The 55,517-nt window shown below is 70.0% G+C and carries 52 protein-coding genes and 1 pseudogene; 31 read left to right on the plus strand and 22 right to left on the minus strand.

The features are described 5' to 3' along the window. Positions 1-43 precede the first annotated feature (43 nt). Positions 44-916, minus strand: coding sequence for a VOC family protein (locus tag ACFWXC_RS44845; protein WP_384488600.1), 873 nt, complete (start codon positions 914-916; stop codon positions 44-46). Between the two features lie 258 nt (positions 917-1,174). On the opposite strand from ACFWXC_RS44845, the gene ACFWXC_RS44850 reads away from it, so the two are divergent. Together ACFWXC_RS44850 and ACFWXC_RS44855 are read left to right on the plus strand one after the other, a co-directional pair. Beyond that, positions 1,175-1,567 carry a carboxymuconolactone decarboxylase family protein gene (locus ACFWXC_RS44850; protein ID WP_384488602.1) on the plus strand — a complete coding sequence of 131 codons (393 nt, stop codon included), beginning with the start codon at positions 1,175-1,177 and terminating at the stop codon, positions 1,565-1,567. Positions 1,568-1,723: 156 nt separating this feature from the next. Then, positions 1,724-2,962: a cytochrome P450 gene (locus ACFWXC_RS44855; RefSeq protein WP_384488604.1), complete on the plus strand. Its 1,239-nt coding sequence runs from the start codon at positions 1,724-1,726 to the stop codon at positions 2,960-2,962. A 100-nt stretch (positions 2,963-3,062) separates the two neighbouring features. Here ACFWXC_RS44855 and ACFWXC_RS44860 read toward each other — a convergent pair whose 3' ends face one another. The 5 genes from ACFWXC_RS44860 to ACFWXC_RS44880 all read right to left on the minus strand — a co-directional run bounded on the left by ACFWXC_RS44860 (position 3,063) and on the right by ACFWXC_RS44880 (position 9,174). Continuing rightward, positions 3,063-3,821, minus strand: a complete 759-nt coding sequence (locus tag ACFWXC_RS44860; protein WP_384488606.1) for an enoyl-CoA hydratase/isomerase family protein — start codon at positions 3,819-3,821, stop codon at positions 3,063-3,065. A 58-nt stretch (positions 3,822-3,879) separates the two neighbouring features. Further along, a complete protein-coding gene (locus tag ACFWXC_RS44865) occupies positions 3,880-4,713 on the minus strand; it encodes a mycofactocin-coupled SDR family oxidoreductase (protein ID WP_384488607.1) in 834 nt (277 codons plus the stop codon). Positions 4,714-5,076: 363 nt separating this feature from the next. Then, positions 5,077-6,534, minus strand: coding sequence for an MFS transporter (locus tag ACFWXC_RS44870; protein ID WP_384488609.1), 1,458 nt, complete (start codon positions 6,532-6,534; stop codon positions 5,077-5,079). Positions 6,535-6,868: 334 nt separating this feature from the next. Beyond that, on the minus strand, positions 6,869-7,639 hold the full coding sequence (locus ACFWXC_RS44875) for an SDR family NAD(P)-dependent oxidoreductase (RefSeq protein ID WP_384488611.1): 771 nt from the start codon (positions 7,637-7,639) through the stop codon (positions 6,869-6,871). Continuing rightward, on the minus strand, positions 7,636-9,174 hold the full coding sequence (locus ACFWXC_RS44880; protein WP_384488613.1) for a long-chain fatty acid--CoA ligase: 1,539 nt from the start codon (positions 9,172-9,174) through the stop codon (positions 7,636-7,638). Before ACFWXC_RS44880 ends, ACFWXC_RS44875 begins: the two co-directional genes overlap by 4 nt. A gap of 165 nt (positions 9,175-9,339) precedes the next feature. Here ACFWXC_RS44880 and ACFWXC_RS44885 point away from each other — a divergent pair, with 165 nt between their 5' ends. From ACFWXC_RS44885 to ACFWXC_RS44910, 6 genes are all read left to right on the plus strand, one after another. Further along, complete coding sequence (locus ACFWXC_RS44885) at positions 9,340-10,152, plus strand: enoyl-CoA hydratase/isomerase family protein (RefSeq protein ID WP_384488615.1); 813 nt, start codon at positions 9,340-9,342, stop codon at positions 10,150-10,152. Further along, positions 10,149-11,207, plus strand: coding sequence for an alcohol dehydrogenase catalytic domain-containing protein (locus ACFWXC_RS44890; protein WP_384488617.1), 1,059 nt, complete (start codon positions 10,149-10,151; stop codon positions 11,205-11,207). Before ACFWXC_RS44885 ends, ACFWXC_RS44890 begins: the two co-directional genes overlap by 4 nt. A 1-nt stretch (position 11,208) precedes the next feature. Next, positions 11,209-12,363, plus strand: a complete 1,155-nt coding sequence (locus tag ACFWXC_RS44895) for an acyl-CoA dehydrogenase family protein (RefSeq protein WP_384488619.1) — start codon at positions 11,209-11,211, stop codon at positions 12,361-12,363. A 78-nt stretch (positions 12,364-12,441) separates the two neighbouring features. Further along, a complete protein-coding gene (locus tag ACFWXC_RS44900) occupies positions 12,442-14,439 on the plus strand; it encodes a pyruvate dehydrogenase complex E1 component subunit beta (protein ID WP_384488621.1) in 1,998 nt (665 codons plus the stop codon). A gap of 85 nt (positions 14,440-14,524) precedes the next feature. Next, a complete protein-coding gene (locus ACFWXC_RS44905) occupies positions 14,525-15,223 on the plus strand; it encodes a TetR/AcrR family transcriptional regulator (RefSeq protein WP_384488623.1) in 699 nt (232 codons plus the stop codon). A gap of 146 nt (positions 15,224-15,369) precedes the next feature. Continuing rightward, positions 15,370-16,398 (plus strand): hypothetical protein, encoded by a 1,029-nt coding sequence (locus ACFWXC_RS44910; RefSeq protein WP_384488625.1) that lies wholly within the window; start codon positions 15,370-15,372, stop codon positions 16,396-16,398. A gap of 144 nt (positions 16,399-16,542) precedes the next feature. Here the strand turns inward: ACFWXC_RS44910 and ACFWXC_RS44915 are convergent, their stop codons facing one another. Further along, positions 16,543-18,204 carry a flavin-containing monooxygenase gene (locus ACFWXC_RS44915; RefSeq protein WP_384488626.1) on the minus strand — a complete coding sequence of 554 codons (1,662 nt, stop codon included), beginning with the start codon at positions 18,202-18,204 and terminating at the stop codon, positions 16,543-16,545. Between the two features lie 289 nt (positions 18,205-18,493). Between ACFWXC_RS44915 and ACFWXC_RS44920 the strand changes: the two genes are divergently transcribed. The 5 genes from ACFWXC_RS44920 to ACFWXC_RS44940 all read left to right on the plus strand — a co-directional run bounded on the left by ACFWXC_RS44920 (position 18,494) and on the right by ACFWXC_RS44940 (position 22,272). After that, positions 18,494-18,886, plus strand: coding sequence for a carboxymuconolactone decarboxylase family protein (locus tag ACFWXC_RS44920; protein ID WP_384488628.1), 393 nt, complete (start codon positions 18,494-18,496; stop codon positions 18,884-18,886). A 114-nt stretch (positions 18,887-19,000) separates the two neighbouring features. Next, a complete protein-coding gene (locus ACFWXC_RS44925; RefSeq protein ID WP_384488630.1) occupies positions 19,001-19,741 on the plus strand; it encodes an SDR family NAD(P)-dependent oxidoreductase in 741 nt (246 codons plus the stop codon). Positions 19,742-19,858: 117 nt separating this feature from the next. Continuing rightward, positions 19,859-21,046: an NAD(P)/FAD-dependent oxidoreductase gene (locus ACFWXC_RS44930; protein WP_384488632.1), complete on the plus strand. Its 1,188-nt coding sequence runs from the start codon at positions 19,859-19,861 to the stop codon at positions 21,044-21,046. Between the two features lie 19 nt (positions 21,047-21,065). Further along, positions 21,066-21,260, plus strand: coding sequence for a ferredoxin (locus ACFWXC_RS44935; RefSeq protein WP_384488634.1), 195 nt, complete (start codon positions 21,066-21,068; stop codon positions 21,258-21,260). Positions 21,261-21,330: 70 nt separating this feature from the next. Beyond that, on the plus strand, positions 21,331-22,272 hold the full coding sequence (locus ACFWXC_RS44940; protein WP_384488636.1) for an SDR family NAD(P)-dependent oxidoreductase: 942 nt from the start codon (positions 21,331-21,333) through the stop codon (positions 22,270-22,272). 42 nt (positions 22,273-22,314) lie between these two features. Here the strand turns inward: ACFWXC_RS44940 and ACFWXC_RS44945 are convergent, their stop codons facing one another. Further along, a complete protein-coding gene (locus tag ACFWXC_RS44945) occupies positions 22,315-23,484 on the minus strand; it encodes an acyl-CoA dehydrogenase family protein (RefSeq protein WP_384488711.1) in 1,170 nt (389 codons plus the stop codon). 76 nt (positions 23,485-23,560) lie between these two features. Between ACFWXC_RS44945 and ACFWXC_RS44950 the strand changes: the two genes are divergently transcribed. From ACFWXC_RS44950 to ACFWXC_RS44965, 4 genes are all read left to right on the plus strand, one after another. Then, positions 23,561-24,715, plus strand: a complete 1,155-nt coding sequence (locus tag ACFWXC_RS44950) for a CaiB/BaiF CoA transferase family protein (protein WP_384488638.1) — start codon at positions 23,561-23,563, stop codon at positions 24,713-24,715. Beyond that, positions 24,712-25,860: a thiolase family protein gene (locus ACFWXC_RS44955; protein ID WP_384488640.1), complete on the plus strand. Its 1,149-nt coding sequence runs from the start codon at positions 24,712-24,714 to the stop codon at positions 25,858-25,860. The genes ACFWXC_RS44950 and ACFWXC_RS44955 overlap by 4 nt, the downstream gene beginning before the upstream one ends. Positions 25,861-25,894: 34 nt before the next feature. Further along, positions 25,895-27,547, plus strand: coding sequence for an AMP-binding protein (locus tag ACFWXC_RS44960; protein WP_384488642.1), 1,653 nt, complete (start codon positions 25,895-25,897; stop codon positions 27,545-27,547). 96 nt (positions 27,548-27,643) lie between these two features. Further along, positions 27,644-28,699, plus strand: coding sequence for an LLM class F420-dependent oxidoreductase (locus ACFWXC_RS44965; RefSeq protein WP_384488644.1), 1,056 nt, complete (start codon positions 27,644-27,646; stop codon positions 28,697-28,699). On the opposite strand, the gene ACFWXC_RS44970 is transcribed toward ACFWXC_RS44965, so the two are convergent. Then, entirely contained in the window at positions 28,680-29,780 is a 1,101-nt protein-coding gene (locus ACFWXC_RS44970) for an acyl-CoA dehydrogenase family protein (RefSeq protein ID WP_384488646.1), read from the minus strand. The two genes, ACFWXC_RS44965 and ACFWXC_RS44970, sit on opposite strands and share 20 nt — an antisense overlap. Positions 29,781-29,908: 128 nt before the next feature. Here ACFWXC_RS44970 and ACFWXC_RS44975 point away from each other — a divergent pair, with 128 nt between their 5' ends. Beyond that, on the plus strand, positions 29,909-30,715 hold the full coding sequence (locus ACFWXC_RS44975; RefSeq protein ID WP_384488648.1) for an enoyl-CoA hydratase/isomerase family protein: 807 nt from the start codon (positions 29,909-29,911) through the stop codon (positions 30,713-30,715). Between the two features lie 16 nt (positions 30,716-30,731). Here ACFWXC_RS44975 and ACFWXC_RS44980 read toward each other — a convergent pair whose 3' ends face one another. Together ACFWXC_RS44980 and ACFWXC_RS44985 are read right to left on the minus strand one after the other, a co-directional pair. Beyond that, on the minus strand, positions 30,732-31,976 hold the full coding sequence (locus ACFWXC_RS44980; protein ID WP_384488650.1) for a MaoC family dehydratase N-terminal domain-containing protein: 1,245 nt from the start codon (positions 31,974-31,976) through the stop codon (positions 30,732-30,734). Positions 31,977-32,027: 51 nt separating this feature from the next. Continuing rightward, positions 32,028-33,566 carry a class I adenylate-forming enzyme family protein gene (locus ACFWXC_RS44985; protein WP_384488652.1) on the minus strand — a complete coding sequence of 513 codons (1,539 nt, stop codon included), beginning with the start codon at positions 33,564-33,566 and terminating at the stop codon, positions 32,028-32,030. Positions 33,567-33,728: 162 nt separating this feature from the next. Here ACFWXC_RS44985 and ACFWXC_RS44990 point away from each other — a divergent pair, with 162 nt between their 5' ends. Together ACFWXC_RS44990 and ACFWXC_RS44995 are read left to right on the plus strand one after the other, a co-directional pair. Beyond that, positions 33,729-34,496 (plus strand): SDR family NAD(P)-dependent oxidoreductase, encoded by a 768-nt coding sequence (locus ACFWXC_RS44990; protein WP_384488654.1) that lies wholly within the window; start codon positions 33,729-33,731, stop codon positions 34,494-34,496. Further along, positions 34,493-35,263 carry a crotonase/enoyl-CoA hydratase family protein gene (locus ACFWXC_RS44995; protein WP_384488656.1) on the plus strand — a complete coding sequence of 257 codons (771 nt, stop codon included), beginning with the start codon at positions 34,493-34,495 and terminating at the stop codon, positions 35,261-35,263. The genes ACFWXC_RS44990 and ACFWXC_RS44995 overlap by 4 nt, the downstream gene beginning before the upstream one ends. Positions 35,264-35,498: 235 nt before the next feature. Here ACFWXC_RS44995 and ACFWXC_RS45000 read toward each other — a convergent pair. Together ACFWXC_RS45000 and ACFWXC_RS45005 are read right to left on the minus strand one after the other, a co-directional pair. Beyond that, positions 35,499-35,861 (minus strand): annotated as a pseudogene (locus tag ACFWXC_RS45000) (transposase); the annotation flags it as partial. Between the two features lie 180 nt (positions 35,862-36,041). Continuing rightward, entirely contained in the window at positions 36,042-36,902 is an 861-nt protein-coding gene (locus ACFWXC_RS45005) for an alpha/beta fold hydrolase (protein WP_384488713.1), read from the minus strand. Between the two features lie 813 nt (positions 36,903-37,715). Here ACFWXC_RS45005 and ACFWXC_RS45010 point away from each other — a divergent pair. From ACFWXC_RS45010 to ACFWXC_RS45035, 6 genes are all read left to right on the plus strand, one after another. Further along, positions 37,716-38,276 (plus strand): TetR/AcrR family transcriptional regulator, encoded by a 561-nt coding sequence (locus ACFWXC_RS45010; protein WP_384488658.1) that lies wholly within the window; start codon positions 37,716-37,718, stop codon positions 38,274-38,276. 51 nt (positions 38,277-38,327) lie between these two features. Beyond that, a complete protein-coding gene (locus ACFWXC_RS45015) occupies positions 38,328-39,230 on the plus strand; it encodes an NADP-dependent oxidoreductase (protein ID WP_384488660.1) in 903 nt (300 codons plus the stop codon). 211 nt (positions 39,231-39,441) lie between these two features. After that, on the plus strand, positions 39,442-39,573 hold the full coding sequence (locus ACFWXC_RS45020; protein ID WP_384488662.1) for a hypothetical protein: 132 nt from the start codon (positions 39,442-39,444) through the stop codon (positions 39,571-39,573). Between the two features lie 60 nt (positions 39,574-39,633). Then, complete coding sequence (locus tag ACFWXC_RS45025; RefSeq protein ID WP_384488664.1) at positions 39,634-40,617, plus strand: IS5 family transposase; 984 nt, start codon at positions 39,634-39,636, stop codon at positions 40,615-40,617. A 231-nt stretch (positions 40,618-40,848) separates the two neighbouring features. After that, positions 40,849-41,349: a hypothetical protein gene (locus tag ACFWXC_RS45030; RefSeq protein ID WP_384488666.1), complete on the plus strand. Its 501-nt coding sequence runs from the start codon at positions 40,849-40,851 to the stop codon at positions 41,347-41,349. A gap of 131 nt (positions 41,350-41,480) precedes the next feature. Beyond that, positions 41,481-42,935 (plus strand): NF041680 family putative transposase, encoded by a 1,455-nt coding sequence (locus tag ACFWXC_RS45035; RefSeq protein ID WP_384488715.1) that lies wholly within the window; start codon positions 41,481-41,483, stop codon positions 42,933-42,935. 135 nt (positions 42,936-43,070) lie between these two features. On the opposite strand, the gene ACFWXC_RS45040 is transcribed toward ACFWXC_RS45035, so the two are convergent. The 5 genes from ACFWXC_RS45040 to ACFWXC_RS45060 all read right to left on the minus strand — a co-directional run bounded on the left by ACFWXC_RS45040 (position 43,071) and on the right by ACFWXC_RS45060 (position 46,621). After that, positions 43,071-43,505: an SRPBCC family protein gene (locus tag ACFWXC_RS45040; RefSeq protein WP_384488668.1), complete on the minus strand. Its 435-nt coding sequence runs from the start codon at positions 43,503-43,505 to the stop codon at positions 43,071-43,073. A 61-nt stretch (positions 43,506-43,566) separates the two neighbouring features. Further along, complete coding sequence (locus ACFWXC_RS45045) at positions 43,567-44,196, minus strand: TetR/AcrR family transcriptional regulator (RefSeq protein ID WP_384488670.1); 630 nt, start codon at positions 44,194-44,196, stop codon at positions 43,567-43,569. Further along, complete coding sequence (locus tag ACFWXC_RS45050) at positions 44,189-45,022, minus strand: alpha/beta fold hydrolase (RefSeq protein ID WP_384488672.1); 834 nt, start codon at positions 45,020-45,022, stop codon at positions 44,189-44,191. Before ACFWXC_RS45050 ends, ACFWXC_RS45045 begins: the two co-directional genes overlap by 8 nt. Positions 45,023-45,252: 230 nt before the next feature. After that, a complete protein-coding gene (locus ACFWXC_RS45055) occupies positions 45,253-45,792 on the minus strand; it encodes a hypothetical protein (RefSeq protein ID WP_384488674.1) in 540 nt (179 codons plus the stop codon). 196 nt (positions 45,793-45,988) lie between these two features. Further along, positions 45,989-46,621, minus strand: a complete 633-nt coding sequence (locus tag ACFWXC_RS45060) for a hypothetical protein (protein WP_384488676.1) — start codon at positions 46,619-46,621, stop codon at positions 45,989-45,991. A 240-nt stretch (positions 46,622-46,861) separates the two neighbouring features. Here ACFWXC_RS45060 and ACFWXC_RS45065 point away from each other — a divergent pair, with 240 nt between their 5' ends. The 5 genes from ACFWXC_RS45065 to ACFWXC_RS45085 all read left to right on the plus strand — a co-directional run bounded on the left by ACFWXC_RS45065 (position 46,862) and on the right by ACFWXC_RS45085 (position 50,687). Beyond that, entirely contained in the window at positions 46,862-47,146 is a 285-nt protein-coding gene (locus tag ACFWXC_RS45065) for a hypothetical protein (RefSeq protein WP_384488678.1), read from the plus strand. A 117-nt stretch (positions 47,147-47,263) separates the two neighbouring features. Further along, entirely contained in the window at positions 47,264-47,803 is a 540-nt protein-coding gene (locus ACFWXC_RS45070) for a GNAT family N-acetyltransferase (RefSeq protein WP_384488680.1), read from the plus strand. 132 nt (positions 47,804-47,935) lie between these two features. Beyond that, positions 47,936-48,847: a phosphotransferase family protein gene (locus ACFWXC_RS45075; protein ID WP_384488682.1), complete on the plus strand. Its 912-nt coding sequence runs from the start codon at positions 47,936-47,938 to the stop codon at positions 48,845-48,847. Positions 48,848-49,155: 308 nt separating this feature from the next. Further along, complete coding sequence (locus ACFWXC_RS45080; RefSeq protein ID WP_384488684.1) at positions 49,156-49,947, plus strand: inositol monophosphatase family protein; 792 nt, start codon at positions 49,156-49,158, stop codon at positions 49,945-49,947. A gap of 140 nt (positions 49,948-50,087) precedes the next feature. Then, positions 50,088-50,687 (plus strand): O-methyltransferase, encoded by a 600-nt coding sequence (locus ACFWXC_RS45085; protein WP_384488686.1) that lies wholly within the window; start codon positions 50,088-50,090, stop codon positions 50,685-50,687. 228 nt (positions 50,688-50,915) lie between these two features. Here the strand turns inward: ACFWXC_RS45085 and ACFWXC_RS45090 are convergent, their stop codons facing one another. The 4 genes from ACFWXC_RS45090 to ACFWXC_RS45105 all read right to left on the minus strand — a co-directional run bounded on the left by ACFWXC_RS45090 (position 50,916) and on the right by ACFWXC_RS45105 (position 55,439). After that, entirely contained in the window at positions 50,916-51,845 is a 930-nt protein-coding gene (locus tag ACFWXC_RS45090; RefSeq protein WP_384488688.1) for a cyclase family protein, read from the minus strand. 63 nt (positions 51,846-51,908) lie between these two features. After that, positions 51,909-53,099: an acyl-CoA dehydrogenase family protein gene (locus ACFWXC_RS45095; protein WP_384488690.1), complete on the minus strand. Its 1,191-nt coding sequence runs from the start codon at positions 53,097-53,099 to the stop codon at positions 51,909-51,911. A 28-nt stretch (positions 53,100-53,127) separates the two neighbouring features. Beyond that, complete coding sequence (locus ACFWXC_RS45100; protein ID WP_384488692.1) at positions 53,128-54,315, minus strand: acyl-CoA dehydrogenase family protein; 1,188 nt, start codon at positions 54,313-54,315, stop codon at positions 53,128-53,130. Then, entirely contained in the window at positions 54,312-55,439 is a 1,128-nt protein-coding gene (locus ACFWXC_RS45105; protein WP_384488694.1) for an acyl-CoA dehydrogenase family protein, read from the minus strand. Before ACFWXC_RS45105 ends, ACFWXC_RS45100 begins: the two co-directional genes overlap by 4 nt. Positions 55,440-55,517: the final 78 nt, after the last annotated feature.

Below are 55,517 nucleotides of genomic sequence, written 5' to 3' on the forward strand. Positions count from 1 at the left end.
CCCCACGGCCCGAGGCCGTGGGGCTCGCGCGTTTCACGGTCGCTCAGCCGGCCGGCTGCGGCGGCGGCGTGAAGTGGTGCCCCCAGAAGGCACCGTCGGTGATCTCGTACACGGGGACCGGCTCCGGCACCTTCAGACCGTTCCAGCCGAACTCGACGGCGTAGTTCTCCGGTGACCACACGTAGAACGACACCATGTGGTCGTTGGTGTGCTTGCCGAGGCTGTGCATCATCGGCACCTCGTACTTGCCGGCCCGGTCCAGGGCGCGTCCGACGTCGTCCAGCGTCGCCGCCTCGACCATGAAGTGCAGCAGCCGCCCAGGACCCGGCATCGGAGTGACGCCGAGGGTGTGGTGCCGGGGATTGCAGCCCATGAACCAGGTCGTGCCGCCCGGCGAGCGCATCGTGTTCCGCTCGATGAAACCGAGCACGTTCACATAGAACTCGAAGGTGGTCCGCGCGTCCTCGGCAGAGACGATCGCGTGCCCGAACCCCATGTCCCCGGTGACGAACTTCGACATCAGGGGGGTGTGCACGGGCACATGGTCGAGAACGGTGCCGTAGAAGAGCTCGACCGGGTTGCCGCCCGGGTCGTTGAACTTGACGAAGCCGGTGACCTTCCGGTCCGCCGCCTCGGCCTCGGTGCCGGGCGTCACCTTGATCCCGGCCTTCTCGACGTCCGCGACCAGGCGTTCGAGCTCCCGCTCGTCCAGGACCTCGAAGCCGATCGCCGTCATGCCGGGCTGGGCGCCCGGGGAGACCACGATCCGAGCCGGGTAGTCGTCCATCCGGAAGGACAGCGACTCGGCATCGCCGCCCTCGACCGGCATGAGCCCGAGGAAATCGGCTCCGAAAGCCTTCCACTTCCCGATGTCGTTGGACTCGAGCCTCAGGTACCCGAGCGAGTGAACTCCCATCTGACCCTCCCCTTCGCACTGGTCAGTCCAGGGCGGCCAGGGCCCCGGTTTCTCCACATGCGCGACGGTAGGCGCTCCGGTGTGCCCGCCGCCGGTGCCGTCCCACTGACCGGGAGAGACGGGACCGATCGACACCGGCCGGGCGGGACCGCGCTGGGCTGGGCGGATCCGTTGTGTCATCCACGCGACGTTTATTGTATCGACCGGCTATTCTAATTTTCGCTCGGAGGATGCGAAGCAGCGCAACGGGAGCGAGTCATGACCGACAAGGGCGTCGAGGGAACCGCCGATCTCAGGGCCGCGGGCTGGAAGGCCATGCGAGCGGCCCTGCCCGGTGTCTTCCCCGAAGGGGATATCGACCTGCGCGACGGGCGCATCGGCGAAGACCTCGTCGACATCGGCCTCACGAGTGTCTGGGCGGCACTGTGGGCTCGCGAGGGACTGACCCCGCGTGATCGGAGCCTGGTCACCCTGGGCATCCTCATCGCCCTCGGCGCGGAGAGCGAGCTGAAGACCCACGTCCGCGTCGCGCTGACCAACGGACTGACCCGGGACGAGATCGCGGAGGTCGTCTACCACTCCAGCGGTTACACCGGTTTCCCGCGCGCGGTGGCCGCCCGTACCGCCGCTCGCGAGGCGTTGCAGGGCTGACTGCCCGGCCGTCGCGCCGTTGCCGCGCCTCCGGTCCCCTCGGTTCGACGCCGAGTCCGAGGTGTGTGCCCACGTGCCGGCCGTCCGACTGGCGGAGCAGTCGCCGTCCCGCCCTGATTTTCCCCCGTCCCCCCACTCCCACCTGGAGGAAAGACCATGGCCGAGGCCGACATCGAACCCGCCCTCGACGAACAGATCTACGACTACCAGGACGACCGGGACGGCAAGTGCCCGTTCGCCCCGCCGCCCGGACTGCGCGCCCTGAACGAGAAGGCTCCCGTGACCCGCGGACGGATCTGGGACGGCAGCACGCCCTGGCTCGTCACGGGCCATGCCGCCCAGCGCGCGATACTCTCCGACCCGCGGGTGAGCTCGGACGACAAACAGCCCGGATTCCCGCTCCCCAACCGGGCGATGGCGGAGAACGTCCAGCACTATCCGCTGACCATCTTCAACGCGGACGGCGAGGACCACAGCCGCATCCGCCGCATGATGACCCGGCCGTTCACCCGCCCGCGGATGGAGGCGCTCCGGTGGGACATCCAGCGGTTCACCGACGAGCTGATCGACAAGATGCTGGCCGGGCCCAAGCCGGTGGACCTGGTGACCGCGCTGTCCCTGCCGCTGCCGTCGCTGATGATCTGCGCGCTGCTCGGAGTGCCGTACGAGGACCATGACTTCTTCCAGGAGCATGCCTCCTTCGCCACCCGCAGCGACAAGACCGCGGAGGACGACCGGCGGGCGAACGAGGCGCTCGGCGGATACCTGGCGGCGTTGCTGCAGACGAAGATGGAGACGCCCGGCGAGGACGTGCTCTCGGACTTCGCCGCGCGGATCAACGGGGGCGAACTCACCCTTCCCGAGGCGACCCTGCTCTCGATGATCCTGCTGATCGCCGGGCACGAGACCAGCGCCAACATGATCACGCTGGGCACCGCCCTGCTGCTCGAAAACCCCGAGCAGCTGGCCCGGTTGCGCGCGATCGACGACACGAAGGCCGTCGCGGGCGCGGTCGAGGAGATCCTGCGCTATCTGACCGTCGCCCAGTTCGGGCAGCGGCGGATCGCCAAGGAGGACTTCGACTTCGAGGGCGTGCGGATCGAGGCGGGCGACGGCATCGTCGTGCCGCTGCCCGCCGGGAACTGGGATCCGACGGCGTTCCCCGAGCCGGAGAAGCTCGACCTGGACCGGAAGGCGAGCCATCACCATGCCTTCGGCTGGGGCGTCCACCAGTGCCTCGGCCAGCAGCTCGCCCGGATCGAGCTCCAGGTCGTCTACGGCACCCTCTACCGCCGCGTCCCGACCCTGCGCCTCGCGGTCGATCCCGACGAACTCGCCTTCCGGCCGGCCGACGCGCTCGCCTTCGGCATCAAGGAGCTGCCGGTCACCTGGTAGTCGGGGCTCTGGTCCCGCCTGGCGGTAGCGCTGCGGGCACTCGCACCGGGTTGCTGGTCCGGCCCCTACGGGCGGGACCAGCAACCTCGTCCGCTCCGTCTCAGTGCTGGTACGGCTTGTCGGCCAGCGTCAGGCCCTCCAGCGCCAGCCCCAGAGTCGTGCCCTCGTCCAGACGGCGGGCGAGTCGCTGGCGCAGGGCGAGGGGTGTGAGCCTCAGCAGCAACGGCGGCCTGGCGGCCAGTCCTTCGGCCAGCTCCAGCGCCCGGGGGAGGACTTCGGCGGGCGGGAGGACCTCATTGACCATGCCCAGCCGGAGTGCTTCTTCGGCCTGGATGACCTGCTGGGTCAGTGCCGCGTAACGTGCGCGGTTGATGCCGAGGATCTCCTCCCAGACGACGTGGACTCCGTCACCGGGCACCACCTCGCCCGCGAGGTGCGGGAAGTCCTGGAAATACGCGGTGTCCGAAGCGATCGTGAGGTCGCCCAGCAGGACCCATTCCGAATGGATGGTCGCGGGCCCGTTGATCGCCGAGACGATCGGCATCGGGAGGTCGACCAGTACCCGCAGTACCTGGCGGCCCTCCCAGTAGATGTCGTCCCAGTGCAGCGGTTTGAAGGCCTGGCGGTCGTCGTTCGGGTCCATGTCGGTCATGAAGCGGTCCCCGGTGCCCGTGAGCACCAGGACCCGGTTCTCCCGGTCGTCGGCGATCTCCCTGAGGACACGGGGGAAGTCACGGTGCAGCCGGGCGCTCAGCGGGGCGGGCCCGCCGTCGCCGTGCAACCGCAGGGTCAGCACGCCGCTCTTCGAACGCTCGACGGCGAAGTCGGGAAAGGCCTGGAAATACGGTGGAGTCTCCATGCGGGAATCCTTGGGTGCGGGGAACCGACGTGGATGAGGACGAGTGCCGACGCCGGTGTCAGCGGATGCTGAACCCGGCGTCCAGCGGCCATTGGATGCCGGTGATGAACCGTGCCTGTTCCGAGACGAGGTAGGCCACGGCGCCGGCCACGTCCTCGGGCTGGAGAATCTCGATCGGCAGGGCGTTCTGCATACCCGAGATGAGGTTGTCGTCGCCGTCGGAGGCCTGCGCCATCAGCCTTTCCATGGCCTCGTTCTGGGTCATGCCACTGAGCACCCCGGTGGGATGGATGGTGTTGACCCGGATCCACTCCGGGGCGAGCGCACCGGCGAGGTTCTGCATCAGACCGACGAGACCCCGTTTCGCGGCGGTGTAGGCGATGCCGCTGGTGTTGAGGGAGGGCGTGCCCTTGAGCCCGGCCGACGAACTGGTGATGACGATCGAGCCCCCGCGACCGCCGGCGCGCAGTGCCGGAAGGGCGACCCGCACGGTGTGGAACACGCCGGTGAGGTTGACGTCGATCACGTCGTTCCAGTCCGCGAGGACGTCCTTGGACTCGTCCCCGAGCCGGATGATGCCGGCATTGGCGATGACGATGTCCAGCCGGCCGAACTTCGTGTACCCCTCGTCGAAAGCGGCTTGCAGGGCCGTGAAATCCCGTACGTCGCACTTGCGGGCGACGATGCGGCGCTTCTCCTCCTCGACCAGCCGAACCGTTTCGGCGAGATCGTCCTCCGTCGCGTTCGGATACGTCATCGTCGGGATGTCCGCGCAGATGTCGACTCCGATGATGTCGCATCCCTCGCGGGCGAGCCGTACCGCGTGGGCGCGCCCCTGCCCCCGGGCGACTCCCGTGATGAAGGCGACCTTTCCCGCAAGGTCCTCGGACATCGTCTCTCCTTCGGAACGATCGGCCGGCGGACGCGGAGCCCCGGTCCCGGGGAAACCGGACGCCGAAGTGCCGTGCCCCACAGGAAGCCGGTCCTGGAACGGGTGCTCAAGGCAGTGTCATCGCCGGTACGGCGGCCCCGGCGGCGGATGTCCGCTGAGCGGAACGGAACCTCCCGGGCAGGACGGCTCCGCATCGGACGCCGGTGGCCGGCATGGCGTACCCGGCCGGCACGGGTACGGGCCCCCGCGCCGCGAGGGGCGGTGCGGGGGCCCGTTCGGGCCACGGTACGGTCGAGGTCCTCCGCTCGTGCCGGCCTCATGGTCCTGGGACGAGCGCTCCGACGGTCACGCCGGGGGACGTGATCAAGCGGCCTGGCCGACCTCCGCGTCCTGGAGACGCTCGGCCTTCGGGATCAGGGCGACACACAGTCCGCCGAGGGCGCAGCAGCCGACGACCAGCCACATCCCGTTGGTGAACCCCTTGTCGAGGTAGAACTGAGTGCCCTTCAGGACCATTCCGTGCTGTGTCATCACCACATAGGCCAGCTGGGAGACGATGATCTGCGCCACGCCCTGAGCGAGGTTCTGCGCGCCGTTGGCCAGAGCCTGCTCCTCGGGGCTGACCACTTCGATGATCATGATGGGGACGACGGCTACGACGATGCCGGTACCGAGTCCCGCGATCACACCCCAGGAGATGATCTCGGCGGCGGTGTGGTGGTACTGCGTGCCGATGCCGTAGCCGAGGACGGCCAGCGCGGCACCGACGGCCAGCAGGATCCGGCTGTCCGTGCGACGGGCGAGCGTGCCCGTCCCCACGGCACCCACGATGATCATGACGCTGATCGGGCTGGTGACGATGGCGTTGTGCGTTCCCGACCAGCCGAGGCCGTCGGAGACATGGGGGATGTTCGGCATCAGCACCAGCAGCTGGATCACCACACCGACGGCGCTGAGCGAACCGGCCGCCACGGAGGTGGCGAGCAGTGCCGTCCACACGGTGCGGCGCCGGGTCATGGCCAGCGGGAACAGCGGCTCGGTGACCCGGCGTTCGACCAGCAGGAAGGCGATCAGCACGACCGCCGCACCCACGACGAACCCGATGAACCTGCCGCTGCCCCAGCCCCAGTCCGAGCCCTCGCCGACGGCGTAGACGAGGAGGGTGACGCCGCCGCCGAGGAGGATTCCGCCGGCCCAGTCCATCCGGCCGCCGCGCTCGCGGACGGGGCTCTCCGGGACGAGGAACGTCACCAGGAGCAGGCTCACGGCCGTGCTGATCGCCATGAACCACAGAACGCCGCGGAAACCGTGGTTGTCGAGCAGCCAGCCGGACAGGAAGGGTCCGCCGAAGGCGACGAGACCCACACCGCCGGCCATGATCCCGTTGGCCAGCCCGACCCAACGGCGGGGGAAGACGTCACGGGTGATGGCGTAGCAGATCGGGGTGGCCGCCACGTAGATGCCCGCGATGCCGCGCCCGATCAGGAGCGTGCGGTAGTCGGTGGCGACGGCTGCGACGAGGTCTCCGACGAGGCCCAGCGCGGTGGCGACGACCAGGGCACGCTTCTTGCCGAACAGGGCCGCTCCCTTGACCACGAAGGGGAGGAAGAAGGTCCCGCTCAGCAGGGTCAGCAGGGTGAACCAGGCGATCTGGGTGGTCTGGAAGTGGATCGCGACCGCGGCCTGGGTGACGCCCGACAGCGCGGCCACGAGGGACACCAGCTGCACGGCCCACATCAGGGCGACGACGATGACCACGTTGCGCGGGGTCGAGCGGGATCTCTCCGACGTCTCGGGTGGTGTGATCTGTGTCTGGGACATGGAAGGGCCTTCCGTGGGTGAGCGGAGGTCCAGGGAGCGGCTCAGTTCCGGGCGGCGTGGGGGACGCTGGGAGCGGGATCGGTCCCTGTGGATGGTGTCGTTCCGAGTGACCGCCGCCCGTAAGAGGGGAGCGGCTCGGCTCTTGTCGCCGCCCTGACCGACCGTGTCGGTCGATGCGGTGGGCCCGGAAGAGCGGCGGCGCAGGGTGATGGTGCGGCATCTGCGGCGCGGGGTGCCGAGCCGTGCCCGTAAAATAGACCCAACGGTCGGTACAATCAATGGTTTGGTCAGGAAATGCGGTCGGTCGGCCGTGCGCGGCGCTGTGCTGCGGCCGTCACCAGGCCGTCCAGCCTCCGTCGACCGTGACCGTGGTGCCGGTCATGAAGCGGGAGGCGTCCGAGGCGAGGAAGACCGCGGCGCCGCCCAGCTCGTCGGCTTCACCGACCCGGCCCAGCGGAGTTCCGCGGACGATCCGTTCGCCCCAGCGGCTGTCGAGCAGGCCGGAGCTGAGATCCGTGCGGAAGTAGCCGGGCGCCAGGGTGTTGACGCGCACTCCGCGCTCGGCCCACTCGACGGCGAGCGCCCTGGTGAGCGCCTCGACGCCGCCCTTGCTCGCGGCGTACGCGGCGATCCGTTCGAAACCGGTGCCGGCGTGCACCGACGAGACGTTGACGATCGACCCGGAGCCCTGCTCCAGCATCACCTTCCCGGCTTCGCGGCAGCAGTAGAAGGTGCCCGCCAGGTTCACGTCGACGACCCGCTGCCAGTCCTCGTCGGTGACGTACTCGCTGCGGGTGAAGTGCGGACTGATGCCTGCGCAGTTGACCACGACGTCGAGGCGGCCCGCCCACTCGGTGACGCGGTCGACGGCCGTCCGCACGGCGGCCGAGTCGGAGACGGAAGCGGGCACGGCCAGCACCTTGCCGCCCTGGGCCGACAGTTCGTCGGAGAGTTGCTCCAGATCGGCGGCCGTGCGTGCCGTGACGGCCAGCGTCGCCCCTGCCTGGTGGAGAGCCACCGCCATGGCGCGGCCGAGGCCCTTTCCGGCACCGGTGACCCATACGGTCCTGCCGTCCAGGCGCAGTCGGGTGTTCACGTCGGTCATGCCTGCTCCTCCGTGGGGATGTCGCGCAGGGTCCGCTTGAGGACTTTGCCGGAGGGGGTACGGGGAAGCGCGTCGACGACGTCGAAGCGGGTGGGCACCTTGAACTTGGCCAGGCGGGCCCGGCAGAACTCGCCCAGTTCCTCCGGCCCGGCCGTGGTACCCGGCCGGAAGACGACGAAGGCGCGGGGGACCTCACCCCAGCGGGGGTGGGTGAGGCCGACCACGGCGGCTTCCAGGACGGCGGGGTGTTCGTACAGGACCCGCTCGACCTCTGGCGTGGCGATGTTCTCCCCGCCGGAGACGATCATGTCTTTCTTCCGGTCGTCTATATAGAGGAAGCCGTCCTCGTCGACGTGCCCGATGTCGCCGGTGTGGAACCAGCCGTCCTTCAGGGCGGCGGCGGTGGCCCGCTCGTCGCGCCAGTAGCCGGCGAAGACCTTCGGGCCGCGCAGGGTGATCTCGCCGAGCTGGCCCGTGGGGGCTTCCTCGCCGGAGTCGCCGACGATGCGGACCCGGGTGTGGGGCACGGGGCGGCCGACGGATCCGAGTTTGGCCAGGGAGTGCGCACGGTCCAGGAAGGTGTCGCCGGAGACGGTCTCGGTCAGGCCGTAGGCGTCGGCGAACCAGGCGTTGGGGAAGGCGGTCGTGATCCGCCGCAGCACCGGCTCGGGGGTCTTCTCGCCGCCGCCCAGGACGAAACGTACGGACGCGGTGTCGTAGGTCTCGCGGTCCGGGACCTCCAGGACGGCGTTGACCATGGCCGGCGCCAACCAGACGTTGGTGACCTGGTGTTCTTGGATCGCGCGCAGCACGCCCTCGGGGTCGAACCTGCGCTGCAGGACGACCTTGCCGCCCGCGTACAGCACTCCGAGAGCGGGCATGTCCAGCCCTCCGACGTGGTAGAGCGGTCCGCAGACCAGCGTGGTGTCCGCCGCGGTCAGCCCGAAGTGCACGATGTGGGCGAGGTTCTTGGCCTGCACGTTCCCGTAGGTGAGACACACGCCTTTGGGCCGTGAGGTGGTGCCGGAGGTGTACATCAGACGCTGCAGGTCACCCGGGGCCACGTCCACCGGCTCCACTCGGGCGCCCTTGTGGCGGGCCAGCAGCTCCTCGTAACCCGTCCACGGCGGCGCGGTGGGATCGGCGTCGAGCTGGATCCGGTGCTCCAGGTGGCTCAGCCCCGGGTCGATCCGGGCCACGGCCGGGACGAACTCCGGCTCGGTCACGATCACCTTGGCACGGGCGTGGTCGAGGATGTACTGCCATTCGTCTTCGGACAGCCGGTAGTTCAGCGGCAGGAAAACCGCCCCGATCCGGTTGACGGCATACACCAGCTCCAGGAACTCCGGCCGGTTGTACAGCAGCAGCCCCACGATGTCACCCCGGCCCACGCCGAGTTCGGACAGGCCCGCGGCCAGCTGGTTGACCCGTTCGTGCAGCTCGCGCACGGTCAGGTGCCGTTCGTCCTGGACGACGGTCACGGCATCGGGCCGCTGGGCCAAGTGGTAGTCGAGGATGCTCGCGAAATTGTGCACGGCGACTCTCCCGTTCGGCGACCGGCATTGTCCCGACCGGTCAGTTGCCCACTACAATGTTTTCGTGTACTCATTGGTCTATAAAACCGTAGCCGCACTTTACGGCGCTCCGCTGCCACCTACAACCGCCGCGCGGAGCGTTTTCGGCCGAGCAGGAGGGTCTCTGTGCCACGTATTCGATGGGAGGCCGACGGACCGGTCGTGGTCCTCCGGCTGACGAATCCACCGATGAACGCCTTCGACTCCGAACAACGGCGCGAGCTGGCGGCGGTGGCCCGTGAGCTGGCCGACTCCCGCGACGTACGGGCCGTGGTGCTCTACGGCGGTGAGCGGCTGTTCGCGGCCGGTGCCGACATCCAGGCGCTGGCGGCGATGGGGCCCGAGGAGATACGAAGCTGGAACCGGGCCCTGCAACGGACCTTCGACGAGGTCGCCCGGCTGCCGATGCCGGTCGTCGCGGCGATCACCGGCTACGCGCTCGGCGGCGGCCTCGAACTGGCGCTGTGCGCCGACTACCGCGTCGCGGCCCGGGACGCCCTGCTCGGTCAGCCGGAGGTGCAGCTCGGCATCATGCCGGGATCCGGCGGCACCCAGCGGCTGACGCGCCTGCTCGGCCCGGCACGGGCCAAGAACCTGCTGATGACCGGTCGCCGGGTGGGCGCCGAGGAGGCGCTGCGGATCGGCCTGGTGGACGAGGTGGTCCCGGCCGACGAGGTGCTCGCCGCCGCCCTCGGCTACGCGAAGCGGCTCGCGGAGGGGCCCGCCGCGGCTCTGGAAGCGATCAAGGAGGCGGTGGACCACGGCGCCGACGCCGGCGTGTCCACCGGACTCGCCCTGGAGCGGTCCCTGTTCACCGGAGTCTTCGGCACCGCCGACGCGGCCACCGGACTTCGCTCCTTCCTCGAACACGGACCGGGAAAGGCGACGTTCGCAGGCCCCGGGCCGGACCACGACGACACGGAGGGAGGCAGGGCGTGAAGGCACTGCGCTGGCACGGTGCACGGGACCTGCGGCTGGAAGAGGTCCCCGACCCATCCCGGCCGAGGCCGCACGAGGCGGTCGTGGAGGTCTCCTGGTGCGGGGTGTGCGGCACCGATCTGCACGAGTTCCTCGAAGGCCCGCACATGATCCGCACCGGCCCGCACCCCCTCACCGGAGCGGAGCCGCCCCTGGCGCTGGGGCACGAGTTCAGCGGAACCGTCCTCGCGCTGGGCTCCGAGGTGCCCGGCATCGAGGTCGGCGACCGCGTGACCGCCGATCCCGTCTGGCGATGCGGCACTTGCTACTGGTGCGTGCGCGGCGAGTACCACATCTGCCCCAGGAGCGGTTCCGTGGGACTCGCCTCCGCCGGCGCGTTCGCCGAACGCGTCACCGTGCCGCTCGCCGGGCTGGTCCGCCTGCCCGGCAACGTCACCGACGAGATGGCCGCGCTCGCCGAACCACTGGCCGTCGGACTGCACGCGGTGACCCGGGCGGAAGTAGGACCCGGTGACAACGTGCTGGTGGTCGGCGGCGGACCGATCGGCTTCGCGGTCGTGCTCGCCGCCCGACTCGCGGGAGCCGCCGGGCTGTACGTGAGCGAGCCGCTGAAGGAGCGCCGGGACAAGCTCCTGGAGATCGGTGTCACGGAGGCGTTCGACCCGAACGAGACGGACGTACGCCGGGAGGTCTTCCTGCGCACCGGCCGTGTCGGCCCGGACGCGGTGATCGACGCGACCGGCGTGGCGGCGCTCGCGGGACAGGCGGTCGCCACCGTCCGGCGCGGCGGCCGGGTCGTCCTGGCGGGGGTCGGACACGGCAACGTCGAGATCGACATGGGGCAACTGGTCTTCTACGAGCGGGCCGTGCTGGGCACGCTCGGCTACAACTTCGACATCCCCCGCGTCATCGACCTGATGAGCACCGGGCGCCTGGACGCCTCACCCCTGCTCACCGGTCGGTTCTCGCTGGCACAGGGCATCGGGGTCTTCAGCGACCTGACTGTGGACCGGGCCCGGCATCTCAAGGTTCTGCTGACTCCCAAGGGGCTGTGACATGGATTTCGACCTGCCGGAAGAGACGCGCGCGCTGCAGGAGATGGTCCGCGAGTTCGCGGCCCGCGAGATCACGCCGCACGCCGCCGAGTGGTCCGAGAACGAGGAGTTCCCGACCCATATCTTCACCAAGCTCGGCTCGCTCGGACTGATGGGCATGCTGGTGCCCGAGGAGTACGACGGCGCCGGATCGGACCTGGTGTCCTATGTGGCGGTGATGGAGGAGCTGGGCGCCGCCGACCAGTCCGTGGCCTCCTCCTGGAACGCGCACTCCACGATCGCCACGCTGCCGCTGCTCGCCTACGGCACGGAGGAGCAGAAGCACCGCTGGCTGGCTCCGCTGGCCCGGGGCGAGGCCATCGGAGCGTTCGGCCTGACCGAGCCCGAGGCCGGCTCCGACGCGGCCGGCATCGCCACCACCGCCCGCCGCGTGGACGGGGGCTGGGTGATCAACGGCACCAAGATGTTCATCACCAACGCCGGTACGGACATCAGCCAGGGCGTGACCCTGCTCGCGGTGACCGGACGCGACGACGGAGGACGCAAGCGGTTCGCGACCTTCTACGTGCCGACGGACACGCCCGGCTACACCGTCGGCCGCAAGCTGAAGAAGCTCGGCTGGCACGCCATGGACACCCGGGAACTCGTCTTCACCGACTGCTTCATCCCCGAGGACCATCTCATCGGCGAGGAAGGCGGGGGACTGCGCCAGTTCCTGTCCGTCCTGGACAAGGGCCGGATCAGCGTGGCGGCGCTGGGCATGTCACTGGCGAAGGCGGCGCTCGCGCTCGCGCTCCAGCACGCCAAGGAGCGCGAGCAGTTCGGGCGTCCGCTGGCCGCCTTCCAGGCCGTGGCCCACAAGATCGCGGATCTGGGCACGGAGTTCGAGGCGGCCCGTTGCATGGTCTACCGCGCCGCCTGGCTCGCCGACCAGGGGCGTCCGCACGCCACGGAGGCGGCGATGGCGAAGCTGTACGCCTCCGAGGTCGCCAACCGCGCGGCCTCCCAGGCGGTGCAGATCCACGGCGGCTACGGCTACATGCGGGAGTCGGAGATCTCCCGCTTCTACGCCGACGCCAAGATCCTCGAGATCGGCGAGGGCACCAACGAGATCCAGCGCAACGTCATCGCCAGGGCACTGGTCGAGCGGGCGTGAGATCCGGGTGGCTCCGGCCCGTGGCGCGGGGCCGGACACCAGCTCCACAAGGGGACGCAGGAGTAGTGAGGACACACCATGACCGTGGCACCGCAGATGACCGCAGTGAGATCCACGCACGCGGAACAACTCCTTGAGATGTACCGGCGGATGAGCCGCATCCGCCGGTTCGAGCAGCGGGCGTCGGACCTGTACAAGGCCACGGAGATCCCCGGCTTCCTGCATCTGTCGATCGGGCAGGAGGCCAGCGCGGTCGGCGCCTGCTGGCCCCTTCGCGACACCGACGGCATCACCTCCACCCACCGGGGCCACGGACACGTGCTGGCCAAGGGGCTGGACACGGCGTCGATGATGGCCGAGCTGATGGGCAAGGAGGCGGGCACCTGCCACGGCCGCGGCGGCTCCATGCACATCGCCGACCCGGGTCTCGGCATCTACGGCGCCAACGGCATCGTCGGCGCGGGCCTGCCCATCGCCACCGGAGTGGCCACCGCCGCCAAGCTGCGCGACGCGGGGGACGTGGTGGTGGCGTTCTTCGGGGACGGCGCGGTCGCGCAGGGCATGTTCCACGAGGCGGTCAACCTCGCCGCCGTATGGGACCTGCCGGTCGTCTTCCTGTGCGAGAACAACCACTACTCGGAGTTCTCGCCCGCCGCCGAGCAGCACCGGGCGCCGCTCTCCGCCCGTGCCGCCGGATACGGGATCGGCTACGCACACGTCGACGGCAACGACGTCCTGGCGGTGACCGGGATCATGACCGACGTGGTGGAGCGGATCCGGCAGGGCGGGGGTCCGGTCCTGGTGGAGGCGGAGACCTACCGCTGGCACGGCCACTACGAGGGTGACCCGCAGCGCTACCGCAGCCCGGAGGAGGTCACCGCGGCCAAGGAACGCGACCCCCTGCTCGTGGCACGCCGGCATCTGGCGGCGGCCGGGGTGGACGCGTCCCGGGCCGACGCGGTGGACGAGGAGATCGACAAGGAGATCGACGCGGCGGTGGAGTGGGCGAGGAGCCTGCCCGAGCCCGCCCCGGAGACCCTCCACGACTTCGTCACCGCTCCGCGTACCGCCGTACCCGAACCGGCCCCGCTCCCGGACGAGGCCGAGATCTTCCGTTCGATGGACGCCGTACGGCTCGCCCTGGAGCACGAACTCGCCGCGGACCCCTCGGTGTTCGTGGCCGGGATCGACGTCGGCGCCGGCGGCAACGTCTTCGGGCTCACCCGCGGCCTGGCGCAGGCGTTCCCGGGCAGGGTGCGCGACACCCCGATCAGCGAGAGCGCGATCCTCGGTGCGGCGGTGGGTGCCGCCATGGCCGGGATGAAGCCCGTCGTGGAGATCATGTACATGGACTTCATCGGTGTCTGCCTCGACATGCTGCTCAACCAGGCGGCGAAGCTGCGCTTCATGACCGGCGGCCGTGCGTCCATGCCGCTCGTCGTCCGCACCCAGTTCGGCGCCGGCCGCTCCTCGGGCAGCCAGCACTCGCAGAGCCTGGAGGCGCTGCTCGCGCACATCCCCGGACTGACCGTGGTGATGCCTTCCAACCCCGCTGACACATACGGGCTGTTGAGGGCCGCGATCCAGGACCCCAATCCGGTCGTCTTCGTCGAGAACCGGCTGCAGTACGGCCTCAAGGGGCCACGGCCGCCGGCCGATCACCTGATCCCGCTGGGCCGGGCGAAGGTGGTGCGCGAGGGCACTGACATCACGCTCGTCTCCTGGTCCCGTATGGTGCAGGACTGTCTCGCCGCTGCCGAGCTGCTGAGCGCGGAAGGCGTCAGCGTCGAGGTCGTCGACCTGCGTACGGTGGCACCGCTCGACCGCGAGACCGTGCTCGCCTCCCTGGCGAAGACGAACCGTCTGGTGATCGCCCACGAGGCGGTCCGGGACTTCGGGGTCGGCGCCGAGCTGTCCGCGCTCGCCGTCGACGAGGGTTTCTGGCACCTGGACGCACCGGTCACGCGCGTGGCGCCGCCCCCGGTACCCGCCCCGTACGCGCCCTCCCTGGAGCGTGCGTGGCTGCCCTCACGGGACACGATCGCCGAGACCCTGCGCCGTATCGCCGCGATCTGAACCGCAATGGACCGAGTGATCCAAAACCCTTTCTCGCCCGACCCGTCCCGCGGCTTGCTGATCGCAGTCCCTAGAATGCTGAATCATGGCAAGACCACCAGGGCACGGACCGGGTTACGAGATCAAGCGTCAGGAGATCATCGACAAGGCGGCCGCGCTGTTCGCCGAGAAAGGGTACGCCGCCACCGGTATCGCGGAGGTGGGCGATGCCGCGGGGCTGGCCAGGGGCGCGCTCTATTACTACATCGGCTCGAAGGAGCATCTGCTTGTCGAGATCCAGGACCGGGTGATGCGCCCCATGCTCGCCGGCGTGCACCGGATCGCCGCCCTGGACGAGGATCCGGTGCTACAGCTTCGGCTGCTGTCCCAGACCCTCCTGGAGAACATCCTGGCCCGGCTGGACCATGTCCGGGTCTACGAACACGACTACCGGAACCTGCGCGGGGCCAACCGCACCCGCCTGCTGAGCCAGCGCCGCGAATTCGAGGATGTCGTCCAGCGGTTGCTCGTCGCCGCGATGGAGGACGGATCGTTCCGCAAGGCCGATCCCAGGCTGGCCACCCTGCAGTTCCTGAACATGCACAACCACACCTACCAGTGGATCAGGACGGGTGGCGAGTGGGACGCTCGGCGTCTGTCCCGGGAGTACTGCGCGACGCTCTTCTCGGGATTCGCCGGCCCCGGCCGCCGGTTCGACGACATCGAGGACCGTGTGAGCGACTTCCTCGCGAAACGGGAGACCGCCGCCCCCGTACCGATTCCGCGTTCCTCCGCCAAGGCGTGACGCGGGGGGCCGTCTCCTGTTCCGGGCGTTGCCTACCTCTGCGCGCGCCGATAGTGTGACGGGGATTTAATTCACCGACCGATCGGTCTAACCTCTTGTGTCCTGCTCAGCGGTGGGCGACCGCTCAGCACGAGGAGGGATGTTGAGTGGACTGGCGAACCGAGGCCGACGTGCTGATCGTGGGGGCCGGCACCACGGGCCTCTACCAGCTCTACCGTGCCCGGGCCGAGGGCTTCTCCGCGGTGCTGCTCGAGGCCGGCCTGGGGGTCGGCGGGATCTGGTACTGGAACAACTCCTTCGAGGCGCGCTTCGAGGCGGAGAGCAGTGTCCGCGGACACCTCTTCTCGGCAGAGCTGGGAGCCGCTTGGGAGCGGCCCGAGGAAGGCGCCGGACAACCGGTCATCGAGGGCTATCTCAACCATCTGGTCGACCGTCAGGACCTGCGCCCGCACATCCGGTTGGGCGTCACGGTGGGGTCGGCGGTCTACGACGACCCGACCGGGACCTGGTCGGTGCTGACCGGCGACGCCGTCGAGTACCGGGCACGCTTCCTGGTCGCCGCCACCGGAGCCCTCCCGGCGCCCGGCCGTCTCTGTACGGGCGGCCGGCAGCAGGCCGGGGCCGGACACCGCAAAGGCCGGGACGTCGGGCGGGCGCACCGGGTCGCCCGCCAGGAGCCGTCCGCCTCGCACGTCCCGGAGAACCGCTCGTCCGCGTTCAGCGACAGCGGTGTGTGCGCGGGAGGTCTCATCGTGGCCGGGGACGACGCGTTCAGCGGCGGCACGCTGAAGCGGCTCGGGGTGCGGGGCCGGGACGGACTCAGGCTGGCGGGCTACTGGGCGGACGGCCCGCGGAGCTATCTCGGTGTCATGACCGCGGGCTTCCCGAACTTCTTCTTCCCCGGTGGCCCGCACTGCGCACCCGACAACCCTCGTCATCCCGGCGATCAGGTGGACTTCATCACCGGTGCCCTCGTGCGGGCCCGCGATCACCGGCGGGACGTCGTCGAGGTGGGGCTCGCGGCCGAGGAGGAGTGGACGGACCTGATGGCCGGGGCGCCAGTCCCGTGGCGGCCGTACCCGTTGCCGGGATCGCCCCTGGGAGGGCCGGCCGACGAGACCGTGGGCGACGTGTACGGGGCGTTCATCTTCTCCGAAGCCGCGCGGGCGGCCTGATGCGGGACCTTCGCGTTGCCGCGCGCGCCGTGGTGTGAGCGGCGGGATCCGGCCGACGGATCCGCGTGGCCGTACGCACGCGCACGACGGTGCCCCAGGATCCGTTTCCCGGGGCACCGGCGTGGTCGTGGGGGAGCGCGGGTGTCACGCGTCTGCCGCGAGGCCCGCCTTCGCCAGGTCGAAGGTGTTGAACTCGTTCTCCCGGACCTCCTGGATCAGCTCCTGGAGCTTCCACCGCCCGGTGGGGTTCAGCAGCTGGCTGACCGCCTTGCCCGGGATGTTGGCCCCGTAGAAGTAGCTGGCCTTCTGGAAGATCGACATGTTGTCGCTGTTGTTCATGAGGTCGGTCCACTCCTGCTCCGCGGCGGCCTTGACCTCGATCACGTTGTAGCCCTGCTTGTACGCGTGCAGCAGCGCCTCGTGCGCGAAGTCCACCTGGTCGCCGGCGTAGCGCGGGTTGTTGCCGAGTGCGCCGTGCGGGCCGCCGGGGAAGAAGAAGTTGGGGAACCCGGCCGCGGCGATCCCGAGATAGGTACGCGGGCCGTTCGCCCAGTGCTCCTCCAGCGCCAGACCCTGGCGTCCGCGCACCCCCAGGCGGTTGAGCGCGCCGGTACCGAAGTCGTAGCCCGTGCCCCAGATGACGATGTCGAACTCACGCAGGCCCGCCGAGGTCTCGATGCCCGTCTCGGTGAACCGGACGATGGGCTCCTCGGGCAGGGAGACGAGCGAGACGGCCGGCTTGTTGTACGCCTCGAAGTAGCCGGTGCCGAACGGCGGGCGCCGGGCGCCGTAGCCGCCGTCGGTGGGGATGAGCTTCTCCGCCGTCGCGGGGTCCTTCACGATGCCGCGGATCTTGCCGGCCATGAAGTCGCACCACTCGGCGTTCACCGTGGGATTGAACGTCATGTCGCGGTAGTGCTCGGTCAACTTCGTGAAGCCGGGGCTGTTCCAGACCTTCTCGTAGAACTCCTGGCGCTCCTCGGGGCTGACGTCCGCGCCCATGACCGGATTCATGGTGTGCAGGAACCCGCTGGGAGAGGTGTCGAGGGTGTCCCGGATCCGCTCGTAGTCCGCCTTGAGCCCGGCCTGCTCCTCGGCCGTGATCGGCCTGTTGTTGAGGGGCGTGACCCAGTCCGCCTTCATCTGGAAGACGGTCAGGGAGGCCACCTCGTCGGCGATGGCCGGCACGATCTGGACGCCGCTGGAGCCGGTCCCGACGAGCGCCACCCGCTTGCCGGTGAAGTCGATCGGCTTCTTGGGCCAGCGACTGGTGTGGTGCTGCTCGCCCCTGAAGTCCTCCCGGCCCGCGATGCCGGGGATGAAGGGGACCGAGAGGTTTCCGGTGGCCGCGACGAGGAAGCGCGTCCGGACCGTGGTGCCGTTCTCGGCCGTCACCGTCCAGGTGCCGGACGGCTCGTCGAAGACGGCCGAGGTCACCTTGGTGTTGACGGCGATGTCACGCCGCAGGTCGAACCGGTCGACCACGTGGTTGAAGTACCGCTCGATCTCCGGCTGCCCGGCGTACTGCTCCGACCACTCCCACTCCTCCCACAGCTCCTTGGAGAAGAGGTAGCCGTAGGTGTAGCTCTCGGAGTCGAAGCGCGCCTCGGGATAGCGGTTCCAGTACCACACACCGCCGACGCCGCTGCCGGCCTCCCACAGCCTCGCCGAGAGACCCGCCTCGCGAGCCCGGTACAGCTGGTAGATGCCGGTGACACCCGCGCCGATGACCACGACGTCCAGCAGGTCGGCCGGATCGGCCTGACCTCCGGGTGCCGCGGCCGCCGTCTTCGTCGTCTTGCTCATCTGCCCTCCACAGTGCACAGGGGGCTGCTCCGCCCGCGTGAGCCCGAGTTTTATATGTCGACCGATCGATCGAATATTGAGGTGAGAGTAGAGCAGGGCCCTGACTCGATCAATGGCCGTGCCGTGGGGAGATGCCTGCGGGCGGTGGTCGACCCTCTGAATGTCTGCCGCGAACTCCTCCGCGGCCTGGCGACAGGTGATTCCTGTCCTGGTCGTTGATTATACCGACCGATTGGACTAACTTTCGGAGCGCGGGGAGGACACAGTGTCGTGCCAACAGGAGTCGCCCATGACGGCCAAGAACGCCGAAGAGCCGACCGGCCTGCGCGCTGCCGGGCTCAAGGCCATGCGAGACGCACTGCCCGGTGTGTTCCCGGACGGGGACATCGACCTGCGGGACGGGCGCCTCGGTGAGGAACTGGTCGAGATCGGCCTGACCAGTGTGTGGGGATCCCTGTGGGCGCGTGAGGGGCTCGGTCCGCGTGACCGCAGCCTGGTCACCCTGGGAATCCTCATCGCGCTGGGCGCGGAGACCGAACTGCGGACCCACTTCCGGATCGGCGTCACCAACGGTCTGACCCGGGACGAGATCGCCGAAGTCATCTACCACGCCAGTGGTTACGCGGGTTTCCCGGCCGCGACGGCGGCCCGGAACGCCGCACGGGAGGCCCTCCCCGACTGACGGGGGGCGGTGCTCCATGGGGCGCCGGACGCATGCACGGGGTGCATGGCCGGCCGAGCGGCGGGGTCTGTCGGAGGCCTGTCGCGCGGTGTCACACGAGCGAGGAGCAGGGGTATGTCATTGCAGGGAAAGGTCGCCGTCGTCACCGGCGGCGCCCGGGGTATCGGCCAGGCGGTCGCGACGGTACTGGCGGCGCAGGGTGCGAAGGTCGCGGTGTGGGATCTGGATCTCGGTGGGGCCGAGAAGACCGTCACCGCGATCCAGGAGGCGGGTGGAACGGCGATCGCCGTAGGCGGGGATGCGGCCGAGGCCACTGCCGTGGCCTCGGCGGCGGCCCGGACCCGGGCTGAGCTGGGCCCCGTCACGATCCTCGTCAACAACGCGGGGATCACCGCTTACCAGCCGTTCACCAGCATCGCCGAGGATGCCTGGGACCGCATGATCGGCATCAATCTCAAGGGGCCGTTCCTGGTCACCAAGGAGCTGGTGCCCGACATGCTGGAGGCGGGCTGGGGGCGCATCGTCAACATCTCGTCCTCGTCCGCGCAGACCGGTGCGCCGGCCATGGCCCACTATGCGGCCTCCAAGGGCGGGGTCATCGGCCTCACCCGGGCGCTGGCCATCGAGTTCGCGGACAAGGGCATCACCGTCAACCACGTGCCCCCGGGCTTCATCGACACCCCCCTGGTGCGCCAAGGGCCGATCGACGTGGACGCGGTCGCGCTGACGATGCCGATGAAGCGGGCCGGCCGGCCCGAGGACGTCGCCTACGCGGTCGCGTATCTGGCCTCCGAAGAAGCCGGATACGTCACGGGACAGACCCTCAGTACCAACGGCGGACGCTATCTCGCATGACATCCGCCTGTCTCTTTATTCTTTAGACCGTCTGGTCTATTTTGAGGGAACGTATGAAGCAACATCGGAGTCAGCCATGAGGATCGAGCACGGTGTCCAGGCCGCCGGGGTGAGCGCATGACCGCCCCCGGACGGATCCTGGTGGTGGGCGCGTCGGCGTCCGGACTCACCACGGTGGAGTCGCTGCGACGCAAGGGATACACCGGCGAGGTCGCCGTGATCGGCGACGAGCCGCACGCGCCGTACGACCGGCCGCCCCTGTCCAAGCAGGTCCTCTCCGGCGCGTGGGAACCGCAGTGGGCGACGTTGCGCACGGAGGAGATCCTTTCCGGCCTCGACGCCGACTTCGTACTCGGCGACGAGGCGATCGCGCTGGACGCGGCGGCCCGGACCGTGCGCACCGCGTCCGGACGGGAACTGTCCGCGGACGCGGTCGTCCTCGCCACCGGCGTCCGGCCTCGAACGCTGCCCGGTCAGGACGGCCTGGCGGGTGTTCACGTGCTCCGGGGACTCGACGACGCACTCGCCCTGAAGGCGGAGCTGCGCCCCGGCGCGCGGCTGGTCGTGGTCGGCGAGGGCGTGCTCGGGTCGGAGATCGCGGCCACCGCGCGCACGCTCGGACTGGAGGTCACCCTCACCGGTCCGCTGTCCGCGCCGATGGCCCTGCAAGTGGGCCCGATGGTGGCCGGGCTGCTGGCGGAACTCCACCAGGAGCACGGCGTACGACTGCGGTTGGGGGCCGGGGTCGCGGGGCTGAGCGGCCGCGACGGGCGGGTCGCCGGGGTGCAGCTGAGCACCGGGGAGACCCTCGCGGCGGAGGTGGTCGTCGTCGCCATCGGTGCGTCCCCCGCGACCGAGTGGCTGTCGGACAGCGGCCTGACCCTGGACAACGGGGTCGTGTGCGACTCCCGTTGCCGTGCGGCGGACGGGATCTACGCGGTCGGTGACGTGGCCCGGTTCCACCATGAGAGCTACGACCGCCTGATGCGTCTGGAGAACCGTACGAACGCCACGGAGCAGGCCGCGGCCGTCGCCGGTGTCCTTCTCGGCGAGGACCGGCCGTACGTGCCCGTGCCCTACTTCTGGACCGACCAGTTCGAGGCGAAGCTCCAGGTCCACGGGCTGCTGCCCGTGGACGCCGACGTGGAGGTCGTCGAAGGCGAAGTGGCGGCCCGCCGGTTCGTCGCCCGGTACTCCAGCGAGGGCGCGGTGACCGGGGTGCTGGGCTGGAACATGCCCAAGCAGACGCGCCTGCGCCGCCAGGAGGTCGTCGACGCCCTGCACACCCCCGTCCCCACCCCCTGAGACGAATGGGAGAGATTGCATGAAGGTCCTCATCGACGAGGAGAAGTGCGTCGCCGCCGGACAGTGCGTGAACGCTTCCCCGGACGTCTTCGACCAGCGTGACGAGGACGGCATCGTCGTCCTGCTGCACGAGAACCCGCCGGCGGAGCTGGCGGACGACGTCCGTAACGCGGCGGCGGTGTGCCCCGCGCTCGCCATCCGCATAGAGGAATAACCGGCCGTGGCGGCCCGGGAGACCCGGAAGTCAGACACGGCGGGACAGCGCAGTACGACAGGAGTCACCCATGAGTGAGTTCAGCTTCGAAGGACGTGTGGCCGTCGTCACCGGCGCGGGGCGGGGTATCGGGCGGGCCCATGCCCGTCTGCTGGCCGAACGGGGAGCGAAGGTCGTCGTCAACGACCTCGGCGGATCGATGGCGGGCGAGGGGGCCGACGCCGGTCCGGCGCAGCAGGTGGCCGACTCGATCGTCGCGGCCGGCGGCCAGGCCGTCGCCGACACCAACGACGTCTCCACCGAGGCGGGCGGCGAGGCGATCATCGGCTCCGCGCTGGACGCCTTCGGCCGCGTCGACATCGTCGTCAACAACGCCGGCATCATCAGGTGGGCGGGGCTGCCCGAGGTCGACCTCGACAACCTCGAACGCCATCTCGCCGTTCACCTGCTCGGCTCGTTCAACACCATGAAGGCCGCCTGGCCGCACTTCGTCGAGCAGGGGTACGGCCGGGTCGTGCTGACGACGTCCGCCGGTCTGTTCGGCCTCGACAACAACCTGTCGTACGCGGCGGCCAAGGGAGGCGTGGTCGGTCTGGCCCGCAGCGCGCGGCTGGCCGGCGAACCGCACGGCATCAAGGTGAACGTGGTCGCCCCGGCCGCGCTGACCCGCATGGGCGGCATCGAGGACGAGGCCGCGGCCGAGGCCGCCGCCCAGCAGGCGGGCATGCCCTCGGAGGCGGTGTCGCCGCTCGTCGCCTATCTCGCGCACGAGGCCTGCCCGGTCAATGGCGAGATCTACGCGGCGGGCGCCGGCCGCTTCGCGCGCTTCTTCATCGGGTCCACACCCGGCTATGTGCACGAGGACGGTCCGGCCACGATCGAGGACGTCGTGAAGAACTGGGACGTGATCAACGACGAGAAGGACTACTACGTACCCGGGGACCTGATGGCGTGGACCGGCGCCTTCCTCGGGCACCAGTTCAGCGAGAAGCCGGGCGCCGCGTCCTCGTAGGCGCTCGCCCGGTTCGGCCTGGACGCGCGCGGGGACAGCCGCTCAGGTGTCCCCGCCGGGCTTCGGTCCGGCCAGGTCGCGGCCGATGATCTCCTTCATGATCTCGGTCGTTCCGCCGACGAGTGTCTGCACGCGTGCGTCGGCGTACGCCCGTGAGATCCGGTACTCGTCCATGTAGCCGTAGCCGCCGTGCAGTTGGAGACAGGCGGCGACCACCCGGTTCTGGAGTTCCGTGGCCCACCACTTGGCCTTGGCCCCGGTCACGGCGTCGAGGGTACCCTCGTTGAGGTCGAGGACGCAGCGCTCCAGATAGCCGCGGGTCACCTCGACCTCGGTGGTCAGTTCGGCCAGCCGGAACCGGGTGTTCTGGAAGTCGGCGAGCCGCCGCCCGAACACCCGGCGCTCCCGTGTGTACGTCACCGTCCAGCGCACGGCCGCCTCCGCCGCCACCACCGCGCGCCAGGCGATCGAGAGCCGCTCCAGGGGGAGTTGGGCGGTGAGCTGGCCGAAGCCCGCGCCCTCCTCGCCCAGCAGGGCTTCCGGAGGCAGCCGCACGTCGTCGAAGTACAGCTCGGCGGTGTCCTGGGCGTGCAGGCCCAACTTCCTGAGCTTGCGCCCTCGTTGGAATCCCGGTGCCGTGGACGGTACGAGGAACAGGGAGAGCCGGGAGCGGCCGGCCGCCTCCCCGGTGCGGGCGGCCACGATCACCAGATCGGAGCTGGAACCGCTGGTGATGAACGTCTCGGCGCCGTTGAGGACCCAGTCCGTCCCCTCGCGTCGCGCGGTGGTGCGTATCCCGCGCAGGTCGCTGCCGCCGCCCGGCTCGGTCATGGCGATGGACGCGACCGCCTCGCCCGCCGCCATGCCGGGCAGCCACCTTTCCTGCTGCTCGTCGGTCCCGAACCCGACCAGGTACGAGGCGACGATGTCCTCGTTGATCGAGAAGCCGGAAGCCAGGGCGGCCGCCCCGACCTCGGCCAACTCCTCCTGGATCACGCACCGGAAACGGTAGTCGCCGGCGCCCGCCCCGCCGAACCGCTCGGGTACGCGCAGTCCCAGCACACCCGCGGCGGCCGCCGCCTTCCAGACGGAGCGGTCGATGAGGCGCGCCTCCTCCCACTCCTCCAGATGCGGGGTCACCGAGCGCTCGACCAGGCTGCGCACGGTCCGGCGGAACGCGGTGTGGTCGTCCTCGTAGAAGCTGTACGGCATCGCCCGCTCCTCCCAGGTCATTATCTAAAACCGTTAACTGATATACCCTATGGCGCGAGTCATCATAGGAGGACCGATGTCAGCGGTTCCACCCCTCGGCGACGTGCGGGTCCTGGAGTTCCTGGGCCTGGGGCCCGGGCCGTTCGCGGGCATGCTGCTCGCCGATCTGGGGGCCGACGTACTGGCCGTCACCAGGCCGCGCACCGCCAGGCCCGCGCTGGCGGAGAACCGGCCCGTAGTCGAACTCGACGTCAAGTCGGCCGAAGGGCGCCAGGAGGCGCTGCGGCTCGCCGAGCGGTGCGACGTCCTGATCGAGGGCTTCCGGCCCGGCGTGATGGAGCGGCTGGGGCTGGGGCCGGAGAAGGTGCGAAAGGTCAACCCACGGCTGGTCTACACGCGCATGACCGGCTGGGGACAACACGGCCCGCTCGCCCCGACGGCGGGGCACGACATCAACTACATAGCGATCACCGGTGCTTTGCACCACGCCGCACGGCAGGGCGAGGTACCCACCCCGACCGCCAACCTGCTGGGGGACTTCGGCGCGGGCGGCATGTATCTGGTGATGTCCGTCCTGGCCGCACTCCACGAGCGTGCCCGTACGGGAGCGGGCCAGGTGCTCGACATTGCCATCGTCGACGGAACGACCTACCTCACGGCCATGCTGCACGAGTACCGGTCCAGGGGCACCTGGTCGGACGTCGCCGGCACCAACAGGCTGGACACCGGGGCGCCTTACTACGACGTCTACCGGTGCGCCGACGGCGGGCACGTGGCGATCGGTGCCCTGGAGGCGCCGTTCTTCGCGGCACTCGTGGAGCTGCTGGACCTCGACCCCGCGTGGACCGACACACGCGAGGACCCCCGCGTCTGGCCCGAGTTGCGCCGGGAGATCGAGCGGGCCGTACGACGGCGCACGCGGGACGAATGGGCGGCCGCGGCCGAGAAGACGGACGCCTGCCTGAGCCCCGTGCTGAACTTGGCGGAAGCCGCCGGCCATCCGCACCTGCGCGCCAGACACGCGCTGGTGCCCGCGCCGGACGGCCGGACGGGATGGCGGCCGACGCTGGGCGGCCGGCGGTTCGCGGGTGCACCGTCGGCGTCGTCGGTGGAGGACACGCTCGCCCGGTGGCGGGCGGACGAGCCCGGGGCGGTCCGGCGCTCTGACGGGCCCTGCGGGCCCGATCGGGTGGACACGCGGAACCTGCGATGTGGGAGCGAGGAGAGATGACGGCACGTCAGGCAGTGATCGTGGACGCGGTGCGCACTCCCATCGGGAAGCGCAACGGGGCGCTGAGCGAGGTGCATCCCGTCGACCTCTCGGCGGTCGTCCTGCGCGCGCTCGTGGAGCGCAACGAGGTCCCGCCGGAGTACATCGAAGACGTGATGTGGGGATGCGTCACGCAGTTGGGGGACCAGTCCAGCAACATCGCCCGGTTCACGGCGCTCGCGGCCGGCTGGCCCGAGAGTATTCCGGGCGTCACCTTCAACCGGGCCTGCGGCTCCAGCCAGCAGGCCGTCGAATCGGCGGTGCACGCCGTCGTCGCGGGCGCCTACGACTGGGTGATCGCGGGAGGCGTCGAGTCCATGTCCCGCGTGCCGCTCGGAGCCGCCCGGCAGACCGGCCTGCCCTACGGGCGGACCGTGCTGGACCGCTACCGGACGGACCGGCTGGAACAGGGCACCGGGGCCGAGATGATCGCCCGCAAGTGGGGACTCGACCGGCACCGACTGGACGAGTACGCCTCGCGTTCGCACACGCTGGCCGCCGCCGCCATCGACGCGGAGGTCTTCGACGAGCAGTTGGTCACCGTGCCCGCGGCGCCGGATCTGAAGCAGGACGAGGGACTGCGCCGGGGCACGTCGCCCGAGACCCTGGCGAAGCTCAAGCCGTCCTTCGAGGAGGACGGGGTCATCCACGCGGGCAACGCCTCCCAGATCTCCGACGGAGCCGCCGCACTGCTCATCACCACGGCCGAGCTGGCCCGCCGTCACGGACTGCGCCCGCTGGCGACGATCCGTGCGGGCGCGGTCGTCGGGGACGACCCGGTGATGATGCTGACGGCGCCCATCCCCGCCACCCACAAGGTACTGCGGCGGGCCGGCCTGTCGATCGGGGACATCGGTGCCTTCGAGGTCAACGAGGCCTTCGCCCCGGTACCGCTCGCCTGGCAGAGCGAGCTGAAGGCCGACCCGGACCGGGTCAACCCGCTCGGCGGCGCCATCGCGGTAGGACACCCGCTCGGCGCGTCCGGTGCCGTCCTCGCCACCCGGCTGCTGCACCACATGCGCCGCCACGGCATCCGGTTCGGCCTCCAGACCATGTGCGAGGGCGGCGGCACCGCCAACGCCACCGTCTTCGAGCTCGCCGACTGACATGACCGGAACGCGGACACCGGAGGGGACGGCAGTGAGCGTGACACCCGAGCAGCGGCGGCACGACCTCGACGCCCTGCGGGAGCGCTGGTACCGGGAGGGCCACTACTCCTCGCGCACCATGGCCGACGCCCTGGAGGACGCCGGCCGCCGGGTGCCCGGGACGCGGTTCGTGTTCGCCGCGGAGACGGAGACGACCACGGTCACCCTGGCGGACGTGCTCGCACTGGGCAGACGGGCGGCGGCCGGGCTGCGCCGGCTCGGGGTACGGCCCGGTGACGTGGTCGCCGTACAGGTCCCCAACCGGCTGGAGCTGGTGGTGTCGTACTTCGGCACCTGGCTGGCCGGCGCGGTCGTCCTGCCCATCACCCACATCTACGACTCCGCCGAGGTCGGCGTCATCCTGCGCGATGCCCGGGCGAAGCTGCTCGTCCTGGCCGACGCGTGGCGCTCCATCGACTTCGGTGAACGCCTGGCCCGCCTCGACGCGGGGCCCGCCCTCGACCACGTCGTCATGATCGGCGACCGGGTGGCGCCGGACACGGTCCCTTGGGCCACCCTGCTCGCCGAGGCGGAGGAGACGCCGCCGCGCGAGGACGTGTGCGCCGACGACGTGTGCGCGGTGATCTACACCTCCGGGACCACCGGCGCGCCCAAGGGCGTGCAGCACACCCACAACACGCTGCTGCACGAGCTGCGCAAGGGTGACCTGATGAACGAGGCGGGACCCGACGACACCCGCCTCGTCCCCTGGCCCTCCGGCCATGTCGCGGGACTGCTCGCCGCGTGCAGCGGGATCGTCGGGGGCACCGACACGGTGCACATGGACCGCTGGAACGAACGCCGTGCCGTCGAGCTCGTCGAGGAGTTCCGGTGCACCATCACCAGCGGCACACCCCTGCACGTGGAGGCGCTGCTTAGGGCTGCCGAGGAGCACGGCCGGGACATCTCCAGCCTGCGCTTCGTCCAGATCGGCGCCGCCAACGTCCCGCCCGCGCTGGTCGCCAGGGCCGACGACGCGGGCATCGTCGTGGCCCGCGCCTACGGCAGCACCGAGCACCCTCGGTGTGCGACCTCACCGCTGGACGCCTCGGCGCGCCAGCGGTCCCAGACGGACGGCCTGGTGCGCTTCGGCGACGAGGTGCGGATCGTCGACGAGGAACTGCGTCCGCTGCCGGTGGGGGAGGCGGGTGAGGTCGTGACCCGCGGTCCCAGCCAGTTCGTCGGCTACCGCGACCGCGCGTACGACGCAGTGGCGTTCCTGCCCGGCGGCTGGTTCCGCACCGGCGACGTGGGACGGCTCGACGAGGACGGCCACCTGACCATCACCGACCGCATCAAGGACATCATCATCCGCGGCGGGGAGAACATCGCCTCCAAGGAGGTCGAGGACATCCTCACCACCCACCCACGGGTCCGGCACGCCGCCGTGGTCGCCGAACCCGACCCGCGGTACGGCGAGCGCGTGGCCGCCTTCGTGGTCCTCGACAGCGGCACACTCGACGTCGCGGAGGTACGCGAACTGTTCGCCCGTCACCGGGTGGCGCCGCAGAAGGCGCCCGAGCGTGTCGTGGTCGTCCCCGACCTCCCGCGGGCCCCGTCGGGGAAGGTCCGCAAGTTCGAGCTGCGCGAACGGCTGCGGGGGGCGGGGGCCACGGAACAGTCCGCCGAGAGGGCCCGTGCCTGACCGCCCGTACCCCGTGCCTGACCGCCCCGCAACGTGTGCCGCCGTGATCCGGGGCCGGTCCTGGCCTCGGCCCCGGCGTAACAAGAGAGGCTCCTCATGGACGTGGGACTGCTGATGAGCTCCTCCGGCGGCTTCGCCGAAGCCGCCCGGCGGCTGGGTGACTTCGAGGCGGCCGGAGTCGACTCGGTGCTGCTGCCCGAGGCGTACACCTTCGACTCGGTGAGCCGGCTCGGCCACCTCGCCGCACGCACCGAGCGGATGCGCCTCGCGACCAGCATCCTCAACGTGTACTCGCGCACCCCCGCGCTCCTCGCGATGACCGCGGCCGGACTCGACTTCGTGTCGGAAGGACGGTTCGAACTGGGCATCGGGGCGTCCGGCCCCCAGGTGGTCGAGGGGTTCCACGGGCTGCCCCACACGTCCCCGCTGACCCGGATCCGGGAGGTGATCGAGATCTGCCGGACCGTCTGGCGGCGTGCGCCTCTGCGGCACGAGGGCCGGGTCTTCCAGCTGCCGCTGACCGCCGAGCGCGGGGGTACGGGCCGGGGCGGCCGCGCTCTGAAGCTCATCAACCATCCCGTCCGGCCGGACATCCCGATCGTCCTGGCGGCCTTGGGCCCCAGGAGCGTGGAGCTGGCGGCGGAGCTGTGCGAGGGGTGGCAGCCCACGCTGTACCTTCCGGAGGCGGCCAAGGAGTTCTTCGGCCCCTCTATGGAGTCCGGGCGGGCCCGGCGGCGGGGCGGGCTGCCGCCGCTCAGGGTCGTCGCCGACGTCAAGGTCCTCGTCAGCGACGACGAGGAGGAACTCGCGGCCGGACGGCAACGGGTCCGCGAGTACATCGCCCTGTACGTCGGCGGCATGGGAGCCCCGGGCCGGAACTTCTACAACGCCCTCGTCGCGCGGTACGGCTTCGAAGGTCCGGCGGCGCAGATCGAGGAGCTGTACCAGGGCGGTCGCAAGGACGAGGCGGCCGCCGCGGTCCCCGGCGAACTGGTCGACGCGGTGGCCCTGGTGGGCCCGAGGGGTCTGGTCGCGGAGCGGGTGGCGGCGTTCCGCGACAGCGGGATCACGGGGCTGAACGCCTCGCCGATCGCGGTCACCCACGATCGGCGGGTCGGGGACATGGAACTGCTCAAGCGGCTTGCCGGCTGACCGCCGTGCACTCCAGGTGGGCGAGCACCCGCTGATGATGGTGGGCGGCGGTGCCGTGGACCAGCGAGTCCACCGTCGCCCGCCGCAGATACAGGTGCAGGTCGTGTTCCCAGGTGAAGCCGATGCCGCCATGGGTCTGCAAGGCCTCCCCGGCGACATCGGGGAGGCCTTCGCTCGCGAAGGCCTTGGCCACGGAGGCCGCCATGGCGGCGTCGTCGTGGCCCGCGTCGAAGGCCATGGCCGCGTAGTAGGTGGCGGCCCGCAGGCCCCGCAGGGTGATCAGCATGTCGGCGGCCTTGTGCTTGACGGCCTGGAAGCTGCCCAGCGGACGGCCGAACTGTTCGCGCACGGTCACATGGCCGACCGTCATCTCCAGCAGCCGCTGCCCCACGCCCAGCGCGTCCGCTGCGGTGAGGACCGCCATCGCGTCCACCGCCCGGCTCGCGTCGCCGGGGCGGTCGGACAGCACCTGTCCGGGCGGCACGGTCACGTCGTCGAACACGACGTCGTACCAGGAACGGGTCAGATCCAGGGTGGTGCGCCGCTCCGTACGGGCCGCGGACGTCGGGACCAGGAGGACGTACGGTTCGTCCCCGGTGAGTGTCACCAGCAGCCAGTCGGTGCAGGCGGCGGCGTGCACGGCCGTGGCCCGGCCCGACAGGACGAGGTGCTGCCCCGCCCGGCGCGCGGCGAGGGAGCCGTGGTGGACGAACCCCGCCTTCAGCCGTCCTTCGCCGAGTTCCGACGCGGCCTGTGCGGCGAGGTCGTTCAGCGCAGGGCTCCACGCGGCGGCCATCGACGCCAGGGCCGTCTCCATGAACGGGCCCGGTGCCGCCGCGCGTCCCAGTTCCTCGGCCACCAGGCAGAGTTCCGCCAGCCCCTGCTCCGCGCCTCCTTGGCCTTCGGGGGTCGCGAGACCCGTCCAGCCCATGCGTGCGCCCCTGTTCCACAGCTTGTCGTCGACGTCCAGTCCCGCGTCGTGGACCGACCGGACGAGGTGCGGAGGGCAGTACGAGGTGAGCAGATCCCGCGACGTCTCGCGCAACGCGGCCTGTTCCTCGGAGAGTTCGAAGTCCACCATCGACCGGCCCTTCCCTGGTCGTACCGGTTACGGATCACTAGCCTCTCATTGAGTGTAATGATTAAGCTATCTGAGGTGTCAGCTTCCGGACGATCCCATGGCCGGGAACCCGGCGGGGGAGAGGAACGATGATGTCGGACCAGGAGTCCAGCGCCGGCGAGCGCGCGTACGAGACCGTGCTGTTCGAGGTGGCAGAGCACGTCGCCACGGTCACCCTCAGCCGTCCGCACAAGCTCAACGCGTTCAACCAGACCATGGTGGACGAGTTCCGGGACATCTGGGAGCGCGTGCGCACCGAGGACGCCGTCCACGTGGTGGTCCTGCGGGCCGCCGGCGAGCGCGCCTTCTGCACGGGCACCGACGTCGACGACGGGATCCATCTCGCGGAGAACGTGTGGAGCCAGGAGGATCCGGGGCGGGGGCTGAGTCCCAAGCAGAACAGGGTGTGGAAGCCGGTCGTCGCCGCCGTGCACGGCATGGTCGCCGGCGGCGCGTTCTACTGGCTCAACGACTGCGACATCGTGATCGGCGCGGACGACGCCACCTTCTTCGACCCGCATGTGAGTTACGGCATGACCTCGGCGCTGGAGCCCATCGGGCTGGCCCGGCGCATCCCCCTCGGCGAAGCCCTGCGGTGGGCGCTGCTCGGGCTGGACGAGCGGATGTCGGCCGCGCGGGCGCGCGAGATCGGTCTGGTGTCCGAGCTGGTGCCCTACCCGGAACTGTGGGGCCGGGCCGACGAACTGGCGCGCATCATCGCGGCCAAGCCGCCCGCGGCCGTGCAGGGAACCGTCCGGGCGATCTGGGAGACGCACGGCCTGGACCGCGAGGCGGCCCAGGCACTCGGCTGGCACTACACGACGATCGGCAATCCCCTCGGCAAGCCGCAGGTCTCGCGCGAGACCTTCGCCAAACCCAAATGGACCCTGCGCTGACCCGGACCTTGCCCCGTCAGCCGGCGAACCGCGCGATCTCCGCGTCCAGCAGATCGCCGAGGGTGTCCGCCGGAGGGTCCGGCAGGCGCACCGGGGCCTGCCGGGTCGGCAGGAGTACGACGGCCCGTCCCGGTGTCGAGACCTCCCCGCGCTGGTTGTGGCAGGCCACCTCGATGTGCACCTCGTTGCCGACGTCGGTCCGTATCTTGTCCACCACGACACCGCGCACCCACGTGGTGTCCCCGACGTAGTTGAACTTGCGGTGCTCGCAGCGGAGTCTGAACAGCCAGCCGTCGTCGCCCATCCAGTCCGTCAGGGCGTGGGTCAGCCAGGTCTCGCGCATGCCGCCGTAGTCGTAGCTCATGGGGATGCCCAGTTCCCGTGCGCGCGCCGGCTCCCAGTGCAGCCGCTGCACCGTGTCCGGGATGTTCCGGGCGTTGGGCGGGTACAGACCGGGGGCTTTGCGCCGCACCCGCCGGGCGACCGCGAAGGCCCCCGGCGGCGTCAGCTGCATGCCCCACCCCACATGCCAGACGACCACGTCGGTCACGGTGAGCGGCCCCTTGACCCGGGGCTGGAGCTCGTCGCCGACGTGGACGTCCTCGAAGTAGCGGGTGTTCGCCCCGCGGCGCTCCTCGGCGTCGTAGGCCGCGTCGATCTCGGCGAGCTGGCCGGCGGTGTAGGGGGGAAACTCCAGGTCCTCCTTCCCGCCGGCTCGGTTCCTGCTGGTGTGCCGTTCGGCGTGGATCCAGGTGCCGCGCTGGAGGGCGACCACCTGCCCCGCGCCGTCGGCGAACAGGAAGCCGTTGGTCACGTGGGCGGCCCTGCCGCCGAAGGAACTCGGCTTGACCTGGACGCCGACCTGGGCCCGCAGGCAGGAGCAGCGGTCGCCGAGACGCAGCGGCCGGTAGTACTCGAACTCCATGGCGGCCTGGTAGGCGCCGAGCCCGGCGAACGGGTCGCCCTTGAGGATCGCCTTGGCCCGGTCGTCCGGTTCGACGGCGTTCTCGCCCATGGTGTAGAGGAAGTTCGGCGGTGCGATCGTGCCCTTCCACCGGGTGGCCGGGCCGTGTGCGGGGTCGCACCACAGGGGGTTGTCGTCGCCGTATCCGAGTGCGAAGTGACGGATGCCGTCGGCGGTCACTTCGAGGTTGTGCGGTGGCAGGCGGCGCTGGGGGACACCGATGCGGCGGCGTGAGCGCTCCACGGCGTCGTCGGTGAGGAGGCCGTAGTCCGGCCGGTCCGTCAACGTGGTCACCATCTCTCCTTGCTTCGTGGGCAGGCGGCTGTCCGGCGAGCGGGTGGACCGGCCCTAGCCGCGGTCGGGGAACGGTCCACCGGCGGTGAAGAGCTTCTGGAGCCGGGGCCGGTCGACCTTGAGCGAGGGAGTCCGCGGCAACTGGTCCAGGATCCGCAGATCCACCGGCATCTGATAGCGCGTCAGTCGGCTCGCCAGGTGGTCGAGCAGGTCCTGTCTGCTGGCCTGGGCGCACAACGTGACCGCCACGACCGGCACTTCACCCAGGCGTTCGTCCGGCAGCCCGACGGCGGTGGCGTCACTCACGGCCGGATGCTGGTGCAGCGCGTCCTCGATCACACTCGGGGGAATCTTGAAGCCGCCCCGGTTGATCGCGTCGTCCGCGCGGCCGTGGATGAACAGGAAGCCGTCCGCGTCCAGCGAGGCCAGGTCGTTCGTGCGCAGCCAGCCCCCGTTGGTGACGGGCAGTTGGGGGCCGCGGGCCTCCAGCAGTCCGATGCTGTCCGGTGCCTGGACGTCCTGTGTCGTGCGGTCGACCACCCGCAGTTCGATGCCGCGGTGGGCGCGGCCCACGCTGCCGCGCTTCGCTCCCGCCCACTGGCGGTGATCGGCGAGCGACCAGCCCGCGATGGCGCCGGCGAACTCGGTGGCGCCGTAGGTGGCGAGGACCGGTATGCCGTACCGGGCCTCGAACTCCTCGGCCAGTTCGGGCGGCAGGGGCGCCGTGCCGGAGCCGATCGCCCGCACGCTGCTGAAGGTGTCGACGGGGAGCTCCGCGTGCAGCACCATGCGGATCGCGGTGGGCGGCAGGCGCAGTTGGCGCGGCCGGTGCCGGCGGACCAACCGGGCCCACTCGTCGACCTGGAACCGTTCCATCAGGGCGACGGACCGGCCGTCGACGGCATGGGCGATCGCGAAGTACAGCCCGCTGATGTGGGCGAGCGAGGACCACAGGATGACGCATCCGCGGCGCAGGCGCGGGCCGGTGCTGTCGTCGAGCACCGTGCCGGCGGCATGGAAGGCGGCGGTCAGCTGCGGATAGGTCAGGGAGACGCGCTTGGGCCTGCCGGTCGTGCCGCTGGTCATCATCACCACGGCCACGTCGTCCGCGGGAAGCCCGGCCGGTGAGGCCGTCCAGGAGTCCGGCCGGAGCAGCAGGCCCGTCTCCTGGCAAGCGGTCAGAGGGACGGCGCCGATGTCCTTTGCCGCGTCACGGACGGCGTCCCGGGCCCAGTCCTCCTCGTCGGCGACGACGACGTCCGGGCGCAGTGAGCGGATGTCGTCACCGAGGCCCGTCTCGCCCACGTGGGGGCTGAGGGTGACGATCTGTCGGCCGGTGGCGATCACCGCCAGCAGTGCGGCCAGTGGGGCCGGCCTGTTGCGCAGGACGAGGCCGACCCGTCGAGCGGAGGGGTGACCGCCCAGGAGGGCTTCCAGATCGCGGGTGGCGTCGGCGAGGTACGACCACGGAAGGCTCGACTCCGCGAAGGTCAGCGCCGTCGCGGTCGGGTCGATGCCCATCACGTGACGGAGCCAGTTCGAGAGCAGGGGCAAGGTGCGCCCGGCGGGATGCGAGCGGGCCTGTTTCGTCATGGCGTCCTTCTACGGGGAGGCAGACGTTTAAGCTAAATTAGTTACTTGATTCTATGGGTACAGTCCAGGTGAGGCCAATGGGTGGCCCGCTCTGGTGCGTCGAAGGCACTCCTGAAACAGACAAATCTTTTATTTGACATGCCTGATTCTTGGGGAGGACACATGCAGTTGGACGCCATCACCGCAGTCGTCACCGGCGGCGCCTCCGGCCTCGGAGCCGCGACCGCGGCGGCGTTCGCGGAGGCGGGAGCGAAGGTGGTCATCACCGACCTGCCCGGCTCCGCCGGTGCCCGGGCGGCTGCCGCGACAGGCGGCGGAGTCCGGTTCGTGCCCGCCGACATCACCGACGAGGACAGCCTGCGGGCTGCCTTCGAAGCGGCCCGGGAGACCGGCAACCTGCGAGCCGTCGTGCACTGCGCGGGCCGCGGCGGGGACCGGCTGCGCATCCTCGACAAGTCCGGCGCGCCCGCCGCGCTGGACAGTTACCGGCAGGTCCTGGAGGTCAACCTCGTCGGCAGCTACAACGTCCTGCGGCTGGCGGCGGCCGCCATGGCCGGCAACACCGTCGAGGACGGCGACCGCGGTGCCATCGTGCTGACCGCGTCGGCAGCGGCCTTCGAGGGACAGATCGGCCAGACCTCGTACGCCTCCTCCAAGGGCGGTGTGCACGCGATGACCCTGGTGGCCGCCCGCGACCTCGCGAGCTGGGCGATCCGGGTGAACACCATCGCGCCCGGAACCTTCGACACCCCGATGCTGGCAAGGCTGCGCGAGGACATCCGGCAGAGCATCGCCGAGACCATCCCCCACCCCAGGCGCCTCGGCCATGCCGCGGACTACGCCGACCTGGCGCTGGCCATGGTGCGCAACCCCTACCTCAACGGCGAGACCGTCCGCCTCGACGGCGCCCTGCGCATGGGCCCGCGGTGAGCGCCGCCCCCGAGGTCCTGGTGGACGCACACGACCGGGTCCTCGTCATCACCCTCAACAGACCGGCACAGAAGAACGCGATGACCCTGGCGGCCGCCCATCTCGTCGCCGAGGCCCTCGACCGCCTGGACGACTCACCGGACCTGTCCGTCGCCGTCCTGGCCGGCGCCGGCGGGACCTTCTGCGCGGGCATGGACCTGAAACGGTTCGCGCTCGGGGAGCGTCCGGCGCTGCCGGGCCGTGGCTTCGGCGGGCTGGTCGAGGCACCCCCCGAGAAGCCGATCATCGCCGCGGTCGAGGGCTGGGCGCTCGGCGGCGGCTGCGAACTCGCCCTGGCCTGCGACATGGTGGTGGCAGCGCGAGGAGCACGCTTCGGGCTGCCCGAAGTCAGGCGTGGTCTGGTGGCACGGGGCGGCGGAATGATCAGGCTGCCGCAGCGTCTGCCGCGCTCCGTCGCGATGGAACTGCTGCTCACGGGCGACCCGATCGACGCCGAGCGGGCGGAGCGACTGGGACTGGTCAACCGCGTCGTCCCCGAGGGGCAGGCGCTGGAGGCGGCGCTACAACTCGCCGGACGCGTCGCCGGGAACGCGCCCCTGGCCGTGCGGTGCGCCAAGGCCGTGGCGAGCGCCGCCCCCGGGTGGCCACAGGACGAGGCGTGGCGCAGACAGGCTTCGCTGTCCGACGCCGTGTTCGCATCGCAGGACGCACAAGAAGGAGCACGGGCCTTCGTGGAGCGCAGGGACCCCAAGTGGACGGGGCGTTAGACGCGTCGCGGGTGACGTCACCGGGTGCCGGCGGCGAACCGGTCGGTGCCCGGCACGGCGAGCAGGGCGAGTTTCTCGCGGCTCTCCGTGCCCGGGGTGGTGGTGAATGGCAGCAGCGACTGATCTTGTCTTTTAACCTCTGAGGCTGTCGCGCTCGATGATGCTCTCGGGGAGCCTGGTCGTTTTCCCGACGCCATAGTGGGTCGTGGGGCGGCGGTTCTTCGAAGGGCCGGGGACAGAACAGACGATCCGCGCTGGTCGGCGCGTTCAGGCGGAGCCAGTTGCTCACGTCGACGGCGAGGACCAGGCGGCCGTCGGCGGCCTGCGGCATGGGCAGGCCGGCCAGCACCTGCCGCAGCTGGGGCGCGTCCACGCTTCCGCTGTTGAGTACGTCGTACATCGCGCCGTGTCCGCGCCGGTGCTCAGCCACCAGCGTCAGGTCGACCGGCGCCGTCACCGGTCCGTCCGCGCACAGCAACGCGTCGGCGAGGTCGAACAGTTCGTCCCCACGCGCGGTCAGGCAGTCGAATAAGTCGTCCCGGAAGCGGGACGCTTTCGCGAACTCCTCCCCCGGAACATGATCAGGCAGCAAACTCACCTTCAACGGCCTTCGTCGTGGTCATGCGTGTCCCTGGCCGGAGCACATGATCAGACGAAGGCCGTCTCAGCGTCCGGTGAACACCCAGGTGAGCGGCCTAGTTCGAGGACCATTTCGACACCGGTCCTGCCGCGGTGCCGGCAGCGTGGGATGAGGCTGGCCGGCAATCCGGTCGAAGCCCTATGAGCCCACCGTGCCCTGCACGAATCGCCGAAGGTGCGCACGCACGGTGGTGGGCTGTTCCAACCAGGGCTCGTGCCCAGCGTCTTCGACGCGCGTCAGCGGAAGATCGAGCCTGAGCGCGAGTGATTCAAGAGCCGACACTGGGCGGGGATCGTCGGTCCCACCGAGAAGCTCCGCCCGCGCGGGCAGGCATGCGCGCAGCTCGGCAAGATGCTCATCGAGCGGGTCCGCGCGCCCTGCCTTGCCAAGCTCGCTGTTCATAGCCCAGTTGACGGGGCGACGCCGCCAGGCACCCTGCGCGGCCCAGTGCCAGCCCCGTTCGGGATCGGCGTGGTCGGTGAACCAGGCCAGTGTGAGCAGCTCGACCTCCTGCTCCTCCGAGCGGTGCGGCGACTCCTCCAATGCGCGGAGCCGCTCCAGCTGTGCTGCGGACATGCGGCGGCCTCGCTCCGCTCGGTACCCGGTACGCCAATCATCGACGAACGGCCCGCACATCAGCAGCATCGCGGCAGCCCGGTCAGGATGCGTCAGGCAGAACCGGCTCGCCAGGTCAGTACCGTAGGAGTGGCCGATCAGCACAGCGCTGGGCACGTCCCATGCGTCGAGCAACTCGATGAGATCGTCGACATGCCGGGCGAAGGAATGGCGCCCCCGCCACGGGGATCGACCCGTGCCACGCTGGTCGTACCGGTACACAGGCGCGAGGTCCGCGACCATGGGGGCGACATCGCCCAGATAATCCGGCAGACCCGGACCGCCATGGAGCATGACCACAGCCGGCCGCCGAGTCGTGTCCCCCAGCGCCATCCAACGTAACTGCGCCTCGTCGGTCATCGACGTGAGGCCCTGCGTCTCCATCAAGGTCACCGCGGAGAACCTTCCGGTGTCAGTGCCTGTTCCATATCTCCAGTTCCGAGGAGTCCTGGCGCCTAGGCTGGCCGTGTGTCCGAGGGCGCCGGGCCGGCCGGAGAGCGGGTGTGTGGGGGCTGTGGTGAACGACTGAGGCTTGGAGCGCGGTCCGACGCAGTGTTCCGTTCTGCGGTGTGTCGTGCCAGGCAGTGGCGTCGGGTATGCCGGCTGCGGAAGCGGGTGGCGGCCGAGCTGGACGGCGATGGTGTGACCAAGTGCCCGGTCTGTGGGGCGACTTGGGAGGTGGGGGTGGACCGGCGGTCGGACGCCGTCTACTGCTCGCGGCGGTGCGTGACGAGGGCTTGGCGGGCCTGGACGGATTCGTACGGTGAACGGTCACGGTGACCGTTAGACGAACACGTCCGGATCGCACTTCTGATCATATAACGGTCACCCCTGGTTAATCGTTGTGATCATAGGATTTGCATTCCGACTCTCGGGTTCGAGAGGCGGGTCGTGTCTCGTCACGGTCAACGGCCGTGCCCGGCCAGCGGGTTGGGGTGAGAGCCGTGCCCGAAGGGATCGAGAAGACCGGCGACGGCGGGAAGGTGCTGCCGTGGTTCGTGCGTAGTTCGGGCACTCGGACCGACGGCAACATCCGCTCATGCCGATGAGCGGACACCTGACCTTGAGCTGGCACGGCAAGCCGCAGCGTGCAGGTTGGATCGAACCAAGGTATTTTCGATACGCTACGGAAGCGTAGCGGAATTGAGGTGCGGGGTGGGTACTTCGGAGTCCAGCGGCACGACTCGGCCCTCGGTGATGGGACGGCCGCGGGATTCCAGCCGTGACCTGGCCATTCTTGACGCGACACTGTCACTGCTGACCGAGGTGGGATACGAGCAGCTCTCGATGGAGGCGGTGGCCGGGCGTTCCGGGGCGGCGAAGACGACGATCTACCGCCGGTACCCCGACAAGGCGGCGCTGGTCGCCGCAGCGGTCGAGCGCCGTGCGCCCGCGAAGCCCCCACAGCCTGCGGGAGAGAGTCTCCGGGAGGACGTGCATTCCCTGGCGGCATGGCTCGCGCGGAGCATCTCCGAACAGGACGTGGGTCTGCTCGGGGCCGTGTTCGCCGGCATGCGCAGCGACGCGCGGCTCGCCCAGGCGATGCGGCGGATCCTGCGGCGGGACGAGACCGCGATGACGGACGGACTTGTTCGCCAAGCGGCCGAGCGGCTGGTGCCCGGGGCGGCACCGCTCTTTGCCGAGGTCGCTTCCGCGGTGATCGTGCATCGCGTCGTGGTCGTGGGCGAGCCGTGCGACGCCGCCTTCGTTGCGCATCTCGTCGACGACATCCTCTTGCCGCTCCTGCGCCGTACCTGAGCGTCCTCTCGCGCGATCCGGCCGATTCGCATCACTCGCAAACTGGGAGACATGATGAAAGCAGTGCGCTATGACCGTTTTTCGGGCATCGACGGGATTTACCTCGCGGACGTCCCCGAGCCCGTGGCCGGCCCGGGCGAGGTGGTGGTACGGGTCGAGGCCGGTGCGCTCAACCCCGGGGCGCTACCCGCGCTGCACGGCAGTTCGTACACGCCGGGTCGCGATCTCGCCGGTGAAGTCGTTGCGGTCGGTGCCGACGTGCTCGACTTCACCGTCGGTGACGCGGTGCTGGGCAGGCTCCAGAGCTGGGACGCCCACGCCCAGTTCGTCGCCATCCCCGCCGTCCAGCTGGTGAGCAAGCCTCAAGCCCTCTCCTGGGACGTGGCGGGCTCGCTCTACACCACACCGATGGCGGGCCTCGGTGCCATCCGGGCGGTTGAGCCCCGTCCGGGCGAGACCATCGTGATCTCGGGCGCATCGGGCGGCGTCGGGTTCACCGCCGCCCAGCTCGCACTCCGTGCCGGAGCGACGGTGATCGGTCTGACCAGCGACGCACATTTCGACCTGCTCCGGCAACATGGCATCCAGCCTGTCCAATACGGCGACGGCGAACAGGAACGGATCCTCGCCACCACCGACCGAGCCGATGCCTTCGTCGACGCCGTCGGTGGCGGCTACATCGACCTCGCCATCAACCTCGGCGTTCCGATAGACCGCATCGACACCGTCGTCGACTATCGCGGAGCGAAAGAAAAGGGCGTCAAGTCTCTCGGAACGACCGATGCCGGCGGCACCCCGGCGCTGGCCGAACTGGCCGCCCTCGCCGCTACCGGCGACCTGTACATCCCCATCGCCGCAACGTACCCACTCACCGCCGTGCGCGACGCCTATCAGGCCTTGGCCGACCGCAAGACCCACGGGCGCATCGTGCTCCACCCCCAAGATCTCGTCTGAACCACCCTCGTCCCACATCCGCTCATGCCGCAAAGTGGTCGCTCGCCGCTCCAGTTCGGCGGGGTCGTTCCCAGCTCGATGCAGGCGCTGGGAACGACCCGAGGTGAACTCAGGTCATCGTCGTGCTGCGATGACGGGTATGGCGAGTTCGACCGGCGCGACGCGAGCCAGGCGCTTGGTCTCTTCGCGTTTCTGCCGGAGGAAGGTGAGAGTGAGGTCGATACCCTCGACCTCACCGAGCCATGCCTCGTGCGCGAAGGGGCGGTGGATCAGGCACCTCAACACCCAGCTCAGTTCGGTGGAGTCCACCCTCGACATCATCGCGGAGCACATCGACACCTGACCGAATGGGGGGGACGGCGGAACCGTCCCCCAACCCCCTTTCCTGGAAGGAGGGTTCGCGTTGTCCCGGCGCCGCTGCTATCCCTCCGACACCTACGACGACGAATGGGCCCTCACCGAGGCCCTCCTCCCGCCGCCGGCCTGCGAGTGCCCCACCGGGGGCCGTCCCGAGAAGCACCCGCGCCGCGAGGTCGTCGACGCGATCCGCTACGTCGTCGACACCGGTTGCAAGTGGCGGGCCCTGCCCCGCGACTTCCCGCCCTGGCGGACCTGCTACAACTTCATGGCCCGCTGGGCGGCGGCCGGCGTCGTCGGACAGATCCGCGACCAGCTCCGCAAACGCATCCGCCGTGAGATGGGCCCTGCGCCCGGCGCGGTCGCCACCGTCATCGACTCCCAGTCCCTGAAGGTCGCGGAGACCGTCGGGCGTGACTCGCGCGGTTACGACGGCGCGAAGAAGATCAACGGTCGAAAACGGCACCTGGTCGTCGACACCAAAGGCCTGCCGCTGTTCGTCATGGTCACCCCAGCCGACACGACCGACCGCGACGCGGCGAAGGAAGTGCTGTTCCGGCTGCGGCTGATACACCCCGAGATCGCCATCGTCTGGGCCGACTCCGGTTATGCCGGACAGCTCGTGACCTGGGCGAGGAAGCATCTCGATCTGACGCTGAAGACCATCAGCCGTCCGAAGGACGCGGTCGGGTTCGTCATCCTGCCCCGTCGCTGGGTCGTCGAACGCTCGCTCGCCTGGATCATGCACGCCCGCCGTCACGCCTGGGACTACGAGCGGCTCATCCAGCACTCGGAATCGTTGATCACCTGGGCCGCGATCACCCTGATGACCAGGCGCATCACCCGCCGGTCCTCCCGCAGGAGCGGACAATCCAGCCTCCCGCGAGGCCATCCGGGACTGATCGTTCTCAAGTTCACGGTCGGCAACTCCACCCGGACCGGCCCGGAATCCCGGCCGGGAGCCCACTTTCCCACGAGGCAGCTCAGCCGGCCAGGCTCCGCGCTACTGGCCTGCCGGGCAGCGGTGTGACAAATCAACCGCCTCATTGGCAGGAGAACGCTGCCCGGCAGACCCCCGATCTTGGCCCAGCGGGAGGGCGCAGCGCGACGGCGCACAAGCGCGTTTGGCATGCCTGAATCAGGAACAGGCACTCACCTTGTTCTTTAACCTCGGTCCGGCCATGGCAGGGTGGCTGGCGGGCCTGCGAGTAAGCGTCGAATCGGGATGCACCGCTGTGCAAGGCAGTTGCATACTCACCGCATGGCCTTGTTCTCTGGGCGGTTCCGGGATCCGCGCAGCACCGAGTACGACTTCATCAGCTTGATCATTGTGCGGTGTCCTGGTTGCGAAAAGGCCGCTCGTGTCGTTCCAGCGCCCGAAGACTCTGATTCCGGGGGTCGGATCCTGTTCAGGCCGCGACGTCTGGTCTGTCGTGGCTGCGGGCTGTCTCGGGTGTGGAGCGGCCGTCGTGTCGGGCTCTCTGCCGGCACAGCTCAACCTGCGACGGATCCGTACTTCGGTATGCCTTTGTGGCTCCAGGTTGAGACCCGGCACGGGTGGTTGTGGGCGTACAACCTCGAGCATCTCGACTTGATCCGTCGTTTCGTCCAGGCATCGCTGCGGGAACGAGCGCCCTGGTACGACACCGGGCAGAAGATGACGTTGGTGGCCCGTCTTCCGGCATGGATCAAGCGGGCGAAGAACCGGGGCGAGATCCTGCGTGCCGTCAGCCGTATCCAGGCCTCGCTGGTTGCCGCCTGACCTGCTCACCGGCGTTCGAACATCACTCGAACTTGATCTCTGGTTGGGCTGTTCTACGGACACGCGGGCGGCCTCCGCACGATCATGTGCTCCGACCAAAGAGGCACTTGACCAGTGCGAAGGCCGTAAGGGTGAGTCTGCTGCCTGATGCTGTTCCGGCGGAGGCGTTCGCGAACGCCTCACGCTTTCGGGACGACTTATTCGACTGTCTGACCGCGCGCGGGGACGAACTGTTCGAGCTCGTCGACGCGTTGCTGTGCGCGGACGGTCCGGTGACGTCGCCGGTGGACCTGACGCTGGTGGCCGAGCACCGGCGCGGGCACGGCGCGATGTACGAGGCGTTGAACAGCGGGAACGTGGATGTGCCCCGGTTTCGGCAGGTGCTGGCCGGTCTGCCGATGCCGCGGGCCGCCGACGGGCGCCTGGTTTTGGCGGTCGACGTCAGCAACTGGTTGCGCCCTGACGCGCCGACCAGCGCGAACCGTCTGTTCTGCCACGTCTACGGCCGCAGCGGACGGTCCTCGGACCAGTTCATTCCCGGCTGGCCGTACTCGTTCGTCGCCGCCCTCGAATCGGGCCGGACGTCCTGGTGCCAGCTCCTGGACGCCGTCCGTCTCGGCCCCGCGGACGACGTCGCCGAGGTCACCGCCGCCCAGGTCCGCCGTGTGGTCGAGGACCTGATCGAGATGGGCCGCTGGCACTTGGGCGACCGCGACATCCTCATCGTCTTCGACGCCGGCTACGACGCCCCGCGCATGGCCCACCTCCTCGACGGCCTCCCGGTCGAGGTGCTGAGACGGATGCGCTCCGACCGCGTCATGCGACGGCCGACGCCCTCGCTCAAGGAGTACACCCTGGCCTATCCCCGGGGCGGGCGACCGCCGAAGCACGGCAAGGAGTTCCGCTTCGCCAAGCCGGAGACCTGGGGCGAGCCGGACGCGACTACGACGCAGGTCACCGACCGGTACGGCACCGCCCGCGCGATGGCCTGGGACCGCATCCACCCCCGCCTGACCACCCGCTCCGCGTGGATCGACCACACGGGCGAACTCCCCATCATCGAGGGCACACTAATCCGCCTCCAGGTAGACCGCCTGCCCGGCGGAGGCGACCCGCTCCCGCTCTGGCTGTGGTCCTCCGCCACCGGCCTGAGCAGCCACGACGTCGACGTGCGCTGGCAGGCGTTCCTACGGAGATTCGACCTGGAGCACACCTTCCGGTTGATGAAACAGACCCTCGGGTGGACCCGTCCGAAGCTGCGAACCCCCGAGGCCGGCGAGCGCTGGACCTGGCTGATCATCGCCGCGCACACCCAGATCCGACTTTTGCGCGGGGCAGCCGCCGACTTGCGGCGGCCATGGGAGAAGCCCGCCGAGTCCGGCCGGCTCACCCCGGCCCGAGTCCGCCGGGGGTTTCGGAACCTCCGCCCGCACCTGCACTGTCCGGCCCGTGCACCGAAACCCTCAACTCCCGGCCCTGGAAGACCACTTGGCTCGAAGAACCGGCGACCCGCCACCCGCTACGACGTGGGCAAGACCGTGAAGCGACCCGAAAGTATCACCGAACGAAACCTGCTCAGACCATAAATCACAAGCTGATTACCTGTTTGCGAACCTTGGCTCGGGGTTCGGCTCGCATGGAGTTGCGCTCACGTTCGGGCGGGGTGCGCATCGCTGTCCGGGGCCTCGAAGGTGGCGTCGTCCTGGCAGGTGAGGGCGCCGTCACCGTGGGCTGTCGGTGAGGCCTTCCACCCGCTGCTTGAGGCCTTGGTTGAACTCGGCGTACCCGTCGCGCTTGGGCGTCCTCAGCAACCGCCGGGTCAGGGTGACCAGGGCGCCGGAGAACTCCTCGTGGTTGGTCAGGCGGGTGGTGCCGTCGTGGTTCGGGGAGAGGACGAAGGAGTGCTGGCCCTGGAACAGCCGCTTCGTGCCGAGCGTGCCGGTCCACCGCAACTCCTGGCCGGGTGTCGCGACGGTGACCGTGGGCCTGAAGGTCATGCCCGGCATGCGCATGGTGAGCCTGCTTCCCACCTGAGCGGTTCCCTCGGCTGCGGAGAAATTGCTCCACTCCCCATAGGCGGCGAAGTCGGTGAGGACGTTCCACACCGATTCCGGGGTGGCGTCGATGTCGATGACGGCGGTGAGGACAGCGTCCATGACGGTTCCCATTTCTGGCGGGTGTGAGGAGGAGGGGTTGGCGGTCCGGCGAGCGCGTGGTCTACCGGTGATGATCGGCGGGGTCTGCGACGTCGGTGGAGTCCGTGATCGCGGCGGAGTCTGTGCTCGCCGCGGCGCGAAGGCCACGGTCGACGAGGTCGATGAGGTACTCGAAGCTCTCGCCGACGTCGGTGGACCACTGGAATCCGCCGGATGCCTGCAGGCTGGCGAAGCCGTGGAAGACACTGCGCACCGCCCGCAGCGCGTGGGTCATCTGCTGCGGGGCGATGTCGTATCCCCGCAGTACCGCTTCGAAGGGTCCGATCCCTCGTCTGGCGGCGAGCGTGATCGGGTCGTCGGGGCCGGTCGGCGTGAGGCCGAGGGTCGCCGCGTAGCGACCGGGGTGGGCGAGTACGAAGTCGCGGAGCGCGCCGGCCGCGGCCGCCAGGGCGTCGCGCCCGGCGCGGCCCTGGATGGCCGTGCCGATCGCGTCGGCGGCCTCGTCGAAGGCGAGCGCCGCGATGCGCCGGTGGAGGTCGTCCTGGCTGGCGATGTGCTTGTAGAGCGACGGGGCGCGCACCCCGACCCGCTCGGCCAGCCGGCCCATGGTCAGCTCGGTGAAGCCGATCTCGTCCGCGAGTTCGGCGGCGGCGACGACGATCGTGGCCGCGTCCAGGCCTGCCCTAGGCATCGACGCCGGCCAGGAAGGTCAGGACCGCGGTGAGGGTCTGCTGAGGAAATTGGACGTGCGGGTAGTGACCGGCCCCCTCGATCATCTCCAGCCGGCCCAGACCGGTCGGCAGGTCGGCGACGATCGCCTCGCCCTCGGCCTGCGGTGAGGCCCAGTCGGGGTCGAGGGTGCCCTGCACGATGAGCACCGGGCAGGTGACGTTGCCCAGCTGCTCACCGGCGTCGACGGGGGAGATCTTGCCCATCGCCTGCAGGACCTTCATCCGGCCGGGCTCCTCCAGCATCGCGGTGATCTGCCCCATGCGCGTGTCCCAGTCCGCGGGCTTGGAGCCGGGGTAGGCGACGTCCAGGTACTTGGCCCACTGCCGGGTGCTGCCGAGGATGGTGGTGCCCATGAGATGGGTCGCGCCGCGGCGGTAGCCGGCCACCCGCAGGTCACCGAGCCGGACCTGCTGCTTGCGGGTGAAGGGCGCGAGCTCGACCAGTGCGGTGATGAGCTCCGGGGCCTTGGCCGCGGCGATCGTGACCGCACCGCCGGCGATGGAGTGGCCGACGAGCACCGCGGGTTCGCCGAGGTGCTTCACCAGGGCGATCAGGTCACCCGCGAGGTCCGTGCGGGTGTAGGACGCCCACCCGACGCTGGACTCACCGTGACCGCGCAGGTCCACCGCGACGACTCGGTACCCGGCTTCCACCAGGGCGGGAGTGAAGAACCGGTAGGCCTCGCGGCTGTCGCCCATGCCGTGGGCAACCACCACCAGCGGCCCGGCTGCGCCGCTCACCTCGTACGCGATCGTCCCACCGTTGACGTTCAGGAACTCGGTCACGACTACCTCCATTGACTCTGCCAGTCCGATGGCTAACTGCGTTAGCTAAAAGCTATCAGCCTTAGCCTGGAAGTCAATCCCCACGAAAGGGCTGCGGGCCAGGCCGTGCCGCACATGGAGCCCGCGGGCTATGCCACCCCCCAACAAGCGCGGGCGGATGATGCAAAGCTCCGCCACCTCCTCGCGGCGCAGACCCGGAGCACGTCGGCGTTGCCCGCGGCGCAGCCCCATCAGACGGCCAGCTCCTGGCCCGCGTCCGGCAGTGGCACGCCGACATCCACCAGCTGCGCGAACGCGGCTGGACGATCAGCGCGATTGCCGACGGCCTGGGTCGGGACCGCAAGACGGTGCGCCCCTACCTGACGACCGACCTCGACCAGATCCTCGCCTCCGCACGAGAGCGCGGGCTCAACGGCCACATCAACCGCTTCAAGTCGTACCTGCAACAACGCTTCCGCGGCCGCACGATCAACGCCGCAGGCCCCTTCCGCGACATTCGCGAACGCGGCTACCGCGGAAGCCGCGTCGTCGTCACCGAGTACATCGCGACCCTCCGAGCCGGCACCGCCGACCCCGAACCAGCACGGCCGATCCCCAGCCCCCGCCGAATCACCACCTGCATCATTCGCAGCCCCGACACCCTGACCGACAGCTGGCGCGACCAGCTCGAACGCATCCTGGAAGCCTGCCCCGACTTCGCCACCGCACCTGATCCCGCCCACGAGTTCAGCGCCATCGCCCGCGAACGCCGAGGCCACGACCTCATCCACCGGATGACCCGCACCCTCGACCACGGACTATCGCCGGTCATACGGGCGAGCGTCCTTCGCTCTCCTGCGGACCCTGGTTCTCGCTCAGCCGCCGTGATCGTCGGAACGGCAGAACACCCTCGTGATCGTCGACCGCCTCGGTCACCGCCGGCGCGGCGGGCGGCCAGGCGCCACTGGTCGGAGCGGCCGGCCTGCTTCAGAGCTGCTGCCCGGGCCCTACGACCGTGAGTCCCACCTGCTCGACGAGCCAGTGCGCGTACGGCTCCCTCATCTGGCGGCCGTCGACGCCGGCGCTGCGGACATGGACGAGGACGGTGTGGTCATCGGCGGACTCGTCGAGCTCGCGGGTGCGGGTATTGAAGAGGAGCGTCACCTCAGCGTGCTTGGACTCGGCGTGAAAACCCACCTCGGGCGCGTCCGGCCAGCGCAGCATCTCCCAGTTGATCCAACCCACGTTCGTGCCGATCGCCGCCGTGAACGCGTCCTCGATGCTGCCGACCGGCTGGTCGTACAGCTCGCACTCCACCGGCAGCCGCCCTTCGTACGCGGCCGGGTCGGCCGGCAGACCCGGCCCCTGCACGCCGGCGACCAGCGCGGGCTGCTCCTCCAACGGCACCCCGTCGAAGTCCAGGTAATCCGCCTGCCCTCGGAACCACCCCTCGGGCAGTTCCTTCGCCACACGCCGCACCTCGGCGATGGAACGAATCTCTGCGTACACGGAGACCTTGGAGTACTCGCAGCGACCGAACTCCATGAGACGGCGCGCGGTGCTGAGGGCGAGTGCGAGGTCGGGGGTACGGAAGACGGGATAGGCGATGTCGTTGGACATGCGTGCACTGTGCCACGGCCCGTCGTCGCAGGTCATCGCGCTTTCGGACGATCGTGCGCGCGTCCGCCTGTGGCCCGCCGGCAGCAGGTGCCCACTGTGGCCCGCCGGCAGCAGGTGCCCATTTCGGACGACCCATGCGTCTGTCCGAGCGTCTTCCGAGCGTGCCACGAACGGGAGACACGCGCTGAGAGGTATGCAGTTTCGAGCAAGGCGGCCTTGGTTCACGCGAGGAGATCAGCTATGTACGCAGTGGTTCGGCGGTACGAAGGGGTGACGGATCCTGCCGAGGCGGGACGCCGAGTGGACGAGGGATTCGTCCCCCTCCTCCGCCAGGTCCCCGGCTTCGTGGCCTACTACTGGATCGACGCCGGGGATGGAGTGATGGTCTCTACCAGCGTCTATGAAGACCAGGCCGGGGCCGACGAGTCGGTCAAGAGGGCGGCGGACTTCGTACGGGACAACCTCGCGTCGCTGCTTCCCAACCCTCCTCAGGTCACGGCAGGCCAGGTCGTGGCTGCCGGGTAGCGGACTCCGCAGTGGGGCCGGAGTATTCTCGCGCTGCTGACCTGGCTATTCGGCCCGCGGGCGGAAGTCAAAGGACAAGCTGATTGCCGGCGCCTCTCGGGTTGTTAGTCTGCGCGCATGTCAGACCTGGAGCCCGTCGCCTGGCCACCTGAGCCGGTCAGGACCGAGAGGCTCGTGCTCCGTGAGCCCGAGGCCCGGGACCGTGCGGCGTTCATCGAGCTGTTGGCGTCGCCAGAGGTGCACACCTACCTCGGTGGCCCCCGCTCGCGTGACGAACTCGAGCGCGAGATGCCCGGGGTACCCGAGCGGTGGCCCGGGAGTTTCGTCGTTGATCTCGACGGGACGATGATCGGCCAGATCCTGCTCAGGAGAGCCACGGAGCACCGTCGCCCGGCTGCCGCGGGGAAGGCCGATCTCGGCTACATGTTCCTGCCGCGGGCGTGGGGATTCGGGTACGCCGCCGAGGCGTGCGCGGCGGCACTCGAGTGGTTCGACGGCGTCCTTCCCGGCGAGCCCGTGGTGCTCGCCACCCAGACCGCCAACGTCGGTTCGATGCGCCTCGCGGCAAAGCTGGGTTTCCTCGAGGTGGAGCGGTTCCAGGCCTGGGACGCCGAGCAATGGCTCGGCCTGCGGCCCCCGGTCACGCCCTCCGCTTGAGCCCAAGGTCGCCAGGGTGGTTGGCATCCCCTCCAACGAAAGCTTTTGCGCGAGCCGCCGTCGGGATGATGGGGTGGCACGGTGATCAGCAACGATGAGGCGGGGGCCGTCCGACCGTTGACTTTGGCCTGGGTGAGCCGGCATCTGGAGCCCGGCGAACGGATCGTCAAGACCGAGGCACTGCACGGCGGCATCACCGCCGAAATGCGGCGGCTGACCATCAGTACGCGGGACGGCGGCACCCGCGACTTGGTACTGCGGACCTTCGTCGACCCGTTCTTCGAGGAGCACGCCGAGGACCTGCTGAACCGAGAGGCCGGCGTGCTCTCCCTGCTCGCGGGGACCGGCGTGCCGACTCCCGGACCGGTCGCGGTTGATCCGGCCGCCGCGCACTGCGAGTATCCGTCACTTCTGATGACACATCTGCAGGGCCGGACGGTCCTCGACGATGAGGGACTGGAGGCGCGCGTTCCCCTGCTGGCCCGTCAACTCGTGGCGATCCACGCACTGCAACCCGCCGAACGGCCCCGGGAGTACGAGGCGTGGACGACCGCCGACGCAGTCGTCCCGCCGGACGGCGCCGACGCGGTGGCATGGGCCGCGGCGACCGGCGTGATCCGCAAGCCTCCGCCACCCTATGAGGGGCGGTTCCTGCACCGGGACTTCCACCCCGGCAACGTGCTGTTCGAGGTGCCGCCCCCAGGCCCGGCAGGTCCCCGGATCACTGGGGTCGTCGACTGGGTACAGACCTCCTGGGGCCCGGCGGACCTCGATGTGGCGCACTGCTCCACCAATCTCGCGCTGCTGCACGGCCCGGCGTGGGGTATGCGGTTCGCTGAGGCGTACGAGAAGGCCGGCGGGGTGCTGGCCGCGGCTGCGGGCGAGCGGTTGTACTGGCGGCTGCTGGACGCTCTGGCGTTCGCAGCGGGTGCGCAGTGGGTGGCGCGGCCGTGGCAGGAGGCGGGGCGGGCGGAGCTGACGACACGGGCCGTGGAGGCGAGACTTGATGCCTACGTCACCGCCCTGATGGACGCGCTGGGCTGAGCCAAGGCAGCCCGAGGTGTGGGCACGGCGGCGAGCGCCGGGCCCGACTGCCACGTCCGCACCGAGCCGATCGCACAGCCGCACCGGGCATCCCGAGTACGGACTGAATCCCGGTCGGCAGCTCTGCGGCCATCCCGAATCGAACGGCGACATCACGGACCGTAACGCCCCCCGGTGGTCGCTGCCAGAGCCGTTTGTGGCTCTGGCACAGATCTTGGGGCGCGGTTGCGGAGGGGCACCGCGGTGGTCGATAAGGGTCCGGGCTTGGTCTGGCAGGCGAAGACCCCGGTGCCGCTATCCTGCGCGGCATGGTCGATTCGTGTGCGGACCTTGATGACGCTGGTGTCGCGATAGCGGCGGTGCGTGCCGGCGCGGATGTAGTGCGCACCATGTACGGTCAGCGTCTCACCCGCATCGACAAGGGCGCCGGGGACTTTGCAACCGCCGCCGATGTGGAGGCCGAGAAGTCGATCCTCGGCGTCATCCGTGCCGCCCGGCCCGGGGATGCTGTGCTCGGCGAGGAGGGCGGGCAGCAGGGTGTTGCGGAGGCCGCACGACAGTGGTTGGTGGATCCCCTGTGCGGCACATTGAACTACGCCGTCGGCAATATGCTGGTGGCCGTCAACGTGGCGCTGCGCGGCGGTGCGGCGGCGGTGGCCGATCCGTTCAGTGGCGAGGTCTTCTTCACCGACGGTGAGACCGCCTGGGTGCGGGATGGCGGTGCCGATGTCCAGTTGGCGCCCACGTCCGCCACCCGACTGGTTGATGTCAACCTGGACCCGCCTTTCCCCGGCGCGCCGATGTTCCGGGCAGTGGACCTGCTGGCGCACCCGAGATTCGTGGAGCAGTTCCGGCCCCGGGTTGTCTCCACGACGCTCGCCCTGGCCTGGGTCGCTGCCGGCAAGCGCGCCGCATACATCACCGACGGCGATGACTTGTCCGGGAGCGTGCACTTCGCTGCCGGCATCGCTCTGTGCCGGGCCGCTGGGTGCGTGGTCACCGGGATCGACGGAGGTCCGATCGGACCGGCAGGCCGCGGACTTGTTGTGGCCGCAGACGGCGGAACTCACCGGTTGTTGATGTCGGTGATCCGTAGCTGAAGTGCGCGAGCACGGTCAGCGCTCGGCGCAGGTCCTGGTGCGGTCGCGGCAGGATATTGGAGCCTGCCTTCCTCGACGGTCTGATTGCGGAGGCGGCAACCGCTGTTGCTGGGGAAGCATGGCGCTTGCATCATCCCTGGATGGACGACACACCAAGCGCCTTCCCAACCGCTCTGCCCGCGTTGCGCGTTGCGGCGCGCGAGGCGGGCTTCACCAGGTCGTGCGAAGAGCGAACCGGCAGCTTGCTGGCCGTACTTGCGGCTGCCCGGCCGGGTAGCCGCATTCTCGAACTCGGCACCGGCGTGGGCGAAGGCACCGCTTGGCTCCTGAGCGGGATGGACGGAGCCTCTCGCCTGGTCACGGTAGAACTCGACGCCGCTGTACAGGCGGTTGCCCGCGAGCAGTTGGGGACCGACCCGAGGGTGACCTTCGTGGCTGGAGACGCCGGCAAATGGCTCGAGGACTACGACGGGGAGCTCTTCGACTTGGTGTTCGCGGATACATGGCCTGGCAAATTCACCCATCTTGAACGGGCCTTGGAACTCGTAGCCCCTGGAGGGGTCTACCTGATCGACGACCTGCTTCCGCAGCCAGGTTGGCCAGAGGCCCACGCGGCCTCCGTGACACTTTTGCTGGCCGAACTGGAAGAACGTCACGACTTCCGCTCCGTCCGACTGGCATGGGCAAGTGGACTTGTCATGGCTGTGCGGGGTGCGTCGGAGTCAACGGCCCCTTCATGATGCGGCCGGCAGCTTTCACGGGTGAGGCGTCGGGTCATCACCGTGATGAGCGCCCGGTTCAGACGGGCCTCGGAGCGCTGGGGCAGAACGTCGAAGCAAAGCCGCGGTCGGTCCGGACCTTGCGCCCGCCGCTGACGACAGGCCCCCACCCGGCAACGGTCCGAGCAGTGCACCGCCGCCTTCGGCCGCTCCACCCCCACCACCAGATCATCCAGCCGTACGACCTACTCAGCGGATGGCCACCGGGTTCACCAGACCGCCCGTACTGCGCAGGAAACGCTCGGGCGTCGCGTTCAGCAGGAAGGTGTAGCGGCCGTCCCGGGCACAGGCGGAGGCGAGTTCCTCCAGCACCCAGTTCTGTCCCTGGATCATGCCCATCATCACCAGGCACAGGACGTGCACGGGCAGCATGACGTCCTCGACGTTCGACGGCAGCAGTTCCATCGGCATGTTGTCGATCGCGGCCGCCGCCGCACGGCGCTCGTGGAAGAAGAGGGGGGCGTCGTGGTCGAGCGCGGGCACCGGCCGGCGATAGCTCGGGACGTCCGCCGCCAGGAAGTGCCTCACCTGCCCGGTCCGGACCAGGACGATGTCGCCCTCCTCCACCGGTGTTCCCTGGGCCTCCTCGACGGCCTCCAGGACGGCGCGCGTCACCGGGAACCGGCCCGGAAGGACGTCGACGCCCTGGTGCCGGGCCACGTCCAGGAGGATGCCGCGCGACACGACGGTGCCGGCCGCCTCGATGCCCAGCCGCGTGGCGCCGGAGGCGTCGATCGCGTCCGCCGGGATGCCGTTGTACATGGCACCGCGGTGACTGCAGTGCGACAGCGCGTCCCAGTGTGTCGCCGCCTGCGTGGGGGTCACCACGATGTCGTCGCTGTAGGCGACCGAGTCGGGGGAGTCGCCCATCAACGTGTTGATCGCGAGCATCGTCCGGACCGGATTGATCCGCCCCGGGACTCCGGTGCCGTTCTGCGGACCGTCCAGCGACAGCGACATGGAGAGCGAGAAGCTCTCGCCCGTCACCACCGAGGCCGTCGCCTTCCGCACCACTTCGGGCGTGATGAAGTTGAGCGTCCCGCGCTCGTCGTCGGCGCCCCAGCGCTTCCAGTTGCTGACCTGCTCGGCCAAGGTGTCGAACTCGGCAACGCTCAGCACGGTTTCCGCCTCTCTTCGCTGTGACTCGCGTTCGTACGACGTGACCGTCCCGGTTGGTCCACGTCAGGAGCGCGGCTCCCGGGGGAGTCCCAGGGCCCGCTCGGCGATGGTCGTGCGCAGTACCTCGTTGGCGCCGCCGGCGATGGTGTATGCCCGGGCGTAGAGGAGGGCGTCCTGCCAGTAACCTCCGTCCACGGCACGGTCGTCGCCCTCGGCCAGCAGGCCGTCCAGTCCCTGGAGTTGGACCCCGAGCGAGACGGCGTCGAGGTTGGTGTCGCCGAAGAAGACCTTGACCATCGCGGGATCGGTCGGTTCGTCGGTTCCCGCCGCCATCCGGGACTGCACGGCCTTGCTCATCAGGTCGGCGACGTACACCCGCGTCGCCAGCCGGCCGAGCCGATCGCGCACGGCCGCGTCACCCAGCGGCGGCGGCCCCTCCGGGCCGGGCCGGGCCGCCAGCGCCAGCAGACCGCTGAGGTCGTCGAGCAGTTCGGCACTCCGCGCGGCCACCGAACCCCGCTCCTGGGCCAGGCTCGCACCGGCGACCCGCCATCCGCCGTCGACCTCACCGATCACCCGGTCGGCCGGGATGCGCACCCCGTCCAGGAACACCTCGTTGAAGTCGGCGGTGCCGGTGATCTCCCTGAGCGGCCGGATCTCCACTCCCGGGGCGCGCATGTCGAGCGCGAACGCGGTGATGCCCCGGGTCTTCGGCGCCCCGGGATCGGTGCGCGCGAGCAGGTATCCGACGTCGGCGTACTGGGCGTTGGTCGTCCACACCTTCTGGCCGTCGACCACGAAGTGGTCGCCGTCCCGGCGGGCCCGGGTCCGCAGCGCCGCCAGGTCGCTGCCGGCCTCCGGTTCGCTGAAGAGCTGGCACCACAGGTCCTGGCCGGACCGCAGCCGGGGCAGGAAGTGGTGCTTCTGCTGCTCCGTCCCGTGGGCCAGCAGGGCGCCCGCGGCCAGGGCGCCGGCTCCGATCTGTCCCCAGGCCCGCGCCCGTGCCAGTTCCTCGGCGACGACGAAGGCGGGCTCGGGGCGTGGATCGGCAAGACCGCCGTACTCCGTCGGCCACGACCGGCCGAGATAGCCGGCGTCGTGGAGCCGGGCGATCCAGCGGCGCAGTTCGGGGACGAGTGCGGGGGCGGGCACCCGCACCCCCGTGTGGGTCTTCCTGCCGGGGGCGTGGGTACGGATGAACGAGCGCACCTCGGCCCGGAAGGCGTCGAGTTCGGCGCTGGTGTCGAGCCTCATCGTGTCTCCAGCCTCATCGTGTCTCCTGTCAGACCGAGGGCATGCCGGGATCGCGGGGGAGCCCGAGGACCTGTTCGGCGAGGGTGTTCCGCTGGATCTCGGCGGTGCCCGCCCCGATCGTGGAGGCCCGCGTGCGCAGGAAGCCGTGGAGCCACCTGCCGCGCTGCACCGCCTCCTCGGACCCGGGCCCCAGCAGGCCGGCCGGGCCGAGCATGTCGACGGCGAACTCGTGGATGTCCTGCTCGAACTGGGAGATGTGCAGACGCGATACCGAGGAGACGGGGCCCGGCTCCCCGTGGGTGAGGATGTCGGAGATCGTGCGCTGCCCGTTGTAGTGCATGATCCGTGCGCGGATCTCGAAGTCGGCCATCCGGTCCCGCACGTCCGCGTCGTCCAGCGCGCCGCGTTCCGCGAGGAGCTGCCGGAGTTCGCCGAGGACGCGCCGGTAGGTCGCGGCCTGGTTCATGGCGCCGGCGGCGCGCTCGTGCCCCAGACTCGTGCGGACCAGCGGCCAGCCCCCGTTCTCCTCCCCGACACGGTCGGCGACCGGTACGCGGACGTCGTCGAAGAACACCTCCGCGAACAGGTGCCCTCCGGTCAGGTCGCGCAGCGGACGGACGTCCACGCCCGGAGCGTGGGCGTCGACGACGAGGTAGGTGATCCCACGCTGCCGCGACTCACGCGTCCCCGTCCGTACGAGGGTGAAGAAGACGTCCGCCCTGGCGGCGTGGCTGGTCCACACCTTCTGCCCGTTCACCACGTAGGTGTCGCCCTCGCGGCGTGCGGTGGTGCGCAGGCCCGGCAGGTCGGAACCGGCCTCCGGCTCGGAGTAGCCCTGCGCCCACACGGTGTCCCCGCGCAGCATGGACGGCAGCCAGCGCCGGCGCTGCTCGTCGGTGCCGTACTTGATGATCGTCGGAGCGGCGATGCCCAGGCCCGTCCCGACCGGGCCGGGCACCCGGGCGCGCGCCAGTTCCTCCTGGTACACCACCTGATGGGCGAACGGCAGGTCCATCCCGCCGTACTCCTCGGGCCAGCTCGGCCCGGCGAAGCCGTGGTCGAAGAGGGTGGCCTGCCAGGCGCGCGTCCAGGCGAAGCGCTCCTCGGGATCCCGTGGCCGCCGCCCGGGCCCGTGGCCGGTGAGGAAGTCCCGCAGCCGGGAACGGAAGACGTCGAGCGACTCCGGGTTGCGGGGGAGGGCCGAAGCGGTCGTCACGGGCGGGCTCCTTCTGCCATGGTGAGCCGGGCCAGCCGGGCCCGTTCCTCGCGGGGCGTGCCGAACAGCAGCTCCGACGACTTGGCCCGGCGCAGATACAGATGCGCGCGGTGCTCCCAGGTGAAGCCGATCCCCCCGTGGATCTGGATGTTCTCCTTCGCCGCGTGGGTGAACGCCTCCGAGCAGTAGGAGCGGGCCACGGCGGCCGCGATCGCCGCCTCGGTGCCGGGCGTGCCCACGACCGACCCGGCGAACCTGGCCGCCGACCGGGCGCACTCCACCTCGACCAGCAGTTGTGCGCACTTGTGCTTGATCGCCTGGAAGGAGCCGATGGGCCGCCCGAACTGTTCCCGCGTCCTGGCATGTCCGACCGCCATGTCGAGGCAGGCGGCGGCTCCGCCGACCTGCTCCGCGGCGAGCGCCGCCCGCACGAGGTCCCGCACGGCCGCGAGCGACCCGGCAGCGTCGCCGGTCCCGATCCTGGTCACGGGGGTGGCGTCGAGGCGGATCCGCGCCAGCGGCCGGGTCGGATCCAGGGCGTCCAGCACCGTGCGGGTGAGACCGGACGCGGTGGCCGGGACACCGAAGAGGCCGACGCCTTCGGGGCACCGGGCGGTCACGAGCAGCAGGTCGGCGGTGTGCCCGTCGACGACGTACGTCTTCGTGCCGGAGAGCACCCAGCCGTCCCGCCCCCGCTCGGCCACGGTGGCGGGCGGGTCCGTCTCCCACGAACCGTCCGGTTCGGCCGTCGCGAGCGTCGCGGTGAGCGCTCCCGAGGCGATGCCCGGCAGCCACCGGTCCATGGCCGCCTCGTCACCGCAGTGCGCCAGCGTCTGACCGGCCAGTACGACAGTCGCGAAGAAGGGACTAGGGCACAGGGCGCGGCCCATCTCCTCCAGTACGACGCCGAGTTCGGGGAGGCCGAGTCCGGCACCGCCGAACCGCTCGGGCACGGCGAGACCGGTGAGGCCGAGCTGACCGGACAGCCGGCGCCAGAGGTTCCCGTCGTACTCCTGCGGGCCGGTGCCGGACGGCGGCGAGCTGTTGGCTGTGGCCTTGTCTTCGAGGAACGTGCGCACCAGCAGGCGCAGTTCCTCCTGTTCCTCACCGAGACTGAGGCTCATCGCGCATCCATCGACATCGTCATGCCCTTCACGCAGCTCGACCCTAACAGTGATCGGGTAAATCAGTAAACTGATTCC

It is taken from the genome of Streptomyces sp. NPDC058683, from assembly GCF_042716195.1.
Taxonomy (GTDB): Bacteria; Actinomycetota; Actinomycetes; order Streptomycetales; family Streptomycetaceae; genus Streptomyces.

What these genes read in the sequence shown, in the direction of transcription:
- ACFWXC_RS45010 (WP_384488658.1), top strand. Translation starts at nt 37,716, where the DNA reads ATGGGACGGCCGCGGGATTCCAGCCGTGACCTGGCCATTCTTGACGCG.
- ACFWXC_RS45065 (WP_384488678.1), top strand. Translation starts at nt 46,862, where the DNA reads ATGTACGCAGTGGTTCGGCGGTACGAAGGGGTGACGGATCCTGCCGAG.
- ACFWXC_RS44860 (WP_384488606.1), bottom strand. Translation starts at nt 3,821, where the DNA reads ATGGAGACTCCACCGTATTTCCAGGCCTTTCCCGACTTCGCCGTCGAG.
- ACFWXC_RS44980 (WP_384488650.1), bottom strand. Translation starts at nt 31,976, where the DNA reads ATGGTGACCACGTTGACGGACCGGCCGGACTACGGCCTCCTCACCGAC.
- ACFWXC_RS45080 (WP_384488684.1), top strand. Translation starts at nt 49,156, where the DNA reads ATGGTCGATTCGTGTGCGGACCTTGATGACGCTGGTGTCGCGATAGCG.
- ACFWXC_RS44985 (WP_384488652.1), bottom strand. Translation starts at nt 33,566, where the DNA reads ATGACGAAACAGGCCCGCTCGCATCCCGCCGGGCGCACCTTGCCCCTG.
- ACFWXC_RS44940 (WP_384488636.1), top strand. Translation starts at nt 21,331, where the DNA reads ATGAGTGAGTTCAGCTTCGAAGGACGTGTGGCCGTCGTCACCGGCGCG.
- ACFWXC_RS45040 (WP_384488668.1), bottom strand. Translation starts at nt 43,505, where the DNA reads ATGGACGCTGTCCTCACCGCCGTCATCGACATCGACGCCACCCCGGAA.
- ACFWXC_RS44845 (WP_384488600.1), bottom strand. Translation starts at nt 916, where the DNA reads ATGGGAGTTCACTCGCTCGGGTACCTGAGGCTCGAGTCCAACGACATC.
- ACFWXC_RS44990 (WP_384488654.1), top strand. Translation starts at nt 33,729, where the DNA reads ATGCAGTTGGACGCCATCACCGCAGTCGTCACCGGCGGCGCCTCCGGC.
- ACFWXC_RS44870 (WP_384488609.1), bottom strand. Translation starts at nt 6,534, where the DNA reads ATGTCCCAGACACAGATCACACCACCCGAGACGTCGGAGAGATCCCGC.
- ACFWXC_RS45085 (WP_384488686.1), top strand. Translation starts at nt 50,088, where the DNA reads ATGGACGACACACCAAGCGCCTTCCCAACCGCTCTGCCCGCGTTGCGC.
- ACFWXC_RS44900 (WP_384488621.1), top strand. Translation starts at nt 12,442, where the DNA reads ATGACCGTGGCACCGCAGATGACCGCAGTGAGATCCACGCACGCGGAA.
- ACFWXC_RS45030 (WP_384488666.1), top strand. Translation starts at nt 40,849, where the DNA reads ATGGCCTTGTTCTCTGGGCGGTTCCGGGATCCGCGCAGCACCGAGTAC.
- ACFWXC_RS44920 (WP_384488628.1), top strand. Translation starts at nt 18,494, where the DNA reads ATGACGGCCAAGAACGCCGAAGAGCCGACCGGCCTGCGCGCTGCCGGG.
- ACFWXC_RS44855 (WP_384488604.1), top strand. Translation starts at nt 1,724, where the DNA reads ATGGCCGAGGCCGACATCGAACCCGCCCTCGACGAACAGATCTACGAC.
- ACFWXC_RS44875 (WP_384488611.1), bottom strand. Translation starts at nt 7,639, where the DNA reads ATGACCGACGTGAACACCCGACTGCGCCTGGACGGCAGGACCGTATGG.
- ACFWXC_RS45045 (WP_384488670.1), bottom strand. Translation starts at nt 44,196, where the DNA reads ATGCCTAGGGCAGGCCTGGACGCGGCCACGATCGTCGTCGCCGCCGCC.
- ACFWXC_RS45015 (WP_384488660.1), top strand. Translation starts at nt 38,328, where the DNA reads ATGATGAAAGCAGTGCGCTATGACCGTTTTTCGGGCATCGACGGGATT.
- ACFWXC_RS44950 (WP_384488638.1), top strand. Translation starts at nt 23,561, where the DNA reads ATGTCAGCGGTTCCACCCCTCGGCGACGTGCGGGTCCTGGAGTTCCTG.
- ACFWXC_RS44930 (WP_384488632.1), top strand. Translation starts at nt 19,859, where the DNA reads ATGACCGCCCCCGGACGGATCCTGGTGGTGGGCGCGTCGGCGTCCGGA.
- ACFWXC_RS44945 (WP_384488711.1), bottom strand. Translation starts at nt 23,484, where the DNA reads ATGCCGTACAGCTTCTACGAGGACGACCACACCGCGTTCCGCCGGACC.
- ACFWXC_RS45005 (WP_384488713.1), bottom strand. Translation starts at nt 36,902, where the DNA reads ATGGAGACGCAGGGCCTCACGTCGATGACCGACGAGGCGCAGTTACGT.
- ACFWXC_RS45105 (WP_384488694.1), bottom strand. Translation starts at nt 55,439, where the DNA reads ATGAGCCTCAGTCTCGGTGAGGAACAGGAGGAACTGCGCCTGCTGGTG.
- ACFWXC_RS44970 (WP_384488646.1), bottom strand. Translation starts at nt 29,780, where the DNA reads ATGGTGGACTTCGAACTCTCCGAGGAACAGGCCGCGTTGCGCGAGACG.
- ACFWXC_RS44975 (WP_384488648.1), top strand. Translation starts at nt 29,909, where the DNA reads ATGATGTCGGACCAGGAGTCCAGCGCCGGCGAGCGCGCGTACGAGACC.
- ACFWXC_RS45060 (WP_384488676.1), bottom strand. Translation starts at nt 46,621, where the DNA reads ATGTCCAACGACATCGCCTATCCCGTCTTCCGTACCCCCGACCTCGCA.
- ACFWXC_RS44850 (WP_384488602.1), top strand. Translation starts at nt 1,175, where the DNA reads ATGACCGACAAGGGCGTCGAGGGAACCGCCGATCTCAGGGCCGCGGGC.
- ACFWXC_RS44925 (WP_384488630.1), top strand. Translation starts at nt 19,001, where the DNA reads ATGTCATTGCAGGGAAAGGTCGCCGTCGTCACCGGCGGCGCCCGGGGT.
- ACFWXC_RS44965 (WP_384488644.1), top strand. Translation starts at nt 27,644, where the DNA reads ATGGACGTGGGACTGCTGATGAGCTCCTCCGGCGGCTTCGCCGAAGCC.
- ACFWXC_RS44955 (WP_384488640.1), top strand. Translation starts at nt 24,712, where the DNA reads ATGACGGCACGTCAGGCAGTGATCGTGGACGCGGTGCGCACTCCCATC.
- ACFWXC_RS44865 (WP_384488607.1), bottom strand. Translation starts at nt 4,713, where the DNA reads ATGTCCGAGGACCTTGCGGGAAAGGTCGCCTTCATCACGGGAGTCGCC.
- ACFWXC_RS45095 (WP_384488690.1), bottom strand. Translation starts at nt 53,099, where the DNA reads ATGAGGCTCGACACCAGCGCCGAACTCGACGCCTTCCGGGCCGAGGTG.
- ACFWXC_RS44935 (WP_384488634.1), top strand. Translation starts at nt 21,066, where the DNA reads ATGAAGGTCCTCATCGACGAGGAGAAGTGCGTCGCCGCCGGACAGTGC.
- ACFWXC_RS44905 (WP_384488623.1), top strand. Translation starts at nt 14,525, where the DNA reads ATGGCAAGACCACCAGGGCACGGACCGGGTTACGAGATCAAGCGTCAG.
- ACFWXC_RS44895 (WP_384488619.1), top strand. Translation starts at nt 11,209, where the DNA reads ATGGATTTCGACCTGCCGGAAGAGACGCGCGCGCTGCAGGAGATGGTC.
- ACFWXC_RS44915 (WP_384488626.1), bottom strand. Translation starts at nt 18,204, where the DNA reads ATGAGCAAGACGACGAAGACGGCGGCCGCGGCACCCGGAGGTCAGGCC.
- ACFWXC_RS45070 (WP_384488680.1), top strand. Translation starts at nt 47,264, where the DNA reads ATGTCAGACCTGGAGCCCGTCGCCTGGCCACCTGAGCCGGTCAGGACC.